The organism is Streptomyces curacoi (genome assembly GCF_001513975.1).
Taxonomy (GTDB): Bacteria; Actinomycetota; Actinomycetes; order Streptomycetales; family Streptomycetaceae; genus Streptomyces; species Streptomyces curacoi.
On record NZ_KQ947984.1, the window covers coordinates 860,278 to 917,948 of the forward strand.

At 72.9% G+C, this 57,671-nt stretch carries 46 protein-coding genes and 3 tRNA genes (2 of these 49 only partly in view); 30 read left to right on the top strand and 19 right to left on the bottom strand.

Annotated elements, in window-relative coordinates:
* From AQI70_RS03840 to AQI70_RS03885, 10 genes are all read left to right on the top strand, one after another.
* A protein-coding gene (locus AQI70_RS03840; protein WP_062144071.1) for a glycosyltransferase family 4 protein crosses the window boundary here: on the top strand, positions 1-105 show its final stretch. The gene continues 1,047 nt to the left of window position 1, outside the view; the window shows 105 of its 1,152 coding nt (coding positions 1,048-1,152); the start codon falls outside the window, past its left edge; its stop codon occupies positions 103-105.
* Positions 106-257: 152 nt separating this feature from the next.
* Entirely contained in the window at positions 258-935 is a 678-nt protein-coding gene (locus AQI70_RS03845) for a class I SAM-dependent methyltransferase (protein ID WP_063801546.1), read from the top strand.
* On the top strand, positions 932-5,320 hold the full coding sequence (locus AQI70_RS03850) for an alpha-(1->3)-arabinofuranosyltransferase domain-containing protein (RefSeq protein WP_062144074.1): 4,389 nt from the start codon (positions 932-934) through the stop codon (positions 5,318-5,320). Before AQI70_RS03845 ends, AQI70_RS03850 begins: the two co-directional genes overlap by 4 nt.
* Positions 5,317-6,711, top strand: a complete 1,395-nt coding sequence (locus tag AQI70_RS03855; protein ID WP_062144077.1) for a hypothetical protein — start codon at positions 5,317-5,319, stop codon at positions 6,709-6,711. The genes AQI70_RS03850 and AQI70_RS03855 overlap by 4 nt, the downstream gene beginning before the upstream one ends.
* A complete protein-coding gene (locus AQI70_RS03860) occupies positions 6,708-7,448 on the top strand; it encodes a class I SAM-dependent methyltransferase (RefSeq protein ID WP_062144079.1) in 741 nt (246 codons plus the stop codon). Before AQI70_RS03855 ends, AQI70_RS03860 begins: the two co-directional genes overlap by 4 nt.
* Positions 7,449-7,473: 25 nt before the next feature.
* Entirely contained in the window at positions 7,474-8,388 is a 915-nt protein-coding gene (locus tag AQI70_RS03865; RefSeq protein ID WP_062144082.1) for a hypothetical protein, read from the top strand.
* Positions 8,385-8,621, top strand: coding sequence for a Trm112 family protein (locus AQI70_RS03870; protein WP_004001505.1), 237 nt, complete (start codon positions 8,385-8,387; stop codon positions 8,619-8,621). Before AQI70_RS03865 ends, AQI70_RS03870 begins: the two co-directional genes overlap by 4 nt.
* Before the next feature lie 19 nt (positions 8,622-8,640).
* Complete coding sequence (locus tag AQI70_RS03875) at positions 8,641-9,468, top strand: FkbM family methyltransferase (protein WP_062144085.1); 828 nt, start codon at positions 8,641-8,643, stop codon at positions 9,466-9,468.
* Positions 9,434-10,051, top strand: a complete 618-nt coding sequence (locus tag AQI70_RS03880) for a hypothetical protein (RefSeq protein ID WP_062144087.1) — start codon at positions 9,434-9,436, stop codon at positions 10,049-10,051. The genes AQI70_RS03875 and AQI70_RS03880 overlap by 35 nt, the downstream gene beginning before the upstream one ends.
* Before the next feature lie 58 nt (positions 10,052-10,109).
* Entirely contained in the window at positions 10,110-10,370 is a 261-nt protein-coding gene (locus AQI70_RS03885; protein WP_004001502.1) for a hypothetical protein, read from the top strand.
* A 12-nt stretch (positions 10,371-10,382) separates the two neighbouring features.
* Here the strand turns inward: AQI70_RS03885 and AQI70_RS03890 are convergent, their stop codons facing one another.
* Together AQI70_RS03890 and AQI70_RS03895 are read right to left on the bottom strand one after the other, a co-directional pair.
* On the bottom strand, positions 10,383-11,261 hold the full coding sequence (locus AQI70_RS03890) for an ATP-grasp domain-containing protein (RefSeq protein WP_062144090.1): 879 nt from the start codon (positions 11,259-11,261) through the stop codon (positions 10,383-10,385).
* A gap of 95 nt (positions 11,262-11,356) precedes the next feature.
* Positions 11,357-12,070, bottom strand: coding sequence for a FadR/GntR family transcriptional regulator (locus tag AQI70_RS03895; protein ID WP_062144093.1), 714 nt, complete (start codon positions 12,068-12,070; stop codon positions 11,357-11,359).
* Positions 12,071-12,265: 195 nt separating this feature from the next.
* Here AQI70_RS03895 and AQI70_RS03900 point away from each other — a divergent pair, with 195 nt between their 5' ends.
* The 7 genes from AQI70_RS03900 to mreB all read left to right on the top strand — a co-directional run bounded on the left by AQI70_RS03900 (position 12,266) and on the right by mreB (position 25,577).
* Positions 12,266-13,639: an SLC13 family permease gene (locus AQI70_RS03900; RefSeq protein WP_062144097.1), complete on the top strand. Its 1,374-nt coding sequence runs from the start codon at positions 12,266-12,268 to the stop codon at positions 13,637-13,639.
* A gap of 52 nt (positions 13,640-13,691) precedes the next feature.
* On the top strand, positions 13,692-15,167 hold the full coding sequence (locus AQI70_RS03905) for an acyl-CoA synthetase (protein ID WP_062144100.1): 1,476 nt from the start codon (positions 13,692-13,694) through the stop codon (positions 15,165-15,167).
* On the top strand, positions 15,164-16,519 hold the full coding sequence (locus tag AQI70_RS03910; protein ID WP_062144103.1) for a carboxyl transferase domain-containing protein: 1,356 nt from the start codon (positions 15,164-15,166) through the stop codon (positions 16,517-16,519). Before AQI70_RS03905 ends, AQI70_RS03910 begins: the two co-directional genes overlap by 4 nt.
* An 83-nt stretch (positions 16,520-16,602) precedes the next feature.
* Positions 16,603-18,504, top strand: coding sequence for a VMAP-C domain-containing protein (locus AQI70_RS03915; RefSeq protein WP_062144106.1), 1,902 nt, complete (start codon positions 16,603-16,605; stop codon positions 18,502-18,504).
* Between the two features lie 59 nt (positions 18,505-18,563).
* Entirely contained in the window at positions 18,564-19,580 is a 1,017-nt protein-coding gene (locus tag AQI70_RS03920; RefSeq protein WP_062144109.1) for an AAA family ATPase, read from the top strand.
* A 65-nt stretch (positions 19,581-19,645) separates the two neighbouring features.
* Positions 19,646-24,322 (top strand): SAV_2336 N-terminal domain-related protein, encoded by a 4,677-nt coding sequence (locus AQI70_RS40585; protein ID WP_079051130.1) that lies wholly within the window; start codon positions 19,646-19,648, stop codon positions 24,320-24,322.
* Positions 24,323-24,542: 220 nt separating this feature from the next.
* Positions 24,543-25,577: a rod shape-determining protein gene (gene mreB, locus AQI70_RS03930; protein WP_062144112.1), complete on the top strand. Its 1,035-nt coding sequence runs from the start codon at positions 24,543-24,545 to the stop codon at positions 25,575-25,577.
* 288 nt (positions 25,578-25,865) lie between these two features.
* On the opposite strand, the gene AQI70_RS03935 is transcribed toward mreB, so the two are convergent.
* On the bottom strand, positions 25,866-26,753 hold the full coding sequence (locus AQI70_RS03935; protein ID WP_062144115.1) for a DUF6424 family protein: 888 nt from the start codon (positions 26,751-26,753) through the stop codon (positions 25,866-25,868).
* Between the two features lie 222 nt (positions 26,754-26,975).
* On the opposite strand from AQI70_RS03935, the gene AQI70_RS03940 reads away from it, so the two are divergent.
* The gene (locus tag AQI70_RS03940; protein ID WP_062145055.1) at positions 26,976-27,230 is read left to right on the top strand and encodes a DUF1876 domain-containing protein; all 255 of its coding nucleotides are present in this window, start codon (positions 26,976-26,978) and stop codon (positions 27,228-27,230) included.
* 12 nt (positions 27,231-27,242) lie between these two features.
* On the opposite strand, the gene AQI70_RS03945 is transcribed toward AQI70_RS03940, so the two are convergent.
* Entirely contained in the window at positions 27,243-27,920 is a 678-nt protein-coding gene (locus AQI70_RS03945; protein WP_004001490.1) for a response regulator, read from the bottom strand.
* Positions 27,917-29,581 carry a sensor histidine kinase gene (locus tag AQI70_RS03950; protein WP_208607272.1) on the bottom strand — a complete coding sequence of 555 codons (1,665 nt, stop codon included), beginning with the start codon at positions 29,579-29,581 and terminating at the stop codon, positions 27,917-27,919. Before AQI70_RS03950 ends, AQI70_RS03945 begins: the two co-directional genes overlap by 4 nt.
* A gap of 97 nt (positions 29,582-29,678) precedes the next feature.
* Here AQI70_RS03950 and AQI70_RS03955 point away from each other — a divergent pair, with 97 nt between their 5' ends.
* The 5 genes from AQI70_RS03955 (at position 29,679) to AQI70_RS03975 (ending at position 35,100) form a co-directional block, all read left to right on the top strand.
* Positions 29,679-30,689: a Bug family tripartite tricarboxylate transporter substrate binding protein gene (locus AQI70_RS03955; protein WP_062144118.1), complete on the top strand. Its 1,011-nt coding sequence runs from the start codon at positions 29,679-29,681 to the stop codon at positions 30,687-30,689.
* On the top strand, positions 30,686-31,258 hold the full coding sequence (locus AQI70_RS03960; RefSeq protein WP_425264598.1) for a tripartite tricarboxylate transporter TctB family protein: 573 nt from the start codon (positions 30,686-30,688) through the stop codon (positions 31,256-31,258). The genes AQI70_RS03955 and AQI70_RS03960 overlap by 4 nt, the downstream gene beginning before the upstream one ends.
* A 10-nt stretch (positions 31,259-31,268) precedes the next feature.
* A complete protein-coding gene (locus AQI70_RS03965; RefSeq protein WP_062144122.1) occupies positions 31,269-32,771 on the top strand; it encodes a tripartite tricarboxylate transporter permease in 1,503 nt (500 codons plus the stop codon).
* 18 nt (positions 32,772-32,789) lie between these two features.
* The gene (locus AQI70_RS03970; protein WP_062144125.1) at positions 32,790-33,185 is read left to right on the top strand and encodes a universal stress protein; all 396 of its coding nucleotides are present in this window, start codon (positions 32,790-32,792) and stop codon (positions 33,183-33,185) included.
* A 175-nt stretch (positions 33,186-33,360) separates the two neighbouring features.
* The gene (locus AQI70_RS03975; RefSeq protein WP_062144128.1) at positions 33,361-35,100 is read left to right on the top strand and encodes a VanW family protein; all 1,740 of its coding nucleotides are present in this window, start codon (positions 33,361-33,363) and stop codon (positions 35,098-35,100) included.
* 23 nt (positions 35,101-35,123) lie between these two features.
* On the opposite strand, the gene cpt is transcribed toward AQI70_RS03975, so the two are convergent.
* From cpt to AQI70_RS04000, 4 genes are all read right to left on the bottom strand, one after another.
* On the bottom strand, positions 35,124-35,657 hold the full coding sequence (gene cpt / locus AQI70_RS03980) for a chloramphenicol phosphotransferase CPT (protein ID WP_208607273.1): 534 nt from the start codon (positions 35,655-35,657) through the stop codon (positions 35,124-35,126).
* A 796-nt stretch (positions 35,658-36,453) separates the two neighbouring features.
* A tRNA-Ile gene (locus AQI70_RS03990) sits at positions 36,454-36,527 on the bottom strand.
* A 178-nt stretch (positions 36,528-36,705) separates the two neighbouring features.
* Positions 36,706-36,778 (bottom strand) — tRNA-Asn (locus AQI70_RS03995).
* Between the two features lie 5 nt (positions 36,779-36,783).
* Positions 36,784-36,856: transfer RNA gene (locus tag AQI70_RS04000), tRNA-Asn, on the bottom strand.
* A gap of 172 nt (positions 36,857-37,028) precedes the next feature.
* On the opposite strand from AQI70_RS04000, the gene AQI70_RS04005 reads away from it, so the two are divergent.
* Together AQI70_RS04005 and AQI70_RS04010 are read left to right on the top strand one after the other, a co-directional pair.
* Complete coding sequence (locus AQI70_RS04005) at positions 37,029-37,337, top strand: YtxH domain-containing protein (RefSeq protein ID WP_062144136.1); 309 nt, start codon at positions 37,029-37,031, stop codon at positions 37,335-37,337.
* Positions 37,338-37,481: 144 nt separating this feature from the next.
* Positions 37,482-38,933 carry a xylulokinase gene (locus AQI70_RS04010; protein WP_062144139.1) on the top strand — a complete coding sequence of 484 codons (1,452 nt, stop codon included), beginning with the start codon at positions 37,482-37,484 and terminating at the stop codon, positions 38,931-38,933.
* A gap of 71 nt (positions 38,934-39,004) precedes the next feature.
* On the opposite strand, the gene AQI70_RS04015 is transcribed toward AQI70_RS04010, so the two are convergent.
* The 3 genes from AQI70_RS04015 to AQI70_RS04025 form a co-directional block, all read right to left on the bottom strand.
* Positions 39,005-40,297, bottom strand: coding sequence for an RNA polymerase sigma factor (locus tag AQI70_RS04015; RefSeq protein WP_062144142.1), 1,293 nt, complete (start codon positions 40,295-40,297; stop codon positions 39,005-39,007).
* Positions 40,298-40,411: 114 nt separating this feature from the next.
* Entirely contained in the window at positions 40,412-42,316 is a 1,905-nt protein-coding gene (gene dnaG / locus AQI70_RS04020) for a DNA primase (protein ID WP_062144145.1), read from the bottom strand.
* A 126-nt stretch (positions 42,317-42,442) separates the two neighbouring features.
* Entirely contained in the window at positions 42,443-43,708 is a 1,266-nt protein-coding gene (locus tag AQI70_RS04025; protein WP_062144148.1) for an NAD(P)/FAD-dependent oxidoreductase, read from the bottom strand.
* A 347-nt stretch (positions 43,709-44,055) separates the two neighbouring features.
* Here AQI70_RS04025 and AQI70_RS04030 point away from each other — a divergent pair, with 347 nt between their 5' ends.
* Positions 44,056-45,042 carry an ArsR family transcriptional regulator gene (locus AQI70_RS04030; RefSeq protein ID WP_062144150.1) on the top strand — a complete coding sequence of 329 codons (987 nt, stop codon included), beginning with the start codon at positions 44,056-44,058 and terminating at the stop codon, positions 45,040-45,042.
* 19 nt (positions 45,043-45,061) lie between these two features.
* Here the strand turns inward: AQI70_RS04030 and AQI70_RS04035 are convergent, their stop codons facing one another.
* The gene (locus AQI70_RS04035) at positions 45,062-46,360 is read right to left on the bottom strand and encodes a deoxyguanosinetriphosphate triphosphohydrolase (protein ID WP_062144153.1); all 1,299 of its coding nucleotides are present in this window, start codon (positions 46,358-46,360) and stop codon (positions 45,062-45,064) included.
* Positions 46,361-46,409: 49 nt separating this feature from the next.
* The gene (locus AQI70_RS04040; RefSeq protein WP_062144155.1) at positions 46,410-47,285 is read right to left on the bottom strand and encodes a sirohydrochlorin chelatase; all 876 of its coding nucleotides are present in this window, start codon (positions 47,283-47,285) and stop codon (positions 46,410-46,412) included.
* A 222-nt stretch (positions 47,286-47,507) separates the two neighbouring features.
* On the opposite strand from AQI70_RS04040, the gene AQI70_RS04045 reads away from it, so the two are divergent.
* Positions 47,508-48,212, top strand: a complete 705-nt coding sequence (locus AQI70_RS04045; protein WP_079051133.1) for a SanA/YdcF family protein — start codon at positions 47,508-47,510, stop codon at positions 48,210-48,212.
* Here the strand turns inward: AQI70_RS04045 and AQI70_RS04050 are convergent.
* From AQI70_RS04050 to AQI70_RS04060, 3 genes are read right to left on the bottom strand one after another with little or no spacing between them, the layout of a single operon-like run.
* The gene (locus AQI70_RS04050) at positions 48,199-48,966 is read right to left on the bottom strand and encodes an enoyl-CoA hydratase-related protein (RefSeq protein WP_062144160.1); all 768 of its coding nucleotides are present in this window, start codon (positions 48,964-48,966) and stop codon (positions 48,199-48,201) included. The genes AQI70_RS04045 and AQI70_RS04050 overlap by 14 nt on opposite strands.
* Positions 48,967-48,981: 15 nt before the next feature.
* A complete protein-coding gene (locus tag AQI70_RS04055) occupies positions 48,982-50,229 on the bottom strand; it encodes a ferredoxin reductase domain-containing protein (protein WP_062144162.1) in 1,248 nt (415 codons plus the stop codon).
* The gene (locus AQI70_RS04060; protein ID WP_062144165.1) at positions 50,226-51,764 is read right to left on the bottom strand and encodes an amino acid adenylation domain-containing protein; all 1,539 of its coding nucleotides are present in this window, start codon (positions 51,762-51,764) and stop codon (positions 50,226-50,228) included. Before AQI70_RS04060 ends, AQI70_RS04055 begins: the two co-directional genes overlap by 4 nt.
* 432 nt (positions 51,765-52,196) lie before the next feature.
* On the opposite strand from AQI70_RS04060, the gene AQI70_RS04065 reads away from it, so the two are divergent.
* Together AQI70_RS04065 and AQI70_RS04070 are read left to right on the top strand one after the other, a co-directional pair.
* Positions 52,197-54,545, top strand: a complete 2,349-nt coding sequence (locus AQI70_RS04065) for a molybdopterin oxidoreductase family protein (RefSeq protein WP_062144169.1) — start codon at positions 52,197-52,199, stop codon at positions 54,543-54,545.
* Positions 54,546-54,564: 19 nt separating this feature from the next.
* Entirely contained in the window at positions 54,565-55,017 is a 453-nt protein-coding gene (locus AQI70_RS04070) for a hypothetical protein (protein WP_244181438.1), read from the top strand.
* Here AQI70_RS04070 and AQI70_RS04075 read toward each other — a convergent pair.
* Entirely contained in the window at positions 54,965-55,396 is a 432-nt protein-coding gene (locus tag AQI70_RS04075) for a gamma-glutamylcyclotransferase family protein (protein WP_062144176.1), read from the bottom strand. The two genes, AQI70_RS04070 and AQI70_RS04075, sit on opposite strands and share 53 nt — an antisense overlap.
* 100 nt (positions 55,397-55,496) lie before the next feature.
* Complete coding sequence (locus AQI70_RS38945) at positions 55,497-55,793, bottom strand: 5'-nucleotidase (protein WP_159042605.1); 297 nt, start codon at positions 55,791-55,793, stop codon at positions 55,497-55,499.
* Positions 55,794-56,046: 253 nt separating this feature from the next.
* Here AQI70_RS38945 and AQI70_RS04080 point away from each other — a divergent pair, with 253 nt between their 5' ends.
* Positions 56,047-57,671, top strand: the 5' portion of a protein-coding gene (locus tag AQI70_RS04080; RefSeq protein ID WP_062144179.1) for a M4 family metallopeptidase. 22 nt of this gene lie beyond the right edge of the window; the window shows 1,625 of its 1,647 coding nt (coding positions 1-1,625); it begins with the start codon at positions 56,047-56,049; the stop codon falls past the right edge of the window.

Consider the following 57,671-nt stretch of genomic DNA (forward strand, 5'->3'; position numbering starts at 1 on the left):
TTGATGGGGAAGGCGGCGCGTGATCGGGCCGCGCGGTATCGGTGGGATCGGACGGTGCGGCAGTTCCGGGCGGTGGCCTCTGAGGCGGTGAGGGGCGCGATATGACGCCTATTCGCCGTAGGGGTAAGGCCGTCTCGCGTGTGCCGGGTCGTCGTGGCTGGTCGCGCAGTTCCCCGCGCCCCTTCAGCGGCATATCAGCACCCGGGGCTGTAAAGGACCCCTCGTTTCGGCGGTCGCTGGCCCTCTTCCGTGCGTTCATGCATGAGCAGGACGACCCCGAAGCCTGCTACTCACTCCTCGCCCGCGATGCCGCCGACCAGGTCGAGGCCTACGACGGGCCCGTCGCCGGCCGTACCGTCGTCGACGTCGGAGGTGGCAGCGGGTACTTCACCGAGGAGTTCCGGCGGCGTGGTGCGCAGGCCTATCTCTTCGAGCCGGACATGGGGGAGCTCGGTGAGAAGCCGCCCGAGGGGGCCGTGATCGCCGACGGGTATCTGCTGCCCCTGTGCGACGGCGTCGCCGACGTCACCTTCTCCTCCAACGTGCTGGAGCACGTCGCCGATCCGCAGACCTTCCTCAGTGAGCTGGCCCGGGTGACCCGGCCCGGCGGGCTGATCTACGTGTCGTTCACCAACTGGCTGTCCCCCTGGGGCGGTCACGAGTGGGCGCCCTGGCACTACCTCGGCGCCGAGCGGGCCCGTGCCCGCTACCGGCGGCGTACCGGGCGGCCCGCCAAGCACACCCTCGGCGAGAACCTCTTCGCCGTGCACATCGGCGCCACCCTGCGGCAGGTCCGCGCCCGCGACGACGTGGAGATCGTCTCGGCGCGCTCCCGCTACTGGCCGTTCCTCGCGGAAGCCGTCGTGAAGGCGCCGGGCCTACGCGAGTTCGCCACCTGGAACCTCCTCCTCATCCTCAGGCGGTGTCCACCATGACGACGACCACGGTCCAGGCTCCTCCCCCGGCAGCCGTGCCCACTCCGGCGCCCGCCTCGGGCCCGCCGGAGGGGCCGCGGTCGCGGCGCTGGCTGCTGGGGTTCTGGGCCGTGGTGTTCGTGCTGTTGCTGGCGGTGCAGCCGGGGCGGCAGACGTTCGACACCAAGCTGGGTGTGACCGTCGATCCGGGCCGGTTCCTGTCCGACCTCGGGCAGTTGTGGTCCGACCAGGGCAGTTTCGGCGGGATCCAGAACCAGTACTCGGGCTATCTGTGGCCGATGCTGCCGTTCTACTGGCTGGCCGACGCCGTACGGCTGCCGGTGTGGCTGGCGGAGCGGTTGTGGCTGTCGCTGATCGTGTCGGTGGCGTTCTGGGGTGCGTTGCGGCTGGCCGAGCGGCTGCGGGTGGGGAACGGGAGGTCGCGGCTGGTGGCGGCCGTCGCGTATGCGCTGTGGCCCGTCTTCACCATCGTCGTGGGGTCCACGTCGGCTGCCGCGCTGCCGGGTGCCTTCCTGCCGTGGGTGCTGCTGCCGCTGACCGACGAGCGGTACGCGGCGCGGGTCGCCGCTCTGCGCTCGGCGCTGGTCATCCCCTTCATGGGCGGCGTCAACGCGGCCTCCACGCTGGCCTCGCTGCTCCCGGTCGGGCTGTATCTCCTCTCCCGTCCGCCCGGGCCACGGCAGCGGAAGCTGATCGGGTGGTGGGTGCCGGGGGTGTTCCTGGCGACCGCCTGGTGGGTGATCCCGCTTCTGCTGCTCGGCGCGTACGGCGAGAACTTCCTTCCCTACGTGGAGAGTTCGCAGACCACGACCGAGACCATGGCGGCCACGGAGGCACTGCGCGGCGCCGGGAACTGGGTCGCCTATCTGCATTTCGGGGAGGCCTGGCTGCCGGCCGGCTGGACCGTCGCCTCGTCGGTGATCGTGATCGTCTGCTCGGCGCTCGCGGCCGGGCTGGGACTCGCGGGACTGGCCCGGCGGGACATGCCGGAGCGGCGGTGGCTGGTGCTGACCGTGGTGACGGTCGCGCTGATCCTGCTCGCCGGGTACGGCGGGGCGTTCGGCGCGCCCTTCCACGGGGTCGTGCAGGACTGGCTGGACGGCGGTCTCGTGCCGTTCCGGAACATCTACAAGTTCCAGACGGGGCTCGCCCTGGCGCTGGTGCTGGGCCTCGCCCATCTGGTGGGCGTGGCCGCCGAGGCGCGCGGGGCGCGGCCGGTGCGGGGGCGGCGGTTCGCGCCGCTGATCGCGGCGGTGCTGGTGCTGCCGGGGCTGATGTGGCCGTACCTCAACGGCTCGATCCTCAACCCCGGTTCGTTCAAGGAGATCCCCAAGTACTGGCAGGCCACTGCCGACTGGATGGAGAAGTACTCCCCCGACGCCCGCGTCCTCGTCGTCCCGGCGACCGCGCACGGCATCTACACCTGGGGTTCCACCATCGACCAGCCCCTGGACGTCGTCGCCGACTCCCGCTGGGCGCAACGCGACTACATCCCCTTCGGCACCCCCGGCAACCGGCGCGCCATGGACGCCGTCGAGCAGGCGCTGGTCAGCGGCGGCGAGGTGCCGGGGCTGGCGGACTATCTGAGCCGGGCGGGCATCCACTACGTCGTCGTCCGCAACGACCTCGACCCCGACCAGATCGGCCAGATCCCGACGACGACGGTGAAGCGGACCCTCGAACAGTCCGGGTACGAGCGGGTGACGGGCCTCGGGCCGGTCATGACCGGTGGGACGATCGCCCCGGGCACCCCGCTCCAGGTGGAGGGGCTGTATCCACGGCAGCGGGCGGTGGAGATCTACAAGCCGGTCAGCGAGGACGTGCCGCGCCCGCACCAGGCCGGGCTGCAGCCGGTGGCCGACACGGCCGTGGTGTCCGGCGGCCCGGAGGCGCTGCTGCCGCTGGCCTCCGAGCTGCGGGGCCGGGCCAGTGTGCTGACCGGCGACAACCATCCGGGGCTCGGCTCACCGCCGGTCCAGGTGGTCGGCGACGGGCTGCGGCGCGCGGACACGCGGTTCGGACTGGTCAACGCCAACACCTCGTACACGTACACCCGCGACGAGCGCAACGCGCCCGACGCCACCCAGGACGCGGGCGAGAAACCGCACCAGATCCTGCCCACCACAGGACTCGACCACCAGACGGTGGCCGAGCTGCGCGGGGCGCGGTCGGTGACGGCGTCGTCGTACGGCAGCTGGCTCTTCCATCTCCCGCAGTTCGACCCGGTGAACGCCTTCGACGGCAACCCGGCCACGGCGTGGACCGAGGGCTCGGAGGGGTCGCCGGACGGGGAGTGGCTGCGGATCGCCTTCGCGGGCGGGTCGTACGACATGCCGTCGTCGTTCAAGGTGACGCCGCTGCCGCAGGAGGGCGTGCGGGAGGCGCCGACGCGGGTGCGGGTGGAGACGGAGAAGGGGGCGGTGAGCTCCTTCCTGCGGCCGGACGGGTCGACGCAGACCGTCAAAGCGCCGGCGGGCGCGACGGGTTGGATGAAGCTGACGATCACGGACTCCGTGTCCCGGCGGCCCGGTCTGACCGGCGCGGGGTTCTCGGAGATCGATCTGCCGGACGTGCGGGTGACCCGGCTGCTGAAGCTGCCCACCGACGCCGAGCGGTCCGGTGCCGCCGCCGACATCGTCTCCCTGTCCCGTACGGCCGACCCCACCGGGCTGTCGCCGACGGGCACGGAGGCGGGTCTGCACCGGCGCTTCACGACGTCCACCGCGGGGACCTACGAGGTGCGGGCGAGCGCGGTGCCGGTGGCGGGTGAGGAGCTGGACAAGCTGCTGTACAAGGTGGCGCCGGACCAGCGCAACCAGATCGTCGCGACCGCCGACTCCACGGCACGGCTGGGCGCGGGGCTGTCGCCGCGCAACCTCACCGACGGCGATCTGACCACGGCGTGGATCGCGGGCGACCGGCCGACGATCCATCTGCGCTGGCCCGGAAAGCAGGCGGTGGGGGAGATCGTGCTCGCGCCGGCCGGCGGCCTGTCCACGCGTCCGACCGAGGTGCACATCAGCTCACCGGACGGCGCGGTGATCGCCGGCGTCGACGAGAACGGCTGGGTCCGCTTCCCGCCCATCACCACCGACCGCCTGGACGTCACGATCACCCAAACCGCCCCGCTGACCCTCTACAACCCGATGGTGGGCGAGGACCTGCGGCTGCCGGTGGGCCTGACCGAGGCCTACATCCCGGCCCTCGACCAGTACCGGACCCCGCAGCCCAAGGCTTCCCGCACGTTCTCGCTGCCGTGCGGGGAAGGGCCGGTGGTCTCGGTGGACGGGGAGCTGTACGGGACGAGTGTGAAGGGGACCGTACGGGACCTGACGGAGCGGCGGCAGGTCGACGTGACGCTCTGCCAGCGAGGGCGCCAGGACACAAAGTTGCCGCTGACGGCCGGTGAGCACCGGGTCGAGGCCGGGGACGCCGGGCCGCTCACGCTGACCGACGTGACCCTGACCCGCGGCACGGTCACCGAGGCCCCGACGGCGGGGCGGGAGCTGCGGGTACGGGACTGGCTCGGCGACCGGCGCGCGGTCACGGTCGGGTCGGGGGCCGCGAGCTACCTGACGATGTACGAGAACTTCAACGACGGCTGGCGCGCCACGCTGAACGGCGAGGAGCTGACCCCGGTACGGCTGGACGGCTGGCAGCAGGGCTGGCGGATCCCGGCCGGGGCGGGCGGCACGGTCGAGCTGTCGTACGAGCCCGCGGTGCTGTACGAGGGCGGGCTGATCGGCAGTGCGGTGGCGATCGCGCTGTTGGCGGGACTGGCGCTGTGGCGCCGGCGGGCGCCGAATCCCGATGAGCCGCAGGTCGCTCCGCCGGTGCCGGGGCTGTGGCTCGGCACGGTGGCCGTGACGGTGGTGGCCGTGTTCATCGCCGGCTGGTTCGCGCTGCTGGTGCCCGCGCTGGCGTTGGTGGCGTGGCGCAGGCATGCGCTGCTGGTGCCGATCGCGTTCGTGGCCCTCGCGGGGGCGGGGGTCGCCGCCGCGGTGGGGGCCGGGGAGCCGGTGGGCGCGGGGGCGGGGGCGTTCGGGCCCGCGGCCCAACTGCTGGCGCTGCTCGGTCTGTTCGCCGGCGTCGTGAGTGTTCGGGAGCCGCAGGGGGCGGTGGGCGTGCCCGCCGCGCAGGCGCCGACGCGGCCGTTGCCGGCCCTGCCGCGCCGGAAGCGGAGGCAGGGTGCGCCGGGGACCGAGCCGTCCGGTGCGACGGCCCCACGGCCCGACTCGGGGCCCACCGTCTCCGCACGCGGCCCGGGCGGGCCGCAACCGGACCCGCCGACCGCACGCATCGGGTTCAGCAAGCCGAGGTTCCGGGCGACCCGTTCCGACGAGGTGCCGGAGCCCGACCACACGGGGAAGGGCGAAGCCACATGACCGCACTGGAGCAGCCCGCACGCGCCGACGGTCCGCTGCGGCCGGCGGCCCGCATCCCGTTCCCGGTGGTGGACGAGGTCGCCCGGCACTGCCTTCAGGAGGAGGAGCCGGAGACGGTGCACATCGAGGTCCATCTGCCGGGGCGGATGGATCCGGACCGGTTGCGTACGGCTTTCGCCGAGGCGCTGCACCGGCATCCGCGGATCCTCATGCGGGAGGTGCCGGGGCGCTGGTACCGGCGCCGGTACGAGTGGGAGCTGACGGCAGGGCCGGAGGTGGAGGTGGTGAGCTTTCCGGCGCCGGCGCGGGACGCGTTGCGGGACGCGCGGACGCGGGCACTGACGCAGGCGCCGCCGCTGTCCCTGTCGCCGCCGATCAGGCTGGAGGTGGTGCAGGGGGCGGGGCCGGTCGAGGGCAGCGAGGCGGCGGACGCGGTCGACGCGTCGCGTACGGCCGGTGCGGGTGCGCGGCCGGGCCAAGGCACCCGCCGGGGGACCGTTCTCTTCCTGACCATCAACCACACCGCCCTCGACGGCCCGGCCTGCCTCCGCGTTCTCGCCACGGCCGCGGAGCTGTACGGCGGCCGGGACAACTCGCCCGTGGCCTCACCCGTCCGTACGGCACAGGCCCCACCGCAGCCCGAGGAGGCCCTCTCCAACTGGTCCCGCCCGGCGCGGGTGGCGCAAGGCACCCCCGAGCCCTCCCCCGGCAACGGCATGCTCGTCACCGAGCTGCCCCTCCCCCACCGCCCCAAGGGCTCCCCCTACACGGTCAACGACCAGCTGATGGTCACCACGGCGCTGACCATCGCCCACTGGAACAGAGAACACGGCGCCGACCGCCGCCCCCTGCGCATCACCATGCCCGTGGACGACCGCCCCCGTGATGCCACCATGCCCATCGGCAACGGCACCCGGCTGGTCGAGGTGCCCTTCAGCCCCGCGGAGTTGGCCGCCCACGACCGCGACCACATGCCCGCCCTGCTCCACCGCACGGCCACCCGCACCCGCGCCCTGAAGTCCCTGCCCCGCCCCCAGCTCGGCCACGGCGCCTCCCTCCTCACCGCCCCCTGGGCACCCGTCGGCGTCCGCGCCGTCCTCACCCGCGGCCTGCGCAGAGCCGCCGCCCCGTGGACCTCGACCACCCTCCTCAGCAACATCGGCCGTATCCCGTACCCGCTGGACTTCGGCGAGGAGGCCGGCCGCGCGCACGCCGTGTGGTTCTCGGCGCCCGCCCGGATGCCCCGCGGCCTGACCGTCACCACCGCCTCCACCGCGGGCCGTCTCCATCTCGCCCTGCGCTGGTCCCGGGCTCTGCTCGGCCACGGCGACGGCGCCCACCTGCGGGACCTGTTCGAGCACTATCTGCACTCGACGGAGGTGACCGCGTGACGTCCGCGCCCGTGAAGCCCCGGGAACTGCGCGACTTCTACGAGAACCCGGAAGTCCCCGTCGCCTCCGGCACCCCCCGCAGCCGCCGCCAGGCCCGCATGCTCGCCGCGGCCCTGGGACCGGTGGCCGCCGACGGCCGCCCCCGCACGATCCTCGACATCGGCTGCGGCGACGGCACCGCCGCGGCCGCCGCCGCCCCCTTCCTCACCGGCCACCGCATCGTCGGCATCGACTGGTCCCAGGACGCCCTGCGCCGGGCCCGCACCCGGATCCCGTACGCCGTCCGCGGTGAACTCACCGACGGCGGGCTGCCGCTGCGGACCGGCTCGGCGGACGCCGTGCTGTTCAGCGAGGTCATCGAGCACCTCGTCGACCCGGACGCCGCCCTGGACGAGATCCGCCGTGTGCTGCGCCCCGGCGGCCATCTCATGCTCTCCACCCCGAACCTGGCCGCCTGGTACAACCGCGCCCTGCTGCTGGCCGGGGTGCAGCCGGTGTTCTCGGAGGTCAGCCTGCGGGCCATCCACGGCCGGCCGGGGCGGGAGGTCGTGGGGCACCTGCGGCTCTACACCGCCCGTGCGCTGCGGGAGTTCGTGGCCGCGTCCGGCTTCGAGGTCGTACGCCTCGCGGGCGCGCCCTTCCACGGCGTACCGCGCCCCCTGCGTCCCCTCGACCGGCTGGCCTGCGCCAGACCGTCGCTGGCGTCGATCCTGCTGCTGCACGCGCGAAGGACCTAGGGGGGCGGGGACCATGTGGTGGGGAGTGGCCGCGGCCCTGTTGGCGAACACCCTCTACAGCCTCGGTTTCGTCCTGGAGAAACGGGCGCTCACCGCACTTCCGGAGGTGAGCATCCGGCACCCCGCCCGGCTGCTGCGGCTGGTGCTCGGCAGTCCCCTGTGGATCGGCGGTTCGCTCGCCCTCGCCGCCGGTTTCGCAGCGCAGCTCGTCGTCTACCGCACGCTGCCGATCGCCGCCGCGCAGGGCATCTTCGTCTCCGGACTCGTGCTGCTGGTGCTGCTGTCCGCGCGGCTGCTGGGCGAGGAGACCAGCGGGCGCGAGCGCTACGCGCTCGGCGCGATCCTCGCCGCGCTGCTGATGGTCGTGCTGTCCCTGCGCGAGGGCGCGGAGACGGTCAGCCGGGCCGCCCCGTATCCGCTGATCCTGCTGGTGTGCGTGCCGTCGCTGGCGCTGGGCGTGTGGCTGTACAACTCCGCCGAGCGCAGGGCCCGGCACCGGCACCGGCTGCCGACGACCGGCGTCGAGTACGGCGTGGCGGTGGGGCTGCTGTACGGGGTCAGTTCGCTGGCCATCAAAGGGGTGTCCAGCTATCTGACGACGAGTGGGCCGGTCGGCGCGCTCCTCGATCTGCTCCGCTCCCCGTATCCGTATCTCCTGCTCTTCACCGGCGCGTTCGGGCTGGTCATGTCGCAGGCGGCGCTGCAGCGCTGCCGGGCGTCGCTGATCGTGCCGGTGTGCACGACGGTGACCTGTCTGTACACGGCCGTGCTCGGCACGCTGTCGTTCGGTGAGGCGCTGCCCGAGGACCCGCTGCGGCTGGCGCTGCGGATCGCGGGTACCGCGCTCGCCATCGCCGTACTGCTGTTCATGCCCCGGCACGACCCTCCCGCAGGGTCTCCCCAACCCCACATCGGTGCCAAGGAGTTGACACCCCCATGAAGCCCGACGACCCCCTGCTGCAGATCCTCGCGTGCCCGCTCGACAAGGGACCGCTGCATCTCGTCGTACCGGCCGCCCCGGACGATGCCAGGGAGACGGCCGAGGCGCTGTACAACCCGCGCCTGCACCGGCGTTACCCGATCGTGGACGGCATCCCCCAGCTGCTGCCGGCCTCCGGGGAGCAGGTCTCCGACGACGAGCACGAGGAACTCCTCCAACGGATCGCCCGATGACCAGGACACGGATGGTTCCATGACCATGACCCTGGCGGCCCGTCTGGCCCCCTTCCTGCCGGTCCGTCTGGTCGCCGCGACCGCCCGGGCCGTCTATCCGCGCTTCGAGCCGGAGCTGGCCCGGCTCGCCGACCTGTGCCCGTCCGGCTGCGGCACGGCGGTGGACGTCGGCGGCTGGTTCGGCCCCTGGACGCACCGGCTGTGCAGACGGTCGCGGCAGGTGGTGACCGTCGAGCCGGTCCCCCACCTGGCGCGGCTGCTCGCCTCGGGCACCCCGCCCAACGTGCGCGTCATCCAGGCCGCCGCCTCCGACCGCCCCGGCACGGCCCGCCTCTGGCTGCCGCCGGGCGACGAGGGCGACCGCGGGGTGTCGTCCCTGGTCCGCCGGGACATCCACGCCCGCGCCCTCGACGTGCCCTGCGTCGCCCTCGACGACCTGGGGCTGCGGGACGTCGGCTTCATGAAGATCGACGTGGACGGCAACGAACTGGCGGTGCTGCGCGGCGCGACGGCGATCCTGGCCCGCGACCGGCCGGCGCTCTTCGTGGAACTGGAGTCCCGCATCCAGCCGATCGCGCCGGTGGTGACGTATCTGTCGATGCTCGGCTACGACGGCTGGGTGCTGCCCGGCAGCCACTGGGTGCCGCTGGCGTCCTTCCCGCTGGAGGCACACCAGGCCGAGGCGTCGTACGTCGTCTCCCAGGGCCTGCTCCGCCGGGTGCTGCCGTTCGGCGCTCTGCGGGGCCCCCGCTACGTCAACTCCGTCCTCTTCCTCCCGGACGGCCGCCGCCCCGGCGGGCGGGTGCGCGAGCATGGAACCCATGCCCTCAGGAAAGCCCCCCGCTAGCAAACCGAGCCCCACCGGCCCCTTCACCCCGCTCCACTTCCAGCTGGTGCTGCTGCGCCGCATGGCCGACCACAATCCGGACCTGGTGGAGGACGCCCGCCGTGCGCTGGGCGTCTCCCTCGCCGAGATGCGCGAGGCGAACAAGCGGTGGCAGGCGATGGTCCGCTCTCCCCGCTCCCGCTCCGCCGCCTCGCGGTACCGCTCGGTGCTGGGCGCCCCCGAGTCCGTCGTCCCCCGCAAGGTCGGCGACCTGGAGTGCGAGGCCTGGCTGTGGCCCGTCCCGCTCTGGCCCGACCTGCGTTTCGAGGTGCTGCTCGCCCCGAACGGCGCGGTGTGGAACGAGTGGCTCGTGCGCGCCCCCGGAGCGCGGGGCCCGGCCCTGCGCACCCTGTCCGACCTGGCCCCCTGGTCGTGCACGGTCGACGAGGCCGCCCGCGCCTTCGCCCCGGCCCGCCCCCTGGAGGGCTCGGCGCCGACCCGGTGGGGGCTGGCGTTCACGGCACCGGACGGGGAGGGGGTGCGGCGGGAGGTGGTCGCGGAGTTCACCTGGGGGCTGTTGCAGCGGACGGCGGTCAACGGCTGACACGCGCCGGGGGGACTGCGCCGCATGCCCGACGGCCCCGTGTGCGATCGTTCGGCCCATGAGTAGCGACTACGACCGCATCCGTACCGGCATCGAGTTCATGACCGCCTATGTGTCCGGGAACGACCTTCTGTCGGCGTACGTGGCGGAGCGGCGCCGCGAGGACCCGGCGGCGGCCGAGGCGCTGATGGACGGCGCCGCGGCCCTCTGCGCACTGCTGCTGCACAAGGTCGCCAAGGAGACCGGGAAGACCGAGCAGGAGATCCTGCAGGAACTGGCCCGCGGCACCCACCGGCACGAGCAGCAGTTCGGCGACTGACCCGGCGCGGCGCTACCCCGCCGCCGCCAGGATCGCGTCCCTGACGCCCGGCACCGACCCGGTGTGCAGCGACAGGAAGAGGTTCGGCTCGACGAGCTCCAGTTCCATCACGCGCGGCTCCCCGCCCGGCCCGTCCTCCCCGTCGACGAGGTCCACGCGCGCGTACAGCAACTCATGGGCCACCGGTACGGCGGCCAGGGCGCGCTCGGCGACGGCGAGTTCGGCCGGGGCCGGGGTCCAGGGCTCCAGGCCGGGGTGGGCGACCTTGCGCTCGTCGTACGGCGTCCCGGGGGTGAGGACGGCGCCCTTGCGGCTGGCGTGCAGCAGCCGCCCGCCGTAGAACTGCAGCGCCCGTTCCCCGCTGACGTCGATGCTCGCCACATAGGGCTGCACCATCGCCGTGAAGCCCTCGGCGTGCATCCGCGCGAGCTGCCGTACGGCCGTGTCGTGCTGGTCGGGCGTGTACCGGGCGGCGAACCTCGCGCCGGCGCCGGAGGTGGGCTTGACGACGTACTCGTGGCCGTCCGGTAGGTCAGGGCTGTCACCGGGCGCGAGGTACCGGGTGGGCACGACCGGCACCCCGGCCGCGGCGAGATCGCCGAGGTACCGCTTGTCGGCGTTCCACCGCACCACCTCGGCCGGATTGGCCAGCCGCGTGGCCTTGCCGCACCGCTGCGCCCACGCCAGGAACTCCGCCGCCCGCCAGCTGTAGTCCCAGGTGGAGCGGAGCACGGCGAGGTCGTAGCCGCCCCAGTCGACGGCGTCGTCGTCCCAGTACACGGCGTCAGCCTCGGCGCCGGCCTCCTGGAGCGCCCGCACCAGCACGGGGAGGTCATGGTCGACGGTGACCTCGGGGCCGGGGCGGCAGGTGACGAGGGCTATTCGGGGCACGCCGGGTTCCTCCAGACTGGACGCTTGTGCGATGCGCAGGCTAGCAAGCGAACTCTCCGTCGAGGTCGCCGTGCTGACGCCCGCTCCGAGGGCCGTTACGGCTCCCGCCCCTCCTCCGGCTCCCAGTCCAGCAACCGCACCTTCGCCACCGTACGGACATGGCGGCGCATGGCGGCGGCCGCCCGGCCGGGGTGGCCGGACTCGATCGCGTCCAGGATGGCCTGGTGCTGGGCGAGGGAGCGGGCGGGGCGGTGGGGCTGGCGGAGGGACTCGGTGCGGCTCTCGGCGATCTGGCCGGCGATCGAGCGCATGAACTCGGCGAGGATGCCGCTGTGCGCGGCGGCGGTGACCGCGGTGTGGAAGAGGCGGTCGCCCTCCACTCCGTGGTCGCCCTCCTCGATCTCCCTCGCCATGTGCGCGAGGGCCGACCGCATGGCCGCCAGGTCCTCCTCCGTGCGGCGCTCGGCGGCCAGTTCGGCGAGTTTCGTCTCCAGGGCCTCGCGGGCCTCCAGCACGTCGGGCAGGCGCCGGCGGCGCTCCACCATCCGCTCCACCGGCTCCACGTCGAGGCTGTCCCGGACGAGGTAGGTGCCGCCGCCGTGCCGCACCTCCACCAGGCCCTGCACCTCCAGGACCACGATCGCCTGCTTCACGGAGGCCCGGCTCACCCCCAGCCGCTGCGCCAGATCGCGCTCGGTCGGGAGCCGGTCCCCGGCGCCGAGGCCGCCCTCGGCGACGTAGGCGCGCAGCCGGTCGAGCACCTGCTCGTAGAGGCGCTGCCTGGTCATGGGGCGCAGGGCGTCGGTCACGGGGTCCCCCTCTCGCCGGGAGCGTAACACCGGGCGCAAGAGTGGTCGGGTGGCTGAGCCAATTGTTGCGCGACCCCTTGACGCACCCTCCCGCACACCCCACGCTGTCCAGCCATCACCCCCGAAGTGGCTCAGCCACTCAGCCACTCCGTCGGTGGACCGCAACCGCTCCGGGACCCAGAGACGGGAGCCCGTATGTCCCCCGAGCTCATCTCGATCCTCGTCCTCGCCGTGGTGTTCGTGATCGCCACGACCCGCTCCATCAACATGGGCGCGCTGGCCTTCGCCGCCGCCTTCGCGGTCGGCACCCTGGCCGCCGGCCTCGACGCGGACGGCATCTTCGCCGGCTTCCCCGGCGATCTGTTCGTCGTCCTCGTCGGCGTCACCTACCTGTTCGCGATCGCCCGGGCCAACGGCACCACGGACTGGCTGGTGCACGCCTCCGTCCGGCTCGTCCGGGGCCGGGTGGCGCTCATCCCCTGGGTGATGTTCGCCCTCACCGCCGCGCTCACCGCGATCGGAGCCGTGAGCCCGGCCGCCGTGGCGATCGTCGCGCCCCTCGCGCTGAGCTTCGCCGCCCGTTACGGGATCAGCCCGCTGCTGATGGGCGCGATGGTCGTGCACGGCGCGCAGGGCGGCGGTTTCTCGCCGATCAGCATCTACGGCTCGATCGTCAACGGCATCGTCGAGCGCGAGAAGCTGCCGGGGAACGAGGTCACGCTCTTCCTGGCCTCGCTGATCGTCAACGTCGTCATCGCGGCCGTGGTGTTCGTGCTGTGCGGAGGGCTCAAGCTGTGGGCGCGGGGGTCGGTGCCCACGAACCCGGACGGTGGCGCGGGCGCGGAGGGCCCTCACGGCCCCGACAGCCGCCACCGCCCCGACGGCCCCAGGGGCGCGGAAGGCGGCACGTCCGCCTCCCCGTCCGGCACCGCCACCGCCGTCGCCACCCGCCCTGCCGAAACCGGGGTCCGCCTCACCCCCGCCCGGGTCACCACCCTGGTCGCCCTGGCCGCCCTCGTCGTCGCCGTCCTCGTCCTCGACCTGGACGCCGGTCTGACCGCGATCACCCTGGCCGTCGTGCTGAGCGCCGTCTGGCCCGAGGACAGCCGCACGGCGGTCGGCCAGATCGCGTGGCCGACGGTGCTGGTGATCTGTGGTGTGCTGACCTACGTGGGCGTGCTGGAGGAGATGGGCACCATCACCTGGGCCGGCGAGGGCGTCAGCGGCATCGGCGTGCCGCTGCTGTCCGCGGTCCTGCTCTGCTACATCGGCGCGATCGTCTCGGCGTTCGCCTCGTCCGTGGGCATCATGGGCGCGCTCATCCCGCTGGCGGTGCCGTTCCTGGCGCAGGGCGAGATCGGCGCGGTGGGCATGGTGGCGGCGTTCGCGGTGTCGGCGACGGTCGTGGACGTGAGCCCCTTCTCGACGAACGGCGCGCTGGTGCTGGCCGCGGCGCCGGACGTCGACCGTGAGCGTTTCTTCCGGCAGCTGATGGCGTACGGAGGGATCGTGGTGGCGGTGGTGCCCGCGGTGGTGTGGCTGGTGATGGTCGTGCCGGGCTGGGGGTAGCCCGGCAGACGACGACAGTCGGTATCCGTTGAACAGTTAAGGAGTACGACGCGTGTCCTCTCTCTTCCCGGCACTGACGGGCGCACCGGCCAAGCGAGTCGCCCTGCGGTTCGGCGACCGCTCCCTGACGTACGGCGAACTCGGCGCCGCCGCCGGTGCCCTCGCGGCGCGGATCGGCGGGGCGGGCAGAGTGGCCGTCTGGGCGACCCCCGCGCTGGAGACCGCCGTGGCGGTCCTCGCGGCGCTGGAGGCCGGTGTCGCCGCCGTACCGCTCAACCCGAAGTCCGGGGAGAAGGAACTCGGGCACATCCTGTCCGACTGTGCGGCGTCGGTGGTGCTGGCCGCCCCGGGGGACGAACTGCCCGACGCCCTGGGCGGCCTGGAGCGCGTCGACGTCGACGTGCGTGCCGTCGGCCTGCTCCCCGACCCGCAGCCGTCCGAGGAGGATCCCGCCCTGGTCGTCTACACCTCCGGCACCACCGGCCCGCCCAAGGGCGCCGTCATCCCGCGCCGGGCGATCGCCGCCACCCTGGACGCGCTCGCCGACGCCTGGCAGTGGACCGGCGACGACGTCCTCGTCCACGGTCTGCCCCTGTTCCATGTGCACGGGCTGGTCCTCGGCATCCTCGGCCCGCTGCGCCGCGGCGGATCCGTGCGTCATCTGGGCCGGTTCAGCACGCAGGGCGTCGCGCACGAGCTGAACCGCGGCGCGACCATGGTGTTCGGGGTGCCGACGATGTACCACCGCATCGCCCAGGCGCTCCCCGAGGACCCGGAGCTGGCGAAGGCGCTGGGCACGGCCCGCCTCCTGGTCTCGGGCTCGGCCGCGCTCCCGGTGCACGACCACGAGCGGATCACGGCCGCGACCGGGCAGCGGGTGATCGAGCGGTACGGCATGACGGAGACGCTCATGCTGTGCTCGTCCCGGTGGACACCCCCGGACCCCCGGCCGAGCGTGCGGGCGGACGGCGAACCGCGCGCCGGCACCGTCGGTGTGCCGCTGCCGGGCGTGGAGCTGCGGCTGGTGGAGGAGGACGGGACGCCCATCGCGTCGTACGACGGGGAGACCGTGGGCGAGATCCAGGTGCGCGGCCCGAACCTGTTCACCGAGTACCTCAACCGCCCCGACGCCACGGCGGCCGCGTTCACGGCGGACGGCTGGTTCCGCACGGGTGACATGGCGGTGCGGGAGCCCGACGGGTACGTCCGTATCGTCGGCCGCAAGGCGACCGACCTGATCAAGAGCGGGGGTTACAAGATCGGGGCGGGCGAGATCGAGAACGCGCTGCTCGAACATCCCGGGGTGCGGGAGGCGGCCGTCACGGGAGAGCCGGACGCGGACCTGGGCGAGCGGATCGTGGCGTGGATCGTCCCGGCGGACCCTCAAGCACCGCCCGGTGCCGAGGAGTTGGCCGACCATGTCGCCGCCCGCCTGGCCCCGCACAAGCGCCCGCGCACGGTCCGCTACCTCGACGCCCTCCCCCGCAACGACATGGGGAAGATCATGAAGCGGGCGCTGGCGTCATGACGGAGCGCCGCACGGCACGCGAGGCCGTCGCGCTGGTGGCCGACGGCTTCACGGAACTCCCGTACCCGGCCGGGGATTCGGCGGGCGAGGCGGCACCGGCGCCCCGCCCCGACGGCCCCCTCGGCTGGCACGGCTACGACGCCTCGCGCGCCCGCGCCACCGAGCGCACGGGCGAGCAGGAGTCCGTCATCTGCGGCACCGCCGACGTGGAGGGCACGCGAGCGGTCCTGATCGCGTTCGAGTTCGGCTTCCTGGGCGGCTCGCTGGGGCAACGCACCGGCGACCGGCTGGAGGCGGCGTACACCTACGCCCGGGCGCACCGTCTCCCCGTCGTGTCGTTGGTCGCCACCGGCGGCAGCCGGATGCAGGAGGGCATGCTCGCCCTGACCCAGTTGCAGCGCGTGGCGCGGCAGTCCGCGCTGACCCGCGCGGCCGGGCTGCCCCAGATCGCCGTCCTGCGGGACCCGACCACGGGCGGCGGCTGGGCCACGCTCGGCGCGGGCGCCGACGTGATCCTCGCCCTGCCCGGCGCCCAGGTGGGCTTCGCGGGCTCCCGGGTCCGCCCACCGGACGCGGACCCGGCGGCGTACACGGCTCAGGCGCAGCTGGCGGCCGGGGCGGTGGACGCGGTCGTACGGCCGCGGGAGCTGCGCGGGGAGCTGGGGCGGTGGCTGCGGCTGCTGACGGTGCCCTCCGCCGAAGCGGCCCCGCCGCCGCGGGCCCTGGGCGCCACCGACCTGCCCCGCACCGGATGGGACGCCGTCCAGCGCGCCCGCTCATCCCGACGGCCGCGCGCCGCACGCTACTTGGACGCCTACTTCACCTACCGCGTCGCGATCGAGGGCGACCGCTGCGGCGGCACCGACCGCGCCGGCATGCTCTGCGGCTTCGGCGAGCACCAGGGCCGTACGGTCGCCTACGCCGCGCAGACCGGGACCGCCACCCGCCCCGCCGGCTACCGCACGGCCGCCCGCCTGATACGGCTCGCCGACCGGCTCGGCATCCCGGTGCTGACGCTGGTGGACACACCGGGTGCCGCCAATGACGCTCAGGCGGAGCGGCAGGGGGTGGGCGCGGCGATCGCGGATGTGTTCGGCGCGGTGGCCGCGGCCCGCGGCCCGATCACGACGCTGCTGATCGGCGAGGGCGGCTCGGGCGGTGCGCTGGCGCTGGCGGCGCCCGGCAACACCTGGGCCACGCCGGACAGTTACTTCTCGGTGATCGCGCCGGAGTCGGCGGCGGCGATCCTGAAGCGGGGGCCGCGGGAGGTGGAGGCGACGGCGGAGCAGCTCCGGATCCGGCCGCAGGACCTGGTGGAGCTGGGGGTGATCCGGGGCGTCGTCGGGGGGTAGCGGGGTGCTCGGAAACCGGGACAACCTCAACGGCCGTCCGGAACAATGGGCATGCTCGACGGACGACAGGTGACGGGGGCGTCATGACAGGCCTGAAGGGTGCCGAGTGGCACGCCCGGATCGAGTGCGGGGCCCGGGTGTCCGGCGCGGGCTTCCTGGTGACCCGCGACAAGGTGCTGACGTGTGCGCATGTCGTCGACAGCAGCGACCTCGACCCGGTGACGGTGACGTTCCCCCAGCGCCCCGGGGACGCTCCCGTGGCCGCGCGGGTCGTCGCGCACGGCGGCTGGGACGGCCGCACCTCCGAACTGGGCGATCTGGCCGTACTGGAGCTCGACCGGGAGGTCGGCATCGCCCCGGCGCCGCTCGCCCCGGCCGACGTCGCGCACGGCGACCGCAAGCTCGTGGCCTACGGATTCCCGGCCGGGTACGACGACGACGGCACGATCGCCGAGTTCCGTACCGTCGCGGCGCAGCTGTTGATCGGCGGGGAGTGGATCCAGCTGGAGGCCTGGAGCGGGCACGGCCAGCCGCTCGCCGTCGGCTTCAGCGGTGCCGCGGTCACGCTGGTCGACACCGGCCAGGTCATCGGCATGGTCACGGCAGCGGCCGGCGCCCCCGGCGTACGCACCGGCCGGATGATGCCCACCCATGTCCTGGCCCGGTACTGGCCCGACCTCAGCGCTCTAGTACCGGCTCCGGGGGCCGCGCGCGTGCGGGGGATGCCGGGATCCGCGTACCTGCCCAGGACAGATGGGCTGGGATCCGCGTACCTGCCCAGGACAGCGGGGCCGGCACCCGCGTACCTGCCCAGGCCGACGGGGCCGGCACCCGCGCACCCGCACGGCGCACCGGCAACGGATCTCCGGCATCCGTATCCGTACGCCACCCCCGCCCCCGGTCCCGTTCACGGTGCACCCACCCCGCCCCTCGGCCACCCCGACGGCCCCCGGCTGCGTGCGCTCGTCGAGAAGGCCGCCCGGGCGGGCCTGGACTGTGATCCCGTCCGGCTCTACGCCGCGGCAGCCGGGCCGTTCGATCCGATGCCGCCACCGGAGGGGTTCGGGTCGTTGTGGTCGGCGGCGTGGTTCGTGCTGTGCGAGGTGGACGACCCGGCGACCGTCACCCGGTTCGCCGACCGGCTCGACGCCCTGCTCACCGCCCCGCCCCGGGCCGAGACCGGCGCCATCCTCGTCGAGCTCGGCCACAGCGGTGCCGGTGACGACCTGGTGCGGGTCGAGGTGTCGGCGTACAGCGCGGGGCGCCGGCATCCGGTCCCCGCGGAGACGGTCCCGAAGTCCCGGCTGCGCGCGTACGTGCAGGACCGCATCGAGGACGCCTTCTGTCATCTGACGCCCGGTGCCGACGAGTTGATCGCCTTCGCGCTGCCCCGCGACTGGCTCGACTGGCCGGTCGACCGCTGGGAGAAGGGCCCCGACGACGACACACCGCTCGGCTGCGTCCACCCGGTGGTGGTCACCGACCACGCCCGGCGCAGAACCAGCACCCGGCACGTCCTCACCAGTGCCTGGCAGCACCTGGACTCCCGCCCCGGCGCCCGCGTGCACCGCGTCGGATGCGACGGCCTGGAAGACCCCAGAAAGCTCCGGCTGGCCCTGCAGTCCGAGGTCTGTCCGGCGGGTTTCGGCGCGACGCCCCGTTCGGCCCGCACCCGCCCGCACTTCGAGACGTCGCTCACCGCTCCGGCGCCGGTGATCGTCTGGTCACGGCGGGGCTGCGACCCGGAGGAGGCGGACTGCGACGGCACCTCCGACTGCCCCGGTACGGCGTTCCTGGACGCCCTCGACACACTCGTCTCCCGCGTTCCGCCCACCCAGCTCCCGCGCCGGGTGCTGAGTCTGCGCCAGCGTGCCGACGCGGAGGACGACCACTGGGCGCGGGACATCCAGCTCCTGTGGGACGACCCACGCCGCTTCACCGACCCGCACACCACGGCCGTACACAGACGGTCACCCGTCGCCTGACCGGCCCGCACGCCCGGGACCGGGGACCGTCAGCGAAAGAGCAACCGGAGAGAGCGCCCATGCCGCACTGGTCCGTCTACACCGGCACCAACGAGCCGCACGACGGCATCGCCGAGCTGCCCGCCCCGCCGCCCTGGCGGGCGTTCGACGGCGGCCCCGCGCTGCCGCCGCCCGGCGACAGCGACGACGGGGCGGCCGTCTCCCCGGACCGCGTGCACCGGGCGAGGACCTATGTGCCGACGCCGGAAAGCGTCCAGCTGGTCAACGCGGCGCTGTGTCTGCGCCGCCCGCTGCTGGTCACGGGCCCGCCCGGCACGGGCAAGTCGTCCCTCGCCTACGCCGTGGCCCGCGAGCTGCGGCTGGGCCCGGTGCTGCGCTGGAACATCACCAGCCGCAGCACCCTCGCCGACGGCCTCTACCAGTACGACCCGCTGTCCCGCCTGTACGCGGCGCGCAGGGACGACGGCCACACTCCCGCCCCCGACGGCGTGGCCGACCATCTGCGCCTGGGCCCCCTGGGCACGGCCCTCCTGCCCTACGACCGCCCGCGCGCCCTCCTCGTCGACGAGATCGACAAGAGCGACCTCGACCTCCCGAACGACCTGCTGAACATCCTGGAGGAGGGCCAGTACGAGATCCCCGAACTGGTCCGCGCGGCCCGGCACTCCACCGACGGCAAAGCCCAGGTCCTGGCCGACGGCACGGACACCCCGGTGCCGGTCTCGCACGGCCGGGTCCGCTGCCGGGCCTTCCCCTTCGTCGTCCTGACCAGCAACGGCGAACGCGAGTTCCCGCCCGCCTTCCTCCGCCGCTGCGTCCGCCTGCGCCTGCGCCGCCCCGACCGCGCCCAGCTCACCGACATCGTCCGCGCCCACCTGGGCGAGCCCGACGCGCGTGCGGAAGCCCTGATCACCGAGTTCCTGACCCGCGCGGGCACCGGCGAACTGGCCACGGACCAGCTGCTCAACGCCATCTACCTCACCGGCATCGCGGGCCTCGAAGCGGACTCCCGCGAGAAGCTGGCCGAGCAGTTGATGCCGTATCTGAGCGCGACGGCCGAGGGCGACGGGTTCTGAGGGCGATGAGGTCTGATGGCTCTGATGCGTCTGATGAGGTCTGAGGGCGATGGAGTCTGAGGGCGATGGAGTCTGAGGCATCCGAGGCGGGGGCGCCCCGGCCGGCGGGGGACGCGGCCGAGGGCGCCGAGGCCGTCGTCGCTCGGCTGGCCGCCGTGCTGGGCGCCGCCGCGGGCACGGACGTGTCCGTGGAAGCCGGGCCCACACCCCGGGAACTCGCCGAACTGCTCTGGTTCGCCGAGCAGTTGGGTGCCGCCGGTGAGGGCAGCAGCCCCGGCCGGCCGGCGGCCCCCGGTCCGGCCCACCGGGACACCACCGATGCGCCCGCGCCCCCTGACCCTGCCCACCCCGCCGTACCGCCGCAGTCGGAACCCGATCCCCCGCACCCGTCCCCCGACGACCGCGTCCCCCTCCACCTCCCGCAGCCCCCGCGCCCAGGTCCCCGGGGCCCGAACGGCGGCGGCACCCCGCTGCTCGCCCCGGCGCCCCCGATGCTGCCCCGTCCCCTCGCCCTGCAGCGCGCCCTGCGCCTCCTCAAGCGCAAGGTCCCCTCGCCGCACGCCCGGCTCCTCGACGAGCACGCCACCGCCGACCGGATCGCCCGCCTCGGCGCCCACCCCGACGTCTGGTTCCCGGTGCTGCGCCCGGCCCCGGACCGCTGGCTGCGCCTCAATCTGGTGTACGACGCGGGCCCCACGATGCCCGTGTGGCGCCCCCTGGTGCGCGAACTGCACACCCTGCTCGCCCAGTCGGGCATCTTCCGCACGGTCTCCGCGCACCGCGCCACCCCGGACGGCCGCGCCCACCAGGTCCCCGCGCTCGCCGACGGCCGTACGGTCACCCTGATCGTCAGCGACTGCATGGGCCCGCAGTGGCGCCCCGGCCCGGCGGGCGACCGCTGGTACCGCACCCTGCACCGCTGGGCGTCCCGCATGCCCCTGGCCGTCGTACAGCCACTGCCCGAACACCTCTGGCCCACCACGGCCCTGCCCGCCGCCCCGGGCCTGCTCACCGCCCCGGCCGCCGCGGCGCCGTCCGCCGCGCTCACGTTCACCCCGTACGAGGCGGCACCGGACGCCTCCGACCGGGCCGTCCCCCTCCCCGTCCTGGAACCGGCCCCGGCCTGGCTCGCCAACTGGGCCTCGCTGGTCGCCTCGCCGGGCGGCAGCCACGCACCCGGTGCCCTGGCCTGGCTGCCGCCCTCGCCCGCCCCGCCCGCCGAACCGGCCCCCGACATCGCCTCGTTGCCGGCGCAGGACCTGGTGCTGCGCTTCCGGGCGACCGCGTCACCGGAGGCGTTCCGCATCGCCGGCCATCTCGCCCTGGCCGATCCCTCCCTGCCGGTGATGCGGCTCGTCCAACGCGCCCTGGACCGCAGCCCCCGCCCCCAGCACCTGGCCGAGGTCATCCTCAGCGGCATGCTGACGGCGGTTCCGGGGCCGCCCGGGTCGTACGAGTTCCGTGCGGGCGTGCGGGAGTTGCTGCTGCGGTCACTGCCGCGTACGGCGCGGACGCGGACGCGTGAGTTCCTGGCCCGGGTCGGCGGGCTGATCGACGAGCGGGCGGCCGTCACACCGGGCGAGTTCCGGGTGGAGGCGCGGGGCGACAGGAGTGGCGGTGTGGGTCCGGCGTTCGCGACGGTCAGCGCCGAGACCGTAGCGCGGCTGGGCGGCGACCCGGCGGCGGAAGGGGGGCTCGTCGGCGGGCGGTACCGGCTGCTGGGGCAGCGGGGACCGAGTCAGCGCATGTGGGCGGCCGTCGACGTACGGACGGAGCGGCCCGTGGTCGTCCACCTCTATCCGCCGCAGAAGGCCCCCCAGGAACGGTTCCTGAGGGAAGCGCGGGCGCTGGCGGGGCTGCGGCATCCGAACGTGGTGCGAGTGCTGGACTACGGCGTGGCGGACGGGCGGCCCTATGTGGTGGCCGAGTTCGTGGACGGCGTCACCCTGGCCGAGCTGCAGAACGGCAGTGGGCCCGGCGTCTCCTTCAGGGTGTACGCCCAGCTGGTGGCGGACGTCGTGCCCGCGCTGGAGGCCCTGCACAAGCGCGGACTGGTGCGCGGGCAGGAGAGCTGGGACGGTCTGCTGCTGCGACCGGACGGCACGGTGATGATCAGCAGGTTCGCGCTGGGGGAACAGTCGGAGGGGCACGACGAGAGGTCGGACTTCCTGCTGTTCGGGTCGCTGCTGCGGGCCTTGGCCTCGCACAGCCCGGCCGGCCCGGATTTCCGGCGGATGCAGGCGGAACTGGCGCGAGGCGAGGACCCGGCCGACGCCGTACGGCGGCTGCCGCGCTCGGCCGCCTTCGCCAGGGCGCTGGCCGGGACGGAGGCGGACCGCCTGCGCATCACCGTGCTCGGCCCGTTGAACATCAGGCGGGCCGGCCGGTTCCTCGCCCTTCCCTCACCGGAGGCCCAGGCACTGCTGTGCCTGCTGCTCCTCCACCAGGGCCGCCGCGTCGGCCTGGACACCCTGGCCGAGGGCCTGTGGGAACATCCTCCGTCGGGTGTGGAGGCGACACGCCGACTGCATGAAGTGGCGACGGACATACGGCAGTGCCTCGGACCGGGCACCCTCGCCGAACTCGCCGACGGCTACGCCGTGCACCTGCCGGGCGACTACGTCGACGTGCACCACTGCGAGGAACTGGTCACCGACCGCACCAGCGACCTGGCCCTGGCCACCCAGCGCTCCCTGATCCAGGACGCCCTGAGCCTGTTCTACAGCGACCCGCTGCTCGGCATCCCCGGCCCCGCCGCGAAGGCCACCCGTGCCCGACTGCGCGCCCTGCGCCTCAGCCTGTACGCCACGCGCGCCGAACTCGACCTGGAACTGGGCCACTTCGAGCAGGCGACGGCCGATCTCACCGCCCTCGTCAGGGACCACCCGGATCGCGAGGACTTCCGTCGGCTGCACATCGAGGCGCTGCGGAGGACGGGGCGCGTCGCGGCGGCCATCGAGGCGTACGAGGCCTACGAGGAGTACCGGGAACGGCAGTACAGCGAACCCATCGAGCCGGCCCTGCAGGAGCTCTACCACGAACTGCGCGCCGCACCCCGCCCGACGATCGCCCTGGAGGCCGCCGACCTGAGCGAGCACCCGCAGGCCCATCGCGCGCTCGGCCGGGCCGCGGACCGGCTGCTGTCCACGGCACTGCGGCCGGACCAGTACGAGATGCTGGCCCGCGACAACGGCTACGTCGTCCTCACCGAGCCCGGCACCGCCGTCCTGCCGGTGGTGAGCGCGGCGCTTCTCCAGCTCCCGGTCGCGCTGGCCGAGCTGGACGACCCGCCGCGGTTCCGGGTGACGTTCTGGGACACGCCGTGGTTCGCGGGCACGGACGAGTCGGCCATCCCGTCGGACGTGCGGGCGGCCCTGGAGTCCATCGCCGCGGACGTCACGGTCGTCGTCTCGCCGGAGCTGCACGCGGAGTTCTCCGGTGGCGGGGCGTTCCTGCCCCTGCACGGCGGTACACCCGGGTCCCCGCCCCTCGCCTGGTACTGCCCCTTGTCCTTCCGGGCGGCCGAGCCGAGGTCCGCGCCCCGCGACCTGGTACGCGGCCCCTTCACCACCCCCGACCTGGCCCTGCTCTCCTCGGACCCCGGCCGCACGGCCATCGTGCACACCCAGCCCGACGGCCCTCTCACCGTCCTCGACCCGGCCCGCCCCTGGGGCAGGCGCCGCCCCCTGGACGTCACGTACTACGAGGTCGACCTCACCACCCACCGGGCGTCCCACCAGGTCGTCCTGCCGAGTTCCGGCGGCGGTACCTTCGCCGCGTCGGTCGAGCTCTCCTGGCACGTGGCCGCCCCGGTCGCCTTCGTGCGCGGGGAGGCCACCCATGTCGGGAACGACCTGCTCGACCACTTCCTCAGCGAGGCGTTCCGCATCACCCGCCGTTATCCCCTGAGCCGGGCGGGCGCCGCCCAGCAGGCCGTGGAGGCGGGGATGAGCAGGTGGCCGGTGCCGGGGCTCTCGGTGACGTGCTCGGTACGGCTGGCACCGGGGGCCCCTCCGACGCCCGCCCCGCCGCAGCCGTCGTCCGGCCCGCCCGCACCCCTGGCCGACCTGCTCCACCCCGCGCAATACGTCCTGCTCGGGTTCGAAGGCCCCCTGACCCGGCCGTTCTCCACGAAGGCCGCCCGCAGCGCCGCCCTCGACCTGCTCTCCCTGGTCGTCGACCACCGCGACCCCGAGGACGCGCTGGCGGGCCGCCCGCTCACCGGCGACGGCCCCGTTCCGCTCCAGGAAGAGCTGGTGCACCCCCTGGACGTACTGCGCGCCTTCGCCGACAGCGGTATCGCCCCGCTCCTGCGCGACCGGCTGGACCGCCTCGAACTCCGGGCCGTGACGGAGGCGCACCCGACCCCGCACGTCGCCGACCTGGTCCATGCCCTGCACGACAGCGGCCGCGGCGTGGCCGTCGTCACGAACTTCTGCGAGCAGGCCGTCCACCGTCACCTGGACTTCCGGGGGCTGCCCCTGACGGCGGTGTTCGGCCGCGACCGGCAGCTGATGCCCGATCCGCAGTGCCTGCGCCGGGCCCTGAACCACTTCGGCCGGTCCGCCACCGGCCTGCTGATCTCCTCCACGGCCGCCGAGGTCACCGCCGCCCGGCACCTCGGCCTCCCCGTCCTCGGCTACGCCGACTCCCCCGCCACCGAACGCCGCCTCCGCACGGCCGGCTGCGACGTGACCGTCCACTCCCTCCAGCCCTTACTCGATGCCGCCCGATCCCTGTGATCCGACACGCCTTTCTGACTCCCCATCAGAAATAAACCCCCCATTCAGCCGCACCCCGCCCGGCCCCCTCCAAAGGGCGCCCCCCGTGGAGCCGACCGCACCATCGATGTGAAGGAGCCCGCCACGCAGCGGCCCCGACAACACGACCCCACACACCCCAAGCGAGGCCGGCCACCCCAACCCGGCGGCACCACGGTCTGCGCTCTCGGGAGGACCCCCCATGACCGCAAGTCTGGAGCAGCTGCGCCGCTGCCATTTCGCCGTCGACCTGGGGGCGGCCAGGACCCGCGTCTATGTGAAGGGCGCCGGACTCGTCGTCGACCAGCCCTCCGCCGCCGCCGTCAACACCCGCACCGGCGCGCTCATCGCGGTCGGCGAGTTCGCGGAGAGGATGACCGGGCGCACCCCGGACTACATCCGCGTCGTACGGCCCGTCTCCGGCGGCACCGTGGTCGACATCGAGATGGCGCAGCGCATGTTGCGGCACCTCCTCGGCGACAAGATGCGCCGGACCCTGCGCCGCAAGCCCTTCCTGCGCGCCGCGGTCTGCACCCCGCACAATCCCGACCCGCTCGCCCGGCGCGCCGCCATCGAGACCCTCGTCGGCCTCGGGGCGCGGCGCGTGGAACTCGTCGACACCCTCATCGCCGCCGCCGTGGGCTGCGGGCTGCCCGTGGAGCAGGCCGAGGCCAGCATGATCATGGTGTGCGGGGCCGCCGCGACCGAGGTCGCCGTGCTCTCCCTCGGCAACATCGTCACCGCCGAACGCGTCCGGGTCGGCGGCGAGGCCGTCGACCACGCCATCGTTCAGCACCTGCGCCATGAGCACGAACTCATGCTGCCCAGCCAGAACGTACGGCCCCTGCAGCTCGCGCTGTCCGGCAACGGGCTCACGCCCCACGGCCCCGCCTCCACCGAGATCCACGGCCGCGACGTCTGCACCGGTCTCGCCCGCAGCGTCCAGGTCGACACCGCCGCCGTACGGGAGGCCATCCAGACCCCGCTCACCGCCGTCCTCGACGCCATCGGCAAGGTGCTGCGCGAGTGCCCGCCCGACCTGGTCGCCGACCTCGCCGACCGCGGGATCATGATGGTCGGCGGCAGTGCGCTGCTGCCCGGGTTCGACCAGATGCTGCGGCAGGCCACCAGAATGCCCGTGCACATCGCCGAGCGGCCCGACGTCTGCGCCGTACAGGGCCTGGGCACCATGCTGGAGGGCAGGATCGAGCCCCTGGAGCTGGACCTCACCGAGTGAGGGCGCGGGCCGGCCCGGTGTCAGTAGGGCAGGATCCGCCCCGAGGGGGTGCGCCGGTCGATCTCGCCCCTGGTGTCGCGGGGAGCGGCCGGGCGGCGGGTGACACGAACACGGACGTGGGTCTGGCGGTTCATGGCGCCCTCCTGGTTCGACGGCTCGGCTCCGTTGCGACCAGCTTTCTCTCCGCAACCTTTCGGCACATCGTGCCCACGGAGGCAGTTGTCATGCCTCCGTGGCAGGAGCGAAGGAGCGGCCCGGCCGCTTCCCGGGGAGGAGGGCGCCCCCGGTTCAGCTCGGGGTGCTTCGCCGTGCGCCGTCGGACGACCGGCGCCGCCGGGTGCGCAGCGGCACGGACGCGGTCTTCGAACCGCGAGGTATCTGCTGCTCGAACGCCGCCAGCGCGATCGGGCTGTCCGGCGGCACGACGGCCATCATCCGGCGCCGCTGCGCCTCCGCCAGGGCGTCCCCGGCCGGGGTGCCGTGCCGGGCGTGGACGATGCGGACGGCTCCCTCGCCGGAGCCGCGCCGGTCCACCGGGGTGACGGCGGCGTTGGTGCCGTCGGGCAGCCTCACCCACAGCTCGAAGTCGTCGTACCGGAAGTAGTCCGCGGCCTTGACCGGCCAGGGGTAGTGGTGCTCGCCGGCCGCCTTGGGCAGGACCCCGGAGTGGTTGGCGGTGCTGAGCGGCACGCACGCGTTGAAGAGGGAGTCGGTCCAGGCCTCGACGCCGTCGGCGTCCGTGATCGGCGTGTCGAGAAGGTCGCGGGCGCGCTTGTAGCCCAGGGCGTCCAGGGCCGGCAGCGTGAGCGGGAAGGCCTCGATGAGTTCGGCGGCCTCCCGGCGGAGCCGGTCGACCTTCACGGGGTCGGCGCAGAACTGCGCGCTCCACTCGATGCCGACCCGGGCCCGGTACATCCGCCAGCCGCTCTCCGCCCTCACCCACAGACTCCCGCCGTGGTGCATCTCCCAGGGGCCCGGCCCGTACGGCAACTCGCCCCCGTCGGCCTCCAACTCCTCCAGGATCTTCTTCGCCGTCTTCTTCGCGGCACGGAAGTGCGAGGACTCCGAGCGCTCCGGGTGCTTGACGACCCGTATCTCCCAGGGGTGGTTTCCCTTGCGGGGCCTGCCGAGCTCGAACTCGTCACGGGCTGCCGGCCTGGTCAGGACATCGGTCATGTCCGGCCTCCTTCCGAGGGCCGCGGCCCCGGGTGCCACGCCGCGTCCGGGCGCCGCTCCTTCCATCGTGCGGCGCGGCTCCGTGGGCGTCGACTCGCGCTGAGCCGGCCCGTCGCGCTGGACCCGGCCCGGGAACAGGCGCACGCTCATCAGTAGGGGGACGGGCCCCGCCGGGACCGCCCCGCCCCCAGTTCTCCCAAAGCCCGTACGGAAGTGATCTCGATGCAGGACAAGCAGTGGACCGTCCAGATCCACATCACCGAGGACGGCGACGACACCCGCGCGGAGGCCGTGCTGACCACTCAGGACGCATCCACCATCACCGGCCGGGGCGTGGCCCACCGCAATCCGGTCGACCGGCCCATCCCCGAGATCGGCGACGAACTCGCCGCCAGCCGCGCCCTGGAGGACCTGGCCATCAGGCTGCACGACGTCGCCTCCGACGACATCGTCCAGCTGGCCGGCCCCGTCGAGTGAGGGGGCCGGGCGTCAGCCCAGCCAGCTGTACCGCCGCTCCGGCCGCCCGGCCTGCCCGTAGCGCAGCGACACCTCCGCCTGCCCGGTGACGCTGAAGTGCTCCAGGTAGCGCCGGGCGCTGACCCGCGACACCCCGAGCCGGGCCGCGCACTCGGCGGCGGAGAGGCTGCCGTCGGCCGCGCGTAGCTCCCGCTCGATCAGCTCGGCGGTCTCCACGCTCATGCCCTTGGGCAGGGAGGCCGTCGTGGCGGCCGGCGCCGCGCCCCGCGCCAGCGCCCGGTCCACGTCGGACTGCCCGCTGACGACGGCCGTGTACAGGTTGCTGCGCCGCGCCGCGTACTGCTCCAGCCGGGCCCGGAGGTCCTCGGCGTCGAACGGCTTCAGCAGGTAGTCGACGACCCCCTGGCGTACGGCGCCCCTGACCGCCTCGGACTCGCGTGCCGCGCTGATCACCATGACGTCGCAGTCGTGCCCGGCGCTCCGCAGCCGGGGAATGATCTCCAGCCCGAACATGTCGGGCAGATAGAGGTCGAGCAGCACCAGGTCGGGTTGCAGCTCGGCGACCGCGGTGAGCGCCTGCTCGCCGCAGTTCGCCGTGCCGATCACCCGGAACCCGTCGACGTCGTCGACGAACCCGCGGTGGATCCGCGCCACCATGAAGTCGTCCTCCACGATCAGCACGTCGATCATCGGACTCCCTCCGTCGCTCGGTCGGCCGGACGGCCGACGGACATCCGGGCGGTGAACATGGCGCCCGCCTGCGTGTTGGCCACCGACACCTCACCACCGCGGCGTTTGCACACCAGCCGGGTGAGTGCCAGGCCGATCCCCCGGTCGCCGCCCTGGGCGGCCTTGGTGGTGAACCCGTGCGAGAACACCTCCTGGGCGAGCTCGGGGGCCACGCCCGGCCCCGAGTCCCGTACGACGATCTCCACGCTGGAGGCGTCCTGGCGCAGTTCGACCTCCACCCACGCGTCGTGGCCGTCGTCCCCCGCCGCGGCCGCGTCGACCGCGTTGTCCACGAGATTGCCGAGGACGGTCGCCACGTCCGCGGAGTCGGTCGGCTCAAGGCGTTCCAGGGCGGTGCGCTCGGAGATCTTCAGCCGGACCTTGCGTTCCGCGGCGAGCGCCGACTTGGCCATGAGCAGCGCGGCGACCGCCCGGTCCCGGACCCGGCTGGTGAGGTGCAGGTCGAGCGACTCGCGGTGCTTGCGCAGCGCGCGGACGTACCGTACGACCTCGTCGTGCTCGCCGATCTGGATGAGCCCGGAGATGGTGTGCAGCTGGTTGGAGAACTCGTGGGCCTGGGCGCGCAGCAGCTCGGTGGTACTGCGGAAGGAGCCCAACTCCCGTTCCAGCTGGGCTAGTTCGGTGCGGTCCCGCAGGGTCGTCACGGAGCCGAGGCGGCGGCCGTCCTTGGTGACGTCCATCCGGTTCATCACCAGGACGCGGCCCCGGCGTACGACGACCTCGTCCCGCCGCTCGGCGCGGGGCTCGTCCTTGCCGGCGCTCCCGGCCAGGACGTCGTACAGCCGTCCCTCGATGCCCAGGTCGGTCAGGCTCATCCCGACGCAGCTCTCGGGCAGGTCCAGCAGTCTGCGGCCGACGGCGTTGACGAGGGTGAGCCGTAGCTGCGGGTCGAGGGCCACCACGCCCTCGGCGATCCCGAACAGCATCGCCTCCCGGTGTTCGGCGAGCCCGGCGATCTCGCGCGGCTCCATGCCGAAGGTCTGCCGTTTGATCCGCCGGGCGAGCAGCCAGGAGCCGGCCACGCCCAGGACGCTGGCGACCCCGAGGTAGACGAGCAGATAGGACGAGGCGCCCATCAGCCGCTGCCAGACCGTCGGCGAGGCCCGCCCGATCATCACCGTGCCGAGGTGGTCCCCGGCGTTCCTGTCCCCCGCCCCGAGCACGGGCGCCTGCGCCACCAGCTCGGTGATGCCGTTCACCGGCAGCTCACCGGACCAGCCGCGGCCCTCGGTGGCGTCCTTGCCGGAGACCGGCAGTCGCGTCCCGAGGAGGGTGGGGTTGGTGGAGGCCACGATCCGGCCGCGGGCGTCGGCGACCGTGGCGGAGGTGACGCCGGACCTGGTCAGCGTGGACTGGAGCAGGGGGGCGAGCATCTCGGCCGGGGCGGGCCGGACGAGCTGGGTGCGTACGAGGGGGTTGCCGGCCATCTCCTCGGCGAGCGCGGTCACCCGGCGTCCCTCGACCCGGTCGAACGTCGCCTTCGACTGCGACAGCGACACCGCGGCGACGGCGGCCAGGACGATCACGACGATGGCGAGCTGCCAGACCAGCAGCTCACCGGCGAGCGTCTGACGCCGTCGTGGCCGTGACGTTATGACCACTATGAACTCAACCTTCAATGGTCACAGAACCGAGACGGGGTGTCTCAGGAATCGCACAATCATGGCGCCGGATCGGCCCAAGCGAAAGAGATGAGCCATGAGAACTCGACGAGCCGCACTTGTCGGAGCTCTAGCCGCCGCGTCCATGCTCGCGGTCAGCGCCTGTGGTGCCACCGCCGACAAGGAGGAGTCCGGGAGCGGAAGCGGGTCCGGGAAGCCCGTGACCGGCCTCAGGCTCATGGTCCCCAACACCCCGGGCAGCGGTTACGACCTCACCGCCCGCACCGTCTCCCAGGTCATGCAGGACACCAAGGTCGCCTCCGGCGTCCAGGTCTTCAACCTGCCCGGCGCCAGCGGCACCGTGGGCCTGCAGCGCCTGGTGAACGAGAAGGGCAACGGCAAGATGGCCATGCAGATGGGCCTCGGCGTCGTCGGAGCCTCGTACACCTCCAAGTCACAGGCGACGCTGACCGACACCACGCCGATCGCCAAGCTGATCGAGGAGGCCGGCGCGATCGTCGTGCCGAAGGACTCCCCGTACAAGACGATGGACGACCTCGTCACCGCCTGGAAGAAGGACCCGAAGAAGCTCGCGGTCGGCGGCGGTTCGTCGCCGGGCGGCCCCGACCACCTGCTGCCGATGCAGCTGGCGAAGGCGGTCGGCATCAAGCCGAAGGACGTCAACTACGTCTCCTACGACGGCGGCGGCGAACTGCTCCCGGCGATCCTCGGCAACAAGATCGCCTTCGGGGCCAGCGGTTTCGGTGAGTTCCTGGACCAGATCGAGGCCGGCCAGGTGCGTGTCCTCGCGGTGACCAGCGAGAAGCCGATCGACGCGCTGAAGGACGCCCCCACCCTCAAGGACCAGGGCATCGACCTGGTCTTCACCAACTGGCGCGGCATCGTCGCCCCGCCCGGCATCACCGCCGAGCAGAAGAAGACCTGGATCGACGCGCTGACGACGATGCACGACTCGGAGCAGTGGAAGGCGCAGCTGGAGAAGAACGGCTGGGTCGACGCCTTCTCCACCGGTGACGAGTTCGCCGGCTATCTGACCGAGCAGGACAAGGCGGTCGCCGACCTGCTGGCCGAGCTCGGGCTGGCATGAGCTCCGAAGTGACGGACGAAGTGCAGGCCGGAGAGCCCGAAGACAAGGACGGACGGCCCGTGGCGGACTCCCGTCCGTCCCCGGAGGGCGGGGACCGCGCGCAGTACGGCGTGTGCGCGTTCCTCGCCCTGCTGGGCGCCGCCGTGATCGTGGACGCCCTCGGCATCCCCCACCTCACCAGCGGCACCGACCCGGTCGGCCCGCGCGCGGTGCCGCTGATCCTGGGCGGCCTGCTCCTCCTGCTCGCGGCGCTGTACGCCGTGGACGTGGCCCGCGGCGGCCGCGGTGAGCCGGAGGCCGGCGAGGACGTCGACCTGTCGAGCGGCAGCGACTGGCGCACGGTGGTCCTGCTGATCGGCGTGTTCCTGGCGAACGCCCTGCTCATCGAGCGCCTCGGCTGGGTGATCAGCGGCGCCCTGCTCTTCTGGGGCACGGCCTTCGCGCTCGGCAACCGCCACTACATCCGCAACCTCCTGATCGCGGCGACGCTGTCCCTGACGACGTTCTACGCGTTCGCGATCGGCCTCGGCGTGAACCTCCCCGCCGGTGTCCTGCAAGGAATCCTGTGAGGCCTGGGCGATGGACAACCTGAACAACCTCATGCAGGGCTTCGCGGACGTCATGGCCCCGATGAACCTGCTGCTCGCCCTGATCGGCGTCGTCATCGGCACCGCGGTGGGCGTCCTGCCGGGCATCGGCCCGGCGATGACGGTGGCACTGCTGCTGCCCGTCACCTACGGCATGGAGCCGGTGCAGGCCTTCATCATGTTCGCCGGCATCTTCTACGGCGGCATGTACGGCGGCTCGACGACGTCGATCCTCCTCAACACCCCCGGCGAGTCCTCCTCCGTGGTCACCGCCATCGAGGGCAACAAGATGGCGAAGGCGGGCCGGGCGGCCCAGGCCCTGGCCACGGCGGCGATCGGCTCCTTCGTGGCGGGCACCATCGGCACCCTGCTGCTGGTCCTGGTCACCCCGTTCGTCGTGGACTTCGCGGTCAGCCTGGGCGCGCCCGACTACTTCGCGCTGATGCTCCTCGCCTTCATAGCGGTGACGTCGGTACTGGGCTCGTCCCGCATCCGGGGCTTCATCTCCCTGCTGCTGGGCCTGACGATCGGCCTGGTCGGCATCGACTCGGTGTCCGGCCAGCAGCGTCTGACCCTGGGCGTTCCGCAGCTGGCCGACGGGATCGACGTCGTCGTGGTGGCGGTCGGCATCTTCGCGGTCGGCGAGGCGCTGTGGGTCGCCGCGCATCTGCGCCGCAAGCCGGCCGAGGTGATCCCGGTGGGCCGCCCGTGGCTGGGCCGCGGCGACTGGAAGCGCTCCTGGAAGCCCTGGCTGCGGGGCACGGCGTACGGCTTCCCGTTCGGCGCGCTGCCGGCCGGCGGCGCGGAGATCCCGACGTTCCTGTCGTACGCCACGGAGAAACGGCTGACCAAGCACCCCGAGGAGTTCGGCAAGGGCGCGATCGAGGGCGTGGCGGGCCCGGAGGCGGCGAACAACGCGTCGGCGGCGGGCACGCTGGTGCCGATGCTGGCGATCGGCCTGCCGACGAACGCCACGGCGGCGGTGATGCTGGCGGCCTTCCAGTCGTACGGCATCCAGCCCGGCCCCCTCCTCTTCGAACGCGAGGCGAGCCTGGTCTGGATCCTCATCGCCAGCCTCTTCATCGGCAACCTGCTGCTCCTGCTCCTGAACCTCCCCCTGGCCCCGGCCTGGGCGAAGCTGCTGCAGATCCCCCGCCCCTACCTCTACGCGGGCATCCTGTTCTTCGCCTCGATGGGCGCCTACGCGGTCAACGCCCAGCCGCTGGACCTGTTCATCCTCCTGACCCTGGGCCTCCTCGGCTTCGCCATGCGCCGCTTCGGGCTCCCGGTCCTGCCGCTGATCGTCGGCGTCATCCTGGGCCCCCGCGCGGAGCTGCAGGGCCGGCGCTCGCTCCAGCTGTCCGGCGGCGAACTGTCGGGCCTGCTGGGCGGCCCGGTGTCGTACACGGTCTACACCGTGATCGCGCTGGTCCTGGTGTGGCCGCTGCTCCGCCGTTTCGTCGTCCGCCCCCTGCGCGCGCGAAGCGCCGCCTGAGAGAACCCGGAGATCAAGATGACCATCCTGGTCGGCTACGTCCCCTCCCCCGAGGGTGAGGCGGCCCTGCGCGCGGGCATCGACGAGGCCCGTCGGCGCGACGAGAAGCTGCTGGTGGTGAACACGACCCGGGGCGACGCCTATGCGGACCCCCGCTTCGCCCAGGAGCCCGACCTGACCCATGTCCGCGAGGACCTCGCGGCTCTCGGGATCGAGTTCGACATCCGCCAGGTCCTCGGCGCCCGCGACGCCGCCGAGGAGATCATCGACCTGGCGGAGCAGATGGACGCGTCCCTGGTGGTGATCGGCCTGCGCCGACGCAGCGCGGTCGGCAAGCTGATCATGGGTTCCGCGGCCCAGCAGATCCTCCTGGGAGTGGGGTGTCCGGTGCTGGCGGTGAAGGCGGGGGCGTGAGAGCCGCTCCGCACCGTCGTGGGACGCGGCTCTGCACCAAGGGCGTGATCTGAAACATACGTGGTGTTCGACATAGGCGTTTTCGTCCGATTATGGCTAGCTGGATGTGCTTGCCTCGCGCACAGCGTCACGTCATCGGACGGGCCGCCCTGTCGATCGTCAGCCCTGGAGATCCATGCGCCTCCGCGTTCCCTCCGTCCCCCGAAAACCCTCAGCCCCCCGTATAGCTTCCGTTCCGCCCCTCGCCCTCGCCGGCGGCGCTCTCGCCGTCGGCTTCGGCGGTCTGTATCTCGCCGGCCTGCTGGTCGCGGGCGGCGACATGGACGCCGGTACGGCCGTGCGCGGTGTGGACATCGGGGGCCTGAGCCGGGAGGAGGCGGTCCGGAAGCTGGAGCAGCGGCTGGGCCCGGCCGGCTCCCGGGATCTGGCCGTGACGGTCGGTGACCGCGAGGGCACGGTCGATCCGCGGCGGGCCGGGATCACCTTCGACTTCGAGGAGACCGTCGACCGGGCGGCGCGCACCCACGACGCCGACCCCATCAGTGTCATCGGCGGGCTCTTCCGCTCGGGCGGCCCCGTCGAGCCCGTCGTGCGGGTCGACGAGGACAAGGCCCGATCCGCCCTCGGGAAGCTGGCGACGTCCCTCGACCAGAAGGTCCGCGACGGCGCCGTCACCTTCACGGACGGCCGGGTCCGGCAGATCTCTCCGCGCAACGGCTACGCCCTGGACACGAAGGCCGCGGTCGACCCCCTGCGCGCCGCCTTCCTGCGCGGCGCGCCCCGCTCCGTCACCGCCCTGCCCGTCCGCGAGACCAAGCCGAAGGTCACGGCGCGGGAGGTGCGGCGGGCGGTGCGCGAGTTCGCGCAGCCGGCGATGTCGGGTCCGGTCCGGCTCATCGCGGCCGACCGGCGGTTCATCGTCGACCCGGACGTCCTCGGCGAGTACCTGACGATGCGACCGGACGACTCCGGCCGGCTGGCCCCCAAGCTGGACGCCAAGGGGCTGCGCGCCGCTCCCGCGGTGGCCCGGCCCCTGTCCGACCTGCCCGCCGAGCCCGAGAACGCCACGCTGCACCTCGACGGCGACCGGGTCGTGGCGGAGGACGACGCCAGGGCCGGCGTACAGGTCACGGACAAGGCGCTGGGCAAGGCCGTGCTGCCGCTGCTCACCAGGTCGGGCACCGACCGCACCGCCGAGATCGCCACGCGGGTGACCGAGCCGCAGGTGACCGCCGAGAACGCCGAGCGGCTGGGCCTGACGGAGAAGATGTCCTCCTTCACCGTCAACTTCGAACCGGCGCCGTACCGCACGAGGAACATCGGCCGGGCCGTGGAGCTGATCAACGGCTCCGTCGTCATGCCGGGCAGGACGTGGAGCTTCAACCGGACCGTCGGCGAGCGCACCGAGGCCAACGGCTTCGTCGAGGGCGTCATGATCCTCAACGACGAGTTCACCAAGGCACCCGGCGGCGGCGTCTCCGCCGTGGCCACGACGGTCTTCAACGCGATGTTCTTCGCCGGGGTGAAGCCGGTGGAGTACGGCGCCCACTCCTTCTACATCGAGCGCTACCCGGAGGGCCGTGAGGCGACGGTCGCCTGGGGCAGCCTCGACCTGAGGTTCACCAACGACTCCGGCAAGGCCCTCTACATCCAGGCCGAGTCCACCGACACCTCCGTCACGGTCACCTTCCTCGGCACCAGGAAGTACGACGAGGTCGAGTCGGTCACGGGCCCGCGCACCAACGTCAAGGAGCCGGAGAAGAAGGTGAGCACCGACGAGCAGTGCGTACCGCAGACCCCGCTGGAGGGCTTCGACGTCACCGTGGAGCGGGTCTTCCTCGACGACGGCAGGGAAGTGAAGCGGGAGCCGTTCCGCACCCACTACACACCGCGCGACGAGATCGTCTGCGAGTGACCGGCCGGGAGCCGGCCGGGTGATCAGCCGACGCGGGCGGCGATGGTCCGCGCGCACACCAGGGACTCGGTGTGCGACGTGTCCACCTCCAGGTCGTACACCACCCCCTGGTGAACCACCTCCGCCTGCGCCGCGGCCATCCCCGGCACCCGGTCCCCTCGCGCGACCTCACGGCCCGCGGCGACCTCGGCCTCGCATCTGACGCCGACCCACAGCACCTCCAGTCCGCCCAGCGCCTTGCGCCATCGCTGCTGGGACGCCGCTCCACCGAGGAAGACGTCATCGATGACGACCCCGGCACCGGCCCGGGCCATCGCCACGACGCCCTCCATCCAGGCCGTCTGCAGCGCCATGAACTCCGCCCCGACGTGCACCCCGCCGTCCGCGGCGAACACGATCCCCCCGTCCGAGTCCCGCATCCTCGCGGGCAGGGCGTCGACGAACGAGTCGCACCCGAACGCCAGCCACTGATCCGGCAGTACGGCCTGCAGACACCGCACGATCCCGGACTTCCCCGAGCTGGAGCCACCGTTGACAATGATCACCCGAGTCGTCACCGCGCCACGGTAATGCGCTCGCCGGCCCGCCCCGAAGCGATTTTCGGCAGGCACGGCGACCGGAGCGCCGGGGTCAGGCTCCGGGGCCGAGCCGGTCGCTGACGGAACAAAGCTGCTGCTCGTCGAGTCCGTAGACGGTCTCGCCGGCCCGCGGGGCGCGGGCATGGAGGGTGTGGTCGCGGCGTACGCAGGACGTCCCGGAGCCAGTCGAGCTGGGTCCGGCCGAGATGTCCGTAGCCCTTGCCGGGGACCAGTGAGTCGAGCGTGACGAACCGGTGGCCGTCGACCAGGCTCACCGCGGCCCGCTCGCCCCCCGCGGACGGGACGAGCGCGTCGGCCCGGTCGCTGCCGTCCGGGTCGAGGTGCCCGCTGCCCAACACCTTGGCGAACGCCTGCCGCTCGTCGTGGTCGCCGGTGCTGTAGATCACCGGGGCGTTCCGCTCCGCGGCGACTCGCCCACGAGGCCGCGGACGGCGGCGTAGACCTCCGGGGAGCGTCGTCCGCGATGCCACCGCTGACGACGACGGCATCGACGTCACGCAGCTGCCGCAGCTCCGCGAGCATCCCGCGCAGCGCCCCGGTCGCGTCGACGCCGTCCTCGTCCGGTGTGTCGCCGCGCTCCAGGTGCGGTGTCCGACAGATGCAGGATCCTCATGCGCCGAGGCTATCGAGGCCCGCGTCGACGGGGCCACGCGTTGGTGAGCCGAGCGGGTGAGCGGCCGCCGCCGCTTCGGCGTGGCGGCCCTGGCTGTTGCGCCTTCGCAGGTCGCATCGTTTCTGCACCGATGGTGCGCGGTGGGGCGGGTGGGACTCGAACCCACGGCCGACGGATTATGAGTCCGCTGCTCTAACCGGCTGAGCTACCGCCCCATAGCGGCGTGTCGCGTACAAGTGTGCGCGCCGTCTGCCGCAGCATAGCCGCTCATACGATCTCCTGCTTCGTATGGTCGACTTCGCATGCCCTGAAGGACTCCGCCCCGACCTGCACGGTTCCCCGACACGAGGCCGAACATGAAAAAGGACCCCTACGGGGTCCTCGTTCAGCATGCTCCCCCGACTGGACTCGAACCAGTAACCTGCCGGTTAACAGCCGGCTGCTCTGCCAATTGAGCTACGGAGGACCGAGCTCCCCCGACTGGACTCGAACCAGTAACCTGCCGGTTAACAGCCGGCTGCTCTGCCAATTGAGCTACGGAGGAATGCCTCGTTGCATCGAACGTACCTACCTGGGTATTCGCCAGGGGGCGTGCGCTCGCTGCGACACATACATTAGCGCAAGCAGGGGGGTGCTCCGCCAATCGGTTCCCCCCGGGCACCGACGCCGCACCAAAGGACCTACGCAAGGACCTACGCAAGGGAAGGGTGGCCGCCATGCGCTACCGCCTCACGTTCGCCGTCGGACTCGCGGTCGGATATGTGCTCGGCACACGCGCCGGACGCGAGCGCTACGAGCAGCTGAAGAAGACGGCCCGGGAGATCTCCCACAACCCCGCCGTCCGCAACACCGCCGAGTCGGCCGCACAGCAGGGCCGCCACTTCGCGGGCAAGGCGTATCACACGGTGAGCGAGAAGGTCGGCGACCGAGTCCCCGAATCGGTCGCCCAACGAGTCCGCTCCCTCCGCGAACGCAGCGCCCACAACGGCGGCACGGAGGACGACTGGGGAACCAGCAATACGTAACGCGGGTGGCTGCAGCGTCCCAAGGGGCGCGGGGAACTGCGCGACCAGCCACACCCGACCCGCACCCGCCAACCGACCAGGCGCCCCACGGCGAGTAGGCGCCCATGGCCCAAGCAAGCGCAGCGCTACGGCACAATTTGGGCCATGGGGATAGTCGCCGGGCTGGACAGTTCGCCCGAATTCACTCGCATCGTCGTCTGCGACACGGACACGGGAACCGTGCTCAGGCAGGGGTACGCCCCGCACCCGGTGGAGTCGCCGGGCGGCGCCCGCCCCTCCGACGTCGATCCGCAGGCCTGGCTGCTCTCCCTCGGTGAGGCGGCCGGCGGCGGTCTCCTCGAAGGCGTGCAGGCCATCGGCGTGTCGGCGCAGCAGAACGCGGTCGTCCCGCTCGACGCGCAGGGCAACACCGTGCGCCCCGCGATGGTCGGCGGCGACAAGCGCGCGCAGGTCGCGGCGGCCGACCTGATCGACGCGCTGGGCGGACGCGAGGCATGGGCGCAGGCCGTGGGGTGTGTGCCGCAGGCCGCGCAGCCGGTGACCAAGCTGCGCTGGCTCGCCAAGACCGAGCCGGAGCACGCCGTACGCGCCGCCGTGCTCATGCAGGCGCACGACTGGCTGGTGTGGCAGTTGCTCGGCCGGCCGGTGCGAAGGACCACGGACCGGGGCGGGGCCTCCGGCACCGGCTACTGGTCGGCGGCCACCGGCGCCTACCGCAGCGATCTCGTGGAGCTGGCGCTCGGCCACCAGGCCATGCTGCCGGAGGTGATCGGCCCGGCGGAGGCGGCCGGTACGACCCCCGAAGGGCTCCTCATCTCCGCGGGGACCGGCGAGACCATGGCGGCCGCCTTCGGGCTCGGCATAGGGCTCGGGGACGCCGTCGTGTCGCTCGGCGCCTCCGGGTCCGTGATGGCCGTCCACCCGGAGGCCCTCGTCGACAGCAGCGGGATGATCACCTCCCTGGCCGACGCGACCGGCATGCACCTGCCGGTCGTCACCACCCTCAACGCCGTGCGCACCCTGCGCGGCGCCGCCGAACTCCTCGGCGCGCCCGACCTGGAGAGCCTCTCCGACCTGGCGATGAAGTCGACGCCGGGGGCCCATGGGCTCGTGCTCCTGCCCTATCTGGAAGGCGAGCGGACGCCGAACCTGCCGCATACCGCGGGCACGCTCGCCGGGCTGCGGCGGGAGTCGATGAAGCCCGAGCATCTGGCGCGGGCCGCGTTCGAGGGGATGCTGTGCGGGCTCGCGGACGCGCTGGACGTGCTGCGCGGGCGGGGTGTCGACGTGCGGCGGATCTTCCTGCTGGGGGCCGCCGCCGAGCTGCCCGCCGTGCAGGCGGCGGCGCCCGCGCTGTTCGGGGCGCAGGTCGTCGTACCGCAGCCCTCGGACTACGCGGCGATCGGCGCCGCCCGGCAGGCCGCGTGGGCGCTCGGGGTGTCGCAGGGCACGCTCGATCCGCGCACGCCGCCGGTCTGGCAGGGCGCGGCCGCGCAGATCCTGGAGCCCGGTGAGGAGCTCGCGGTGGGGCAGGCGGTGCGCCAGCAGTTCGTGTCGGTGCGGGAGCAGACCCATCCCGGAGCGTTCCGGCCGTAGCGGCGACCGGATGGGCACGGCGGGCCGCCCGCGGCCGAGGGAGGCCGCTCGCGAGAGTGAGCGGCCCCTGCTCAGTCCAGGTAACCCCGCAGCTGGTCCGCGAACGCGTGGTCCCGCAGCTTGTTCAGGGTCTTCGACTCGATCTGGCGGATGCGTTCCCTGGTCACGCCGAAGATGCGGCCTATCTCCTCCAGTGTGCGGGGGCGGCCGTCCGCCAGGCCGTAGCGGAGCTGGACGACCTTGCGTTCGCGTTCGCCGAGGGTCGACAGGACCGCTTCCAGGTGCTCCCTGAGCAGCAGGAACGCCGCCGACTCCACTGGCGAGGCCGCGTCGCCGTCCTCTATCAGGTCGCCCAGGGCGACGTCGTCCTCCTCGCCCACCGGGGCGTGCAGCGACACCGGTTCCTGGGCCAGGCGCAGGACCTCGCTGACCCGCTCGGGCGGCAGGTCCAGATGGGCCGCCACCTCTTCGGGGGTCGGTTCGTAGCCGCGTTCCTGCAGCATGCGGCGCTGGACGCGGACGACCCGGTTGATCAGCTCGACGACATGGACCGGGACCCGGATGGTGCGGGCCTGGTCGGCGAGGGCGCGGGACATGGCCTGGCGGATCCACCAGGTGGCGTACGTCGAGAACTTGTAGCCGCGGGCGTAGTCGAACTTCTCGACGGCCCTGATCAGGCCCAGGTTTCCCTCCTGGACGAGGTCGAGCATGGTCAGGCCGCGGCCGACGTAGCGCTTGGCCACGGACACGACGAGCCGCAGGTTCGCCTCGATCAGCCGCCGCTTGGCCATCCGGCCCATGACGACCAGGCGGTCCAGGTCGAGGGCGAGCTCGCTGTCCAGGTCGGGGGTGTTGCTCAGTTTCTCCTCGGCGAACAGGCCCGCCTCGACGCGGCGCGCGAGTTCGACCTCCTCGGCCGCGGTGAGGAGGGGGATGCGGCCGATTTCCCGCAGGTACTGGCGGAAGAGGTCGGAGGAGGGGCCGCTGCCGTCGGCGCGGGCACGGGGCGGCACGGGTGCTTCGACCGGCTCGGCGTCGGCGCCGTCCAGCGCCTCGGCCGGAGGTTCCGCCGGCTCGGGCGGGGCCTCCGGGTGGTGCGCGGCACGGCTCTGCGGCGGCACCGCGACGAGCACGTCGGCCTCCGCGTCCGAAACCGTGCCGTCCGTACTGCTGTCGGTCTGGATGAGGGTCTGGGTCTGCACGGGGGCGACCTCCAGGATGATCGCTGCCGAGGCATACGGCAGCGCTGCTTCGAGGGCGGAGTCGGCGGCCTCGCCGCTGTCCGTCCCGTACGCGATGAGCGGAACCGCGGGGGTGTGGGACCCGTGGGGAACGGATCGGCCGCGCTCCGAGGACTCAGGCACCGCAACCCAGTGTGGAGTACGACACATCGCCGCCACGAGGGGCGTGCGGTGACTTTTTGCGTCCGGTCCGTGACCGCGCGGTTACCCAGCCGTACGCAAATCCCCGCGTATCCCTCAGAGCGCCGCCGCGCCCCGCTCCCGCAGTGCCTGGTCGTACTGCTGCAACACCCACAGCTCGTTCTGCACGGCGGCCAGTTGGGCCGGGTCGCCGCCCGCGCCCAGGCGGGTCAGCTGGCTCTGGATGTCGCGGATGCGGCGTTCCACGGCGCGGCGGCGGACGGTGACGAGCTGTTCGCCGGCGTAGTTCTCGTCGACCGTCTTGCGCATGATCGCCTCGACCGCCAGCTCCGTGACCATCGCGCGGACCTGGTCGTCGGGGGCCGCGTCACGGACGCGGACCAGATACTCCTGCCCGTCCTGGATGCCGTACTCCGCACCGCCCGCGTCCATGATCGCCTGGCGTACGGCGGCGTAAGGAGCGGCGGTGAACTCGTCGACGCCGTACGCGTCGAACGCCGGGGAGACCAACTCGGGGCGCTGGAGGGCGAGTTTCAGCAACTCGCGTTCGGTGGCGTAGACCGGGTTGCGCAGGGTCAGGGCCGGGCCCGACGGCCGGGACGCGGGAGTCGCGTCGTACTGCTGCTGGGGGCCCCGGGCGGTCGGTGCCTGGCCCCTGCCGCCCCGGTCCCGCGCCCAACGCGCCAGCTGGGCCACCCGCTTGACCACGAACTGCGTGTCGAGGATGCCGAGCATGCCCGCGAGCTGGACGGCGACCTCGTGCTGGGCGCCGCTGTTCTTGATGCGGGCGACGATCGGCGCGGCCTCGTCCAGTGCCGCCGCGCGGCCCGCCGGGGTGTCGAGGTCGTAGCGGACGACGATCTGGCGGAGCGCGAACTCGAAGAGCGGGGTGCGTGGTTCGACCAGGTCGGCGACCGCCTCGTCGCCCTTCGCCAGGCGCAGTTCGCAGGGGTCCATGCCGTCCGGCGCGATCGCGATGTAGGTCTCGGCGGCGAACTTCTGGTCGTCCTCGAAGGCGCGCAGGGCCGCCTTCTGGCCGGCCGCGTCGCCGTCGAAGGTGAAGATGACGCGGGCCGAGCCGTTGTCCATCAGCAGTCGGCGCAGGATCTTGATGTGGTCGCCGCCGAAGGCCGTACCGCAGGTGGCGATGGCCGTGGTGACCCCGGCGAGGTGGCAGGCCATGACGTCGGTGTAGCCCTCGACCACGACCGCGCGGGACGTCTTGGCGATCTCCTTCTTGGCGAGGTCGATGCCGTAGAGGACGTGGGACTTCTTGTAGATCGCCGTGTCGGGGGTGTTGAGGTACTTCGGGCCGTTGTCGGCCTCGTACAGCTTGCGGGCGCCGAAGCCGACCACGTCGCCGCCGATGTCGCGGATCGGCCACATGAGCCGTCCCCGGAAGCGGTCGATGGGGCCGCGGCGGCCCTCCTGGGCGAGTCCGGAGAGGAGCAGCTCCTTGTCGGTGAAGCCCTTGCCCCGGAGGTAGCGGGTGAGGTGGTCCCAGCCCTGGGGGCTGTAGCCGACGCCGAAGTGGACGGCGGCGGCCTGGTCGAAGCCGCGCTCGGCGAGGAAGATCCGGCCGGTGTCGGCCTCGGGGCTGGTCGCCAGCTGCTCGGCGTACCACTCGGCGGCGATCTTGTGGGCCTCGACCAGGCGGATGCGCTCACCGCGCTGGTGGGACGGGTTGTACCCGCCCTCCTCGTAGCGCAGGGTGATTCCCGCCTGGGCGGCGAGGCGCTCGACCGCCTCCGAGAAGGAGAGGTGGTCGACCTTCATCACGAACGTGATGGTGTCGCCGCCCTCCTGGCAGCCGAAGCAGTGGAAGAGGCCCTTGCTCGGGCTGACCTGGAAGGACGGCGACTTCTCGTCATGGAACGGGCAGAGCCCCTTGAGGTTGCCCCCGCCCGCGCTCCGCAGCTGGAGGTACTCGGACACCACGGCGTCGATCGGGACCGCGTCCCGTACCGCCTTCACGTCCTCGTCGTTGATCCGTCCTGCCACGCGTGAATTCTACGGGCCAGAACTGACACTCATGGGGCACGTGCAGCGCCCCGAAAGGGGCGCGGGGAACTGCGCGACAGGCCACAGACCACCCGCACCCGCGAGACGACAGACCACGGCAGACGCCTAGGCGACCAGGTTTTCCAGCGAAACATGCGGGTCCGCCAAGGCCTCCGTGTTCACCTGAGCCCGTGAACGGACCAGCCGCTGGATCGGCTCCGTGACATCCCACACGTTCACGTTCATCCCGGCCAGTACCCGCCCCTCCTTCACCCAGAACGCGATGAACTCGCGCTTCCCGGCGTCCCCCCGGATCACCACCTGGTCGTACGAACCCGGCGGCGCCCAGCCGGAGTACTCCATCCCCAGGTCGTACTGGTCGGAGAAGAAGTAGGGCACGCGGTCGTAGGTGACGTCCTGGCCCAGCATCGCCCGCGCCGCCGCCGGGCCGCCGTTGAGCGCGTTGGCCCAGTGCTCCACCCGCACCCGGGTGTCGAAGAGGGCGTGCGGGAAGGAGGCCACGTCTCCGGCCGCGTAGATGTCGGGGTCGGAGGTGCGCAGCCGTTCGTCCACCACGACACCGCCGCCGTGCACACGGTCGGCGATCTCCAGCCCGGCCCCCTCCGCGAGGGCGGTCCGGGGCGCCGCGCCGATCGCGGCGAGGACGTCGTGCGCCGGGTGCTCCTCGCCGTCGTCGGTGCGGGCGGCGAGGACCATGCCGTCCTGGCCGACGATCTCCGTCAGCCGCCGGCCGAAGTGGAAGCGCACCCCGTGCTCGCGGTGCAGCTCGGCGAAGAGGCCGCCGATCTCCGGGCCCAGGACGCCGTGCAGGGGAGTCGGATCCGGTCCGACGACCGTGACCTCCGCGCCGTACTCGCGGGCCGCCGCCGCGACCTCCAGGCCGATCCAGCCGGTGCCGGCGATCACGAGGTGGCCGTTGTCGCGGCCCAGCGAGGCCAGGACGCCCTTGAGGCGCTCGGCGTGCGCGAGGCGGCGCAGGTGGTGGACGCCGGCCAGGTCGGTGCCGGGGATGTCCAGGCGGCGGGGCTCGGCGCCGGTGGCCAGCAGGAGTTTGTCGTAGTGGACGACCGTGCCGTCCTCGCCGAACCGCACGGTCTTCGCCGTACGGTCGATCGCGTCGACGGTCTGGCCGAGGTGCAGTTCGATGTCGTTCTGCGCGTACCAGGCGGGCTCGTGCACGAAGACGCTGTCGCGTTCCTCCTTGCCGAGGAGGTAGCCCTTGGACAGGGGCGGGCGCTCGTACGGGTGGTCGCGCTCGTCGCAGATCAGTATCACCCGCCCGGTGAAGCCCTCCGCACGGAGCGTCTCGGCCGCCTTCGCGCCGGCGAGTCCTCCCCCGACGATGACGAATGTCTGATCCGCGTCGACCACTTGATGCCTCCTCGTAAGGGTGCCGCCACATGAGCGTCCCGCACGCAGGGTGATGCGGGAAGAGGGGGTGACCCGATCAGGCCACGCAGGGTCACTTTCGAGTGCCCGTTCGTCTCATGTGTCTCACCGGTCGCGGGCGGTGAGCGCACCGCGGAGGAGGCCGGCGGCGCGCCTGCCTCCCCCCGGGACAGGCGCTCCCCCCACCGCGCCAAGAGTCCTGTCTCGTCCGGGAGTTGTCGGGACATTCGCCCAGAACGCAAAGGGAACAGCGCGTTCCGTGGGGTCCGGCCTTTCCCTGGCTACGGTGGAGGAGTTCAGCAAACGCTTGCAGACGCCTCGGGGGACGCATGCTGCGTATCGACTTCACCGCGGAGGATCTGAACAGATTACGGGTCGCCGGGGAGCCGGACCCGTTGTGGGAGACCGTGCTGAGCCTGATGCGGCTGCAGGACCGCAGCGCCGCGCTGGTCTTCGACCCCTGGCGGCGGGAGGTGCGCGCCGCGCTCGCCCGGGCGGGGCTGACCTCGACGGCGGCGGCGCTGATGCTGGTCGCGCGCCGCGCCTCCTACTTCCCGGACTTCCTGACGCCCGGGCCGGGCGTCACGGACTTGGACGTGGGCATCGACCTGGTGCTCGGCACGCCGAAGCGCCGGCTGGCGCACGAGCTGTCGAAGCTGTTCCCGCAGGCTCCTCCGCCGGGGATCCGGCGGCTGGGCGAGGGGGATCCGCGGGCCCTGGAGCTGCTCGGCGAGGCGCTGCGCCGCTACTACGAGGTGGCGGTGGCGCCGTATCTCCCGGCGATCCGCGCGGCGGTGGCGGCGGACCGCTCGGTCCGGGCGGAGGCCGCCCTGACCTCGGGACCGCAGGGCCTGCTCGACAGCTACGGCACGGTCGTCGGCCGGGACGAGGAGGCGCTGGTCACCGACTATCCCTTCGACCGGGGGCTACGGCTCGACGGGCGTCCGCTGACGATCGTCCCGGGCTTCTTCTGCGTGCGCACCCCGGTGGCGCTCGCCGACCCGCACCTCGATCCCGTCCTGGTCCATCCGCTCAGCCCGGCGCCCGGCTGGCTGGCCCGCTCCCGGCGGGAGGCCACCGAGCAGCTGCCCGTGGCCCAGCTGATCGGCCCGAGCCGGGCCATGGTCCTGGACACCCTGGAGCATCCGCGCACCACGACCGAGCTGGCCGAGCTCCTCCAGCTCACCCCGCCGACGACCAGCCGGCACGCGACGGTGCTGCGGGAGGCCGGGCTGGTGGAGTCACGGCGGCAGGGCAACCGGGTGTTCCATCTGCGGACCCGGCTCGGCGACGCCCTGATGAACGGCGCTCTCTAGGCCGTGTGCCCCGCGCTGTTCAGGCCCGCTGGGTGAGCCGTGTGTGCAGCGAGCGTGCCGACGCGTCCGTCAGGGACGCGATCTGGTCGACGATCACGCGCTTGCGGGCGCGGTCGTCCTCGGCCTGGTCGAACAGGGCCCGGAACTGCGGGTCCAGCCCGTCGGGCGCGCGGGCGGTGAGCGCCTCGGCCAGTTCGGCGACCACGATCCGCTGGTCGGCGCGGAGCCGCTCCTGCTCGGCGCGCTGCATGACGTACCGGTCGGCGACGGCCTTGAGGACCGCGCACTCCAGGCGGGTCTCGCGCGGTACGACGAGTTCGGCGCCGTAGCGGGTGAGCCGCCCGGCGCCGTACGCCGCGCGCGTGGCGCTCTCGGCGGCCAGGCAGAACCGGCCGATGAGCTGGCTGGTGGCGTCCTTGAGGCGGGCCTGCGCGACGGCCGAGCCGTCGTAGCCGTGCGGCCACCAGGGTTCCTCCTGGAGCCGGTCGAGGGCGGCGGCGAGTTCGGCCGGGTCGGTGTCCTCGGGGACGTACCGTCCGACGGCCACCGCGAAGACGGCCTGGCGTTCGGGCTCGGCGTGCAGGAGGTTGGGGTCGATGTGGCCGGCGTGCAGGCCGTCCTCGACGTCGTGCACCGAGTACGCCACGTCGTCGGACCAGTCCATGACCTGGGCCTCGAAGGTGGTGCGGGTGCCGGGGGCGTCCTTGCGGACCCAGTCGAAGACGGGCCGGTCGTCCTCGTAGACGCCGAACTTCGGGGAGCTCGGGTCGGTGGGGTGGGCGCCGCGGGGCCAGGGGTACTTGGTGGCGGCGTCGAGGGTGGCGCGGGTGAGGTTGAGGCCGACGGAGCCCTCCGGGGTGAACCGTTTCGGTTCGATGCGGGTGAGGAGCCTCAGGGACTGGGCGTTGCCCTCGAAGCCGCCGCAGTCCTCGGCGAATTCGTTGAGGGCGACTTCGCCGTTGTGGCCGAAGGGGGGGTGGCCGAGGTCGTGGGAGAGGCAGGCCGCTTCCACGAGGTCGGGGTCGCAGCCGAGGGCCGCGCCGAGCTCTCGGCCGACCTGGGCGCACTCCAGGGAGTGGGTGAGGCGGGTGCGGGGGCTGGGGTCCCAGGCCTGGCTGTGGGTTCCTGGCGTCACTACCTGGGTCTTGCCGGCGAGCCTTCTGAGGGCCGCGGAGTGCAGTACTCGGGCGCGGTCGCGTTGGAAGGCGGTGCGGCCTGGGCGTTTGTCGGGTTCGGGGGCCCAGCGCTCCACGGCGGACGCGTCGTATCCAGCGGGCGGGACGTGGTTCTCGTAAGCCTGGGGTGCGTTGCCTTCCATGTCCCGACAGTAAGGCCAGGCACCGACAAGCGGGACGTCAGCGAGCGTTTCAGGCCGAGGCGAGCACCGGCTCCGTCACTGTGTTCGGCGTCGACAGCATCTGGTCGTAGCGGTGCAGGAGCAGCTTCGCCATCGCGGGGTGGGTGCCGAGCGGGGCCGACGCGATCCACGGTGCCGCCTGTGCGCACTCCGTCGCGAAGCGGCCCGGGGCGGTGAAGTACGAGGCCACCGCCACCCTTGTGCGGCCCCTTGCGGCCAGGGCACGCAACGCGTCGGGGACCGTCGGGGCCGCCGTCGTCGCGTAGGCCGGGACCACCGGGACGCCCAGGCGGTCGGCGAGGAGCTGGGCCGTGCGGGAGGTGTCCACCTTCGACTCGGGGTCGCGGGAGCCCGCCGCCGCCAGGACCACCGCGCTCCTGCGGCGGGTGGGGTCGTCCATCCGGGTGCGCCAGCCCGCCTCGACCAGGCGGGCGTACAGGGCCTCCACCAGCAGCGGGTGCGGGCCGAGTGCGCCGGCCACGCGTGCGTGCACCTCCGACTCGGCGGCCATCTCGGGGATGTCCCGCTTGATGTGGTAGCCGCGGCTCAGGAGGAGGGGGACGAGGACGGCCTCCCGGCCGCCGAGGGCCGCCAGGGTGTCGGGGAGCAGGGGCTCGTTCAGCTCGATGTGGCCGAGGTGGACCGGCAGGCCGGGGCGCAGGTCGCGGACCTTGTCGAGGAGCGCGCGTACGGTGCTCAGGGCGCGCGGGTCGCGGCTGCCGTGGGCCACGACGACGAGTGCGGGCGGCTCGGGGCGGCGCCTGCCGTCGAGCGAGACGAGGCTGAGCTGGCTGGCGAGCTGGCTGCTGATCCGGTTCATGATGTGCGCCGTACTGTCGAGGTGGGCCGTCGGGGACTCGTCGCGAGGAGGATTCGACGCCGTCATGGATCGATGGTGGGGGCCGGACGTTGCCTCCCCGTTGCGGGCGCGTCACGGGTTTTTACACCGGGTTCACGGTGCCGCTCCTGAGCGGTGTGAGGGGGCATGAGCTGCGGTTTCTCCGGGTGGCGTGAATCTGGTCACGTCGGGGGCGGCGAACCGCGGAGGCTGACAGGACGTCCCTGGATGTCGAGAAGAGGCGGGAGCCGACCTGGAGGGAACCGTCCGATGCGCCGACCGAAGCTGCCCCGATTGCCCCGATTGGCCCGACCACGGATTCCCCGCACCCGCACCGGGCAGCGGCGGCTGGTGCAGGCCGTGATGCTGGGGTGCGTCCTGGGCCTGCTTCCGGCGACCTGGATGCATGTCGTGACCGGGGACCGGCTGCGCACCACGGCCGACGCGCCGCGCACCGACGTCGCGGTGGTCTTCGGTGCCGGGCTGTGGGACGGCGAGCCGTCCCCGTATCTCGCCCACCGGCTCGACGCGGCGGCCGAGCTGTACCGCGCGGGCCGTGTCGAGGTCGTCCTGGTCACCGGCGACAACAGCCGCGAGGACTACGACGAGCCCGACGCCATGCGCGCCTATCTGACCAGGCACGGCGTGCCCGACTCGCGCATCGTCAGCGACTACGCCGGCTTCGACACCTGGGACTCCTGCGTCCGCGCCAAGAAGATCTTCGGCGTCGACGAGGCGGTGCTGATCAGCCAGGGCTTCCACATCCGGCGGGCGGTCGCGCTGTGCCAGGAGGCGGGGGTGGCGTCGTACGGCGTCGGCGTCGACGCCAAGCACGACGCCACCTGGTACTACGGCGGTACCCGTGAACTCTTCGCGGCCGGCAAGGCCGCCCTGGACGCCGTCTTCGAACCGGACCCCCGGTTCCTCGGACGGAAGGAACCAGGAGTCCAGGAGGCCCTGGCTAGCGCCCGGTGAAGCGGGGTGCGCGTTTCTCCAGGAACGCGCTCATGCCCTCCTTCTGGTCGTCGGTGGCGAACAGGGCGTGAAAGACGCGGCGTTCGAAGAGGACGCCGTCGCGTAGCCCGGTTTCGAGGGCCTGGTCGACGCACTCACGCGCGGCCCTGACCGCGGCGCGGCCGTACGAGGCGATCGTCGCCGCCGCCCGCAGGGCCTGCGGCAGGACCTGGTCGTCCGGGACGACTCGGGAGACGAGACCGCAGCTTCCAGCCTCCCGGGCGTCCATGGTGCGGCCGGTCAGGATCAGGTCCATCGCCTTCGCCCGGCCGACGAGCCGGGTCAGACGCTGGGTGCCGCCGATGCCGGGGATCACCCCCAGCTTGATCTCCGGCTGGCCGAAGACCGCCGACTCACCCGCGATGACCAGGTCGCACATCATCGCCAGCTCGCAACCACCGCCGAGCGCATGCCCGTTGACGGCGGCGATCTTCGGTGTGCGCAGGGCCGTGAAGTCCTCCCAGTCGGCGAAGTAGTCCTCGGCCGCCATCCGAGCGGCCGTCCGCCCCGCCATCTCCCTGATGTCGGCACCGGCCGCGAACACCGTGTCCGAGCCGGTGACGACGAAGCAGCCCACCTCCGGGTCGGCGTCCAACGGGCGCAGGGCGTCGAGGAGTTCGGCCAGCAGCTCACTGCTGAGGGCGTTGAGCACCTGCGGGCGGTGCAGCCGTACGATCACCACGCCGCCGGCGCGCTCGATCTTGACGTTGTCCATGAGGTCCCTCCAGGGTTACGAGTCCCAGATCGCGCCGTAGGCCGGAATCCCGCGCCGTTCCAGGCCGTGCACCACCTGCCAGGTGAGCTTCTTGTTGGAGATGCAGATGACCGCCTCGGCCCCGAAGTCGCGATACGCCTCGTAGGCGAGCCGGACCATGTCGGGCTTGCCGTGCCGGGAGGTGTCCCAGACCAGGGCGTGCGGCTGGACGGCGAGGATCTCGTCGACCAGGGCGTCGCCGTAGGTCGTGCGGGGGTCGCGGGTCGCCCAGACCAGGCGGGAGGGGACCTCGGCGGCCAGCAGATGGGGCAGGCAGGGGCCGATGCCGCTGCCGGTGGCGACGTAGACCACCTTCTTGAAGAGGGTCTCGATGTTGGCGACGCCCGCCGTGGTGATGCCCTTGACCCACACCCGCGTGGGCAGGTCGTCGATGAAGGATCCCGTCCAGTCTCCGGCGCGGGAGATCGTCAGCCGGAAGCCGGGCTCGCCGGGTGTCGGGACGTTGGCGAAGGAGTGCCACTCCGTCAGCGGGCTGCGGCTGATCGCCGTCGAGGAGCCCGCGAAGGGGGTCTCGCCGTGGTCGAAGCGGGCCAGTACGACGTGCGGGGAGGGCCGTTCGAGGCGGACGTCGACCTTGCGCAGCCGCAGCCAGGGCAGGGCGACGCTGAAGGTGACGACCGTGAGGACGGTGATCGGGACCGGCTGCGGTGCGGACAGCAGCGTGTGCGCCCAGAAGAGGGCCAGGGCCGTCCAGCCGCCGAAGCGGTGGATCTTCTCGAAGTGGTCGTGGTGGCGGGAGCGGAAGGGCGGCAGGGCGGTGGCGACGATGACGGCGAGGAGGACGACGAGGGCCCAGCTCACCACGGCCGACAGGCCTTCCGCCCCGGTGAGCGTCAGGGCCAGGAACCAGGTCGCTCCCGCCAGTGCCCCGCCCACGTGCAGTCCGCCGAAGTGGTACACCTTGCCCAGCGTCCAGCGCACCTTCAGGGGCCAGCTCGTCGGCACCCGGGTCGCCAGCCGGAAGAAGAGGTTGATGACGTACTGCTGGCGGACGAGGACGGCGAGCGCGAGGTTGGCGAGGGAGGCGTGGGCGAGGGCCTGCGGGGACAGCGGCCAACTCGACGCCGCCCAGGCGGCGTTGGCGACGAGGACCAGTGCCGCCAGCCGGTTGTAGTGCATCAGGCGCGGGTGCTTGAGCAGCCGGCGTGGCGCCGAGGTGACCGGCGGCAGCGCGGTGGTCCTGGTCACGGGGGCCGTCGTCATCGGACCGCCCCCTCGCGCTCGTCGGCCATCCGCAGCAGCGCCTGTTTGTCGACCTTGCCGCGGTCGGTCTCGGGCAGGAATGGCAGGGGCATGACACGCTCGGGCACGCAGTAGTACGGCAGCGCCTCCGCCACCACGCGCCGGGCCGTGTCGGGGTCGACGTCCGCCGGGCACACGAACGACACCAGGGTCCGCGCGTCCCGCTTCAGCGTCACCGCCCGCGCACAGCCCTCGACCGACTCCAGCACCGAGGAGACGGAGTCGAGTTCGACCCGGAAGCCGCGCACCTTGACCTGGTCGTCGGTCCTCCCGAGGTGCTCCAGTTCGCCGTCGGCGGTCCAGCGCCCGAGGTCGCGGGTGCGGAACATGCGGTGGCCGCCGCCGAGGAAGGGGTCGGGGGCGTACCGCTCCGCGTCGAGTCGCTCATCGCCCAGATAGCCGGCCGAGACGCAGTCGCCGCCCGCCCACATCTCCCCCGCCTCGCCGATGGGCAGCGGACGGCGGTCGGGGCCGAGGACGTAGACCGTGTTGTTGGGGGTGGGGCGGCCGATGGTGAGCAGCGGGTCGGACGGGCGATGGCGGTGCATCGTGTTGACGATGGTCGTCTCGGTCGGGCCGCAGCAGTTGTGGAAGGCGGCGTGGCGGGCCCAGCGGTCGGCGAGCGGGCGCGGGCAGGGCTCTCCGGCGACGGCGACGGTGCGGACGCGGGGGCAGGCCGCCGGGTCGATGCCGGACAGCACGGTCGGGGTCGCGATGAGGACGTCGGCCGTCCGGGCCGCCGCCGCGATGTCCTTGCCGCGGATGACCAGGGTGCCGCCGTGGGTCAGACAGCCGAGGATCTCCCAGGCGGCCATGTCGAAGGCGACGTTGAGGAGGTGGGCCACACGGTCGCCCCGGCGGATGCCCAGGCCGCCGGGTTCGGTGAGGAGGATGTTGGCGACGTTGCGGTGGGTGACCTTCACGCCGTTGGGCCGGCCGGTGGTGCCCGAGGTGAACAGGACGTAGCAGCCGTCGTCGGGCCGTACGGGGGTGCGCGGTTTCGGCGCGTACGGCTGCGGCCCGTCCAGCGTGACCATCAGGTGGCCGTCGGGCAGCGGCACCCGGTGGGCGTGTTCGGCGAGCGTGAGGACGACGCGGGTGCGGGCGGTGCGGACGACGTGGGCGAGCTGGGCCGGGGGCGCGAGGCCGACGTCCTGCGGGACATAGGCGGCGCCCGCCTTCAGGATGCCGAGCAGGCCGACGAGCATCGGGATCGAGCGGCGTACGAAGAGGCCGACGTGGTCGCCGGGGCGGACGCCCTCGCGGGCCAGGCGGGCGGCGAGGGCGTCGGCGTGACGGTCGAGTTCGCCGTACGTGATCCGCGCGCCCCGGTGTTCGGCGGCGACGGCGTGCGGGGCCGCCGCGGCCTGCCGTTCGACGGCGCGGTGGATCAGCGGGTCGGGTACGGGGACGGTGGGGCCGCGGCCGTACTGCCAGAAGAGGTGCTGGTCGTGGGGAGGCAGGTGGCCCAGGGGGCCTGGAGGGCGCAGGGGCATGGTCGGGGGACCTCCTGGCGGGCTGTTTCGAGATGACGGTTTGCCGTGCGGGCATGCCCGGTATGTCGAACGCCGTACGGAGTGCATGCGTGGGCCCATGCATGCGGAGTGCATGCCGAGTGCATGGGGAGTGCATGGGGAGTGCATGGGGAGTGCATGCAGGCGGACGTGCTGCGCCGGCGCCGTGCCTGGGCCTCGACTGTAGCTCTGGTTCTTCAACTCTCAACGAGGCGTGACCGGCCAACTACGGTACGGAATGAGACACGTGAGGCGACTTTCACCACAGCGGCAACCCGGGCACCACCCCGCGGCGACTCAAGGCCGGGCGCCTGTGCGCCTCACGGCGGCCGGGCGGCGACGGGGAGGTCACCGTCCCGGCCGCGTAACAGGGAGCCGCCGCGCACGTAACACGCCCGACTCACGCTGGACGGCATGCCGAACTCCGCGACGCCCACGCACTGCCCGTACTGCGCCCTGCAGTGCGGAATGAACCTCACGCCCACGCAGGACGGGGGTGTCGCGGTGGTCGAGCGCCCGGACTTCCCGGTGAACAAGGGAGCGCTGTGCGGCAAGGGCCGGACGGCTGCTTCGGTCCTCGCCGCGAACGTCCGGCTGACCTCCCCGTTGGTGCGCTCCGGTGGCACGCTCGTGCCCGCCACCTGGGACGAGGCGCTGGACCGCGTCGCCGAGGGCCTCGGCCGCACGCGTACGGAACATGGCCCGGACGCGTGCGGGGTCTTCGGCGGGGGCGGTCTGACCAACGAGAAGGCGTACAGCCTCGGCAAGTTCGCGAGGATCGTGCTCGGCACCTCGCAGATCGACTACAACGGCCGTTTCTGCATGTCGTCGGCCGCCGCGGCCGGGATGAAGGCGTTCGGCCTCGACCGGGGGCTGCCGTTCCCGCTGGAGGACATCCCGAAGACGGGCTGTGTGATCCTCGTCGGCTCCAACCTGGCGGAGACGATGCCGCCGTCGCTCCGCTTCTTCAACGAGCTGAAGGAGAACGGCGGCACGCTCGTCGTCATCGACCCGCGGCGGACCAGGACCGCCGAGCAGGCCGACCTGCACCTGATGCCCCGGCCGGGCACCGACCTCGCGCTGGCCCTCGGCCTGCTGCACCTGGTCGTCGCCGAGGGCCGGGTGGACGAGGAGTACGTCCAGGAGCGCACGGTCGGCTGGGAGGAGGCGCGGGCCGCCGCGATGGCGCACTGGCCGGAGTACGTGGAGCGGATCACGGGCGTGCCCGTGCCCCAGCTCCGGGAGACCGTACGGCTGTTCTGCGAGCCGGAGCACGCGATGGTGCTGACCGCGCGCGGCCCCGAGCAGCAGTCCAAGGGCACCGACACCGTGGGCGCGTGGATCAACCTGTGCCTGGCGACCGGGCGGGCGGGCCGGCCGCTGTCCGGGTACGGCTGTCTGACCGGGCAGGGCAACGGACAGGGCGGACGCGAACACGGCCAGAAGGCCGACCAGCTGCCCGGCTACCGCAAGCTGGACGACCCGGCGGCCCGGCGGCATGTGGCCGAGGTCTGGGGCGTGGACCCGGACAGCCTTCCCGGGCCCGGGCGCAGTGCGTACGAGCTGCTGGACGCGCTGGGTACGGACATCAAGGCGCTGCTGCTGATGGGCTCCAACCCGGTGGTGTCGGCGCCGCGTGCCGCGCACATCGAGGAACGCATCAAGTCCCTGGACTTCCTGGCGGTCTGTGACGTCGTGCTGTCGGAGACGGCCGCCCTCGCGGACGTCGTCCTGCCGGTCACGCAGTGGGCGGAGGAGACGGGCACGACGACCAACCTGGAGGGCCGCGTCCTGCTGCGGCGCCGGGCGATCACCCCGCCCGAGGGGGTACGCAGCGACCTTGAGGTCATGCACGAGCTCGCGGCACGACTGGGCGGCGAGAGGGGTCTGGAGAAGGGCTTCTCGACCGACCCCGAGGAGGTCTTCGAGGAGCTGCGCCGGGCCAGTGCGGGCGGGCCGGCGGACTACTCCGGGATCACGTACCGGAGGCTGATCGAGGAGAACGGGGTGTTCTGGCCGTGCCCGGCCACAACCGACGGCGGCTTGGGCGCGGGCGGTGATGTGAGTGCGAGCACCGGGCTGGGAGCGGGCGCGAGTGACGGCTCGGGCGCAACCGGCGGCCTGGGCACGGACGGCAGCCCGGACGCGGGCGGTGCCCTGAGCGCGGGCGGTGCCCTGAGCGCGGGCGACGGCCTTGGCGCCGGCGCCTCCGGTGACTGCGAGGACGCCTCGCTGGACGTGACCGCCGTGGCCGACGACCCGGCGCAGGACGAGGATGTCGCCGGCGGCGTCCATCCCGGCACGCCCCGCCTGTTCCTCGACCGGTTCGCCACGCCGGACGGACGGGCGAGGTTCGTCCCCGTCTCGCACCGGGCGGTCGCCGAGGAACCCGACGACGAGTACCCGGTGCTGCTGACGACCGGCCGGGTCGTGGCCCAGTACCAGTCCGGCGCCCAGACCCGCCGCGTCGACGAGCTGAACGCCGCCGCGCCGGGCCCGTTCGTGGAGCTGCACCCCAGGCTGGCGGCGCGGCTCGGGGCGGCCGAGGGCGATCCGGTGGCCGTGGTCTCGCGCCGGGGCCGGGCCGTGGCCCCCGCCCGCATCACGACCGGCATCCGCCCGGACACCGTCTTCATGCCGTTCCACTGGCCGGGCGAGGGCCGTGCCAACACCCTGACCAACCCGGCGCTCGACCCGACGTCGCGGATGCCCGAGTTCAAGGCGTGTGCGGTGCGGGTGGAGGCGGTCGAGTCCCAGGGGTGATCCTGCGACACTTGCCGGCATGGGAAGTTGGGGGACGCTGGGCCCGGCGGTGCTGTCCCTGGCGGGCGTCGCGCTGGGCGCGGCCGGGTCGCTGTTCGGGCAGTACCTGGTGTCGCGGGCGAGTCACCGGCAGCTGGAGACCCAGCAGAACGCCGAACACCGCGCCGAGGTGAAGGACGTGATCCTCAAGTTCCTGGAGGTCGCGTTCCGGGTGGAGAAGGCCGCCTCGGCCGTCCCGGACGGCGAGGAACCGCCCGAGGCGCTGCTGGACGAGCTGTGGCTGGCGCAGGCCGAGCTCGACCTCGCGGCCCGGACGGAGCCGCTGCGCGGCGCGGCCCACCGCTACGCGGTGCGGCTGACGTCGGCTGCCCGGGGCGAAGGCGCCGACGGCGACGGGCTGTACCGGGCGAAGGTCGCGTTCATGGATGCCGCGTACGACGATCTGTGGCCGTCCAGTCCCCGCTCGCGATGACCGGGCCCCGCGTCCGCAGCCGTGCGGCGACGCCGAAGGCGGCGATGTACACCCAGGCGGGGACAGGGGTGCCGTCGGACTGCCGTACGGCCTCCCGCACCACGCGCTCGTAGAGGTTGTGCGGGTCGCCCGGGGCGTAGTCCTCCAAGCGGTCCAGGGCGTCGAGGAGTTCGTCGTAGGCCTCCGGCCTGGCGGTCACCAGCTCACCGCTCACGACTGAGCCGGGCTCCTCGACGGCGTACGGGTAGCCGGGGCCGTCGTACAGCACGAGACCGGTCATCCGGGCCGGTTCCTCGCGTGCCGTACGGCCGCGCAGGAAGCGGTCGTGGTTGGGCTCGCCGGGGCGGAGGGTGCCGTAGACGAAGAAGGGCAGGGTCACTTCGGGCCGTCTCCTCGGCGGCGGGGGGCTGGGCGGTGGCGGCGCGAGGGCCGGCCGTGGCGCAGCGTACCGGCGCGGGAGGAGGGTCAGGACACCGGCCTCAGCGGCATTCGCGGGGCAGGCAGGTCGCCTCGGTGCTCCACCGGTTGCCTGCGGGAGCGACACCCCACTCAGTACTGGCGGGAGCGACACCCCAGTCCGTGCCGGCGGGAGCCGCACCCCAGTCAGAGCCGACCGGAACCGCACCCCAGTCAGAACCGGCCGGAGCCGCACCCCATTCGCTGCCGGCAGGCGCCGCGCTCCATTCGCTGCCCGCCGCCGCGCTCCCCGCGGTCAGCACCACGCCCGCCGCGCCCGCCACCAGCACCACGGTCAGCCGCCCGATCGTCTTCCTCATCAGTCCCCCTGGATGTCGGGTGAGTTGCCTGTCGTCAGGTGCGCTCAGCGTGCCCGCCTTCCGCGCACGCCCCGACCGCATTCGACGAGAACGCAAACGGAACGCCCCGCCGGGGCGGTCACACCAGGATCACCCCCCTTCGCAGAAACGATCCTCTCCCCTCACACACCTCCACGCGCTCACCCTGTTCATGGCATGTGCACGCCCCCTTGAATCTTGGTCATCTTCAGTGCCGTCCCGTTGAAGGAGACCGATGAGTCGGATACGGCTGCATGTCCGAGGTTCCCGCCTGGCCACGGCCGGCGCTGTCACCGCCACCGCCACCTTGCTGGCCGCCGCGCTCTCTCCCGCCGCCGACGCGGACGACAGGCCCACCAGGGCCGGCGCGATCGAGAACGCGGCAGAGGTCCTCGCGGACCGGGCGGAAAGCCTGGGGCTGACCACCGCGCAGGACACCGCGGTGCGGGACGTGATCGTCGACGCGGACGGCACGCAGCACGTCCGCTACGACCGCACATACCGCCAACTTCCGGTCCTCGGCGGCGACTTCGTCGTCCACCTGGCGAAGGACGGCACATACCGCGGCGCCTCTCGCGCCACGACCCGACCGATCTCCCTGTCGAGCATCGCGCCCAGCGTCTCGGCGCCGAAGGCGGCCGACCTCGCGGCGAACGCCCTGCGCGCCGCCAACCTCGGCGAGACGCTGAAGAAGCTGACGGCCAGGCCGAAGCTGGTCGTCGACGCCCTGCACGGCGCCCCGAAGCTGGCCTGGCGGACCGACGTCGTCGCCCAGGACTCCCTCGGCAACCCGGCCGCCCGCACGGTGCTGACCGACGCCCGCACCGGAGCGCAGATCGACGCGTGGGACAGCATCGAGACGGCGACGGGTGACGGGAAGTCGCTGTACGGCGGCACGGTGCCGTTGGAGACGACGGTGTCGGGATCGACGTACCAGTTGAAGGACCCGACGCGCGGCGGCACCTACACGGGTGACGCGGCGAACAGGACGGACCTGTGCGTCCTCGCCGTCTGCCTGAACCGCGCCCCGGCCACCGTCTTCACGGACGCCGACAACCACTGGGGCACCGGCACGACGGCCGAGCGCTCGACGGCCGCGGTGGACGCGCAGTACGGCACGGACGTGACGTGGGACTACTACGAGGACGTCCACGGCCGCAGGGGCATCGCTGGCGACGGCAAGGGCTCGTTCAACCGCGTGCACTACGGGAAGGGCTACAACAACGCCTTCTGGGACGACAGTTGCTTCTGCATGACGTACGGCGACGGTGACGGCACCCAGCTCGGGCCGCTGGTGTCACTGGACGTGGCGGGCCACGAGATGACCCACGGGGTCACTTCGAAGACGGCCGCGCTGACGTACTCGGGCGAGTCCGGCGGCCTCAACGAGGCCACGTCCGACATCTTCGGCACACTGGTCGAGTTCCACGCGGGCAACGCCTCCGACCCGGGCGACTATCTGATCGGCGAGAAGATCGTCCGGCCGGGCTTCGGCCGCAGCGCCCTGCGCTACATGGACAAGCCGTCGAAGGACGGCAGCTCGGTCGACTGCTGGAGCGCGACGACCGCGGCGCTCGACGTCCACTACTCGTCGGGCGTCGGCAACCACTTCGCCTACCTGCTGGCCGAGGGCAGCGGCCCGAAGACGGTCAACGGCGTCAGCTACAACTCCCCCACCTGCGACGGTTCCTCGGTGACCGGGATCGGCCGGGCCAAGCTCGGCAAGATCTGGTACCGGGCGCTGACGGTCTACATGACGTCCTCGACGAACTACGCGGGAGCGCGTACGGCGACGCTCAACGCGGCAAAGGACCTGTACGGGGCCGGGAGCGTGGAGTACGGGGCGGTGGCGGCGGCCTG

Bases quoted from the DNA above. Each gene is read 5' to 3' on its own strand.
- AQI70_RS03975 (WP_062144128.1), top strand. From the start codon at position 33,361: ATGCGCCTCCGCGTTCCCTCCGTCCCCCGAAAACCCTCAGCCCCCCGT.
- AQI70_RS03920 (WP_062144109.1), top strand. From the start codon at position 18,564: ATGCCGCACTGGTCCGTCTACACCGGCACCAACGAGCCGCACGACGGC.
- AQI70_RS03900 (WP_062144097.1), top strand. From the start codon at position 12,266: ATGTCCCCCGAGCTCATCTCGATCCTCGTCCTCGCCGTGGTGTTCGTG.
- AQI70_RS04055 (WP_062144162.1), bottom strand. From the start codon at position 50,229: ATGACGACGGCCCCCGTGACCAGGACCACCGCGCTGCCGCCGGTCACC.
- AQI70_RS03855 (WP_062144077.1), top strand. From the start codon at position 5,317: ATGACCGCACTGGAGCAGCCCGCACGCGCCGACGGTCCGCTGCGGCCG.
- AQI70_RS03915 (WP_062144106.1), top strand. From the start codon at position 16,603: ATGACAGGCCTGAAGGGTGCCGAGTGGCACGCCCGGATCGAGTGCGGG.
- AQI70_RS04045 (WP_079051133.1), top strand. From the start codon at position 47,508: ATGCGCCGACCGAAGCTGCCCCGATTGCCCCGATTGGCCCGACCACGG.
- AQI70_RS03875 (WP_062144085.1), top strand. From the start codon at position 8,641: ATGACCATGACCCTGGCGGCCCGTCTGGCCCCCTTCCTGCCGGTCCGT.
- AQI70_RS03945 (WP_004001490.1), bottom strand. From the start codon at position 27,920: ATGATCGACGTGCTGATCGTGGAGGACGACTTCATGGTGGCGCGGATC.
- AQI70_RS03940 (WP_062145055.1), top strand. From the start codon at position 26,976: ATGCAGGACAAGCAGTGGACCGTCCAGATCCACATCACCGAGGACGGC.
- AQI70_RS04070 (WP_244181438.1), top strand. From the start codon at position 54,565: ATGGGAAGTTGGGGGACGCTGGGCCCGGCGGTGCTGTCCCTGGCGGGC.
- AQI70_RS03965 (WP_062144122.1), top strand. From the start codon at position 31,269: ATGGACAACCTGAACAACCTCATGCAGGGCTTCGCGGACGTCATGGCC.
- AQI70_RS04065 (WP_062144169.1), top strand. From the start codon at position 52,197: ATGCCGAACTCCGCGACGCCCACGCACTGCCCGTACTGCGCCCTGCAG.
- AQI70_RS03955 (WP_062144118.1), top strand. From the start codon at position 29,679: ATGAGAACTCGACGAGCCGCACTTGTCGGAGCTCTAGCCGCCGCGTCC.
- AQI70_RS03870 (WP_004001505.1), top strand. From the start codon at position 8,385: ATGAAGCCCGACGACCCCCTGCTGCAGATCCTCGCGTGCCCGCTCGAC.
- AQI70_RS04040 (WP_062144155.1), bottom strand. From the start codon at position 47,285: ATGACGGCGTCGAATCCTCCTCGCGACGAGTCCCCGACGGCCCACCTC.
- mreB (WP_062144112.1), top strand. From the start codon at position 24,543: ATGACCGCAAGTCTGGAGCAGCTGCGCCGCTGCCATTTCGCCGTCGAC.
- AQI70_RS40585 (WP_079051130.1), top strand. From the start codon at position 19,646: ATGGAGTCTGAGGCATCCGAGGCGGGGGCGCCCCGGCCGGCGGGGGAC.
- AQI70_RS03960 (WP_425264598.1), top strand. From the start codon at position 30,686: ATGAGCTCCGAAGTGACGGACGAAGTGCAGGCCGGAGAGCCCGAAGAC.
- AQI70_RS03885 (WP_004001502.1), top strand. From the start codon at position 10,110: ATGAGTAGCGACTACGACCGCATCCGTACCGGCATCGAGTTCATGACC.
- AQI70_RS03845 (WP_063801546.1), top strand. From the start codon at position 258: ATGCATGAGCAGGACGACCCCGAAGCCTGCTACTCACTCCTCGCCCGC.
- AQI70_RS04005 (WP_062144136.1), top strand. From the start codon at position 37,029: ATGCGCTACCGCCTCACGTTCGCCGTCGGACTCGCGGTCGGATATGTG.
- AQI70_RS03935 (WP_062144115.1), bottom strand. From the start codon at position 26,753: ATGACCGATGTCCTGACCAGGCCGGCAGCCCGTGACGAGTTCGAGCTC.
- AQI70_RS03850 (WP_062144074.1), top strand. From the start codon at position 932: ATGACGACGACCACGGTCCAGGCTCCTCCCCCGGCAGCCGTGCCCACT.
- AQI70_RS04010 (WP_062144139.1), top strand. From the start codon at position 37,482: ATGGGGATAGTCGCCGGGCTGGACAGTTCGCCCGAATTCACTCGCATC.
- AQI70_RS03910 (WP_062144103.1), top strand. From the start codon at position 15,164: ATGACGGAGCGCCGCACGGCACGCGAGGCCGTCGCGCTGGTGGCCGAC.
- AQI70_RS04035 (WP_062144153.1), bottom strand. From the start codon at position 46,360: ATGGAAGGCAACGCACCCCAGGCTTACGAGAACCACGTCCCGCCCGCT.
- AQI70_RS03880 (WP_062144087.1), top strand. From the start codon at position 9,434: ATGGAACCCATGCCCTCAGGAAAGCCCCCCGCTAGCAAACCGAGCCCC.
- AQI70_RS04030 (WP_062144150.1), top strand. From the start codon at position 44,056: ATGCTGCGTATCGACTTCACCGCGGAGGATCTGAACAGATTACGGGTC.
- AQI70_RS04050 (WP_062144160.1), bottom strand. From the start codon at position 48,966: ATGGACAACGTCAAGATCGAGCGCGCCGGCGGCGTGGTGATCGTACGG.
- AQI70_RS03970 (WP_062144125.1), top strand. From the start codon at position 32,790: ATGACCATCCTGGTCGGCTACGTCCCCTCCCCCGAGGGTGAGGCGGCC.
- AQI70_RS38945 (WP_159042605.1), bottom strand. From the start codon at position 55,793: ATGAGGAAGACGATCGGGCGGCTGACCGTGGTGCTGGTGGCGGGCGCG.
- AQI70_RS04060 (WP_062144165.1), bottom strand. From the start codon at position 51,764: ATGCCCCTGCGCCCTCCAGGCCCCCTGGGCCACCTGCCTCCCCACGAC.